We start from the raw sequence: 56,563 nt of genomic DNA, 5'->3' as shown, positions 1-56,563 counted from the left end.
ACGAACCGCCTGGAGTGTGGGCCAGATTGCACGGATTGGCCGTCTTCCCCGGATGATAAGTTGCAAATTCGGTAGTCACGGTTTTACCAAGGATAACGGCACCGGCAGCGAGCAGCTGGTCGACGCACGGAGCATTGCGACGCGGCTGGAAACCCTGGTAAATCGGTGATCCATATCCGGTCGGCATGCTGGCGGTATCGATAATGTCTTTCAGGCCGACCGGCACACCGTGCAGCGGGCCACGTGGCGCCTCCGCATCGCGGGCACGCGCCTCGGCAAGCGCCTTGTCTGCATCGAGAAAAGTCCACGCGCCGACCAGTGGTTCGCGCTCGGCAATGCGTGCCAGGCAGGCCTCAATAAGAGCCACCGAGGTCAGGCTACCCTCGGCGATCCGTGCTGCGGCTTCGGTGACGGACAGTTTTGCCAGCTGATTCATTTCGATTTACTCCTGAAGCAACGTCCGCGACGCGGACGGCAAGGTTCATGATGCGAAGCCCGCAAAAGGCTTCGCCAGTGGCAGGCACGTTACTCGGCAAGAAATGCCGTCACTTCGCGGTCATGCTCTTCCGGGCGCTCCCATTGCGGCCAGTGCGCAGCACCATCGACGATGTAGACCCGGGAGCCAGCAATCACCTCGCTCATGGCGTAGGCAGCATCCGGACCTGCAAGCGGATTTTTTTCTGTCCAGAGCAACAATGTCTTGGCTTTGATTTTCGCCAGGTCGTCCAGCTTGAACAGGTACTGCTCGCATTCCGGGGCAAACAGGTGCTCGTAATACGTCGTGAGCGATTGCCGGGTTTCCTCGCGCTTCCAGAGCGCAACGCGCAGATCGATCAGTTCTTCCGTCACGCCGCCAAGCGGCATGAGCCACTCGAGGCGCTTGCGGATCAGTTCGCGGGTCGGATTGTTGAGCGCGTTGAGCGAGGTTTCGCGCAGGCTCGACAAATCTTCGGCTTTGTCGTTGCCGAGATTCATGCCCCAGGCGGTGTTGAGAATCAGCTTTTCAACCCGATCAGGATGGTTGATACCCATGTCCATCGCGATCCAGCCACCAAGTGACTCGCCCTCGAAGCAGGCTTTCTCGATGCCCATCGCATCCATCAACTCCAGGATCTGGCTGGTGAACTGGGCCAGCCAGTTGCCCTTGCTGAAGGCTGGTTTGGACGACAGCCCGTGCCAGATGAAATCCGGTGCAATGGGACGGCATACCTGCCCCAGTCGGGTCATGTTGCGGGCATACGTTTCAGCGTGCCCGCCACCGCCATGGAACATGAACAGCGGCATGCCTGCACCGGTTTCAATGACCCGCGTGCGGTAGTTGGCCGTCTCGTAGTACTTCGTCTGCGTACCCAGCAGGTCGATATGAATCGTGCTCATTCTTGTAGTTCCTTTCGCCATTAAAAAACGTGCCACGGGACTTAGCAGTCCGCGGTGTCATCTCGAATCATCGGAAATCCTGTCGGCACCGCCTTGCGGAAATCTATTTTTCGGTGAATTGATTTTCATTAGTTTTAAATTGAAAGTCAATTCAAAATTGATGCATAATAATTTCAAATTTCAGGGACAGCCCTTTTCCGGGGTACAAAAAAGTTTTGCAGCGACGACCTATCGAGGAAAAAATGGCAATTGACGAACACCACATCACGCAATTCGGCGATGAACTTTTCCATGCCTACAAGACGGCGACCACAGTGTCTCCGCTCACCGATCGCATGCCGGACATGACCATCGAAGACGCCTACCGCATCCAGCTGCACATGGTGGGCCGTCGACTGGAGCAAGGCGAACGCATCGTCGGCAAGAAGATCGGCGTGACCAGCCAGGCGGTCATGAACATGCTCGGTGTCGGGCAACCGGATTTCGGCTACATGCTCGATGGAATGATCCATTGCGACGGCGCGGCCATTGACATCAGTACGCTGATCCAGCCCAAGGCGGAAGGGGAAATCGCTTTCATTCTCAAGCGCGATCTGCTCGGTCCCGGCATCAGCGCCGCAGATGTCCTGTCAGCGACCGAAGGGGTGATCGCCTGCTTCGAAATCGTCGATTCGCGCATCAAGGATTGGAAAATCAAGATCCAGGACACGGTCGCCGACAACGCTTCATGCGGTGTCTTTGTCCTCGGGGATCGCATGGTCGATCCGCGCGGACTCGACCTGCGCACCTGCGGCATGGTGCTGGAAAAAAATGGCGAGGTCGTTGTCACCGGTGCGGGCGCTGCGACCATGAATTCTCCGGTCAACGCCATGGTCTGGCTGGCAAATACACTCGGGCGACTCGGCATCCCGCTAAAAGCAGGAGAAGTCATCCTGTCCGGCGCGCTCGGCGCGATGGTCCCGGTCAAAGCCGGTGACAACCTGCGCGTTGCCATCGGTGGCATCGGCGGCTGTTCGGTGCGGTTCGTCCGATAACGATTCCCGGCATGCCCGGATCGGGTGATGCCAACTTCCTACTGAAAGAAAAACCCATGAATAAAATCAGATGTGCGCTGATTGGACCCGGCAATATTGGTACGGACCTGCTTTACAAACTCCAGCGCAGCAAGGTGCTGGAACCAGTCTGGATGGTCGGCATCGACCCGACGTCGGAAGGGCTGAAACGCGCGGCCGACATGGGTCTGAAAGTGACGTCCGAAGGCGTTGACGGGTTGCTGCCGCACGTCGCTGCAGACCGTATCCAGATCGCCTTCGATGCGACTTCGGCATATGTCCATGCAGACAACTCGCGCAAGCTCAATGCGCTCGGCGTCTTGATGATCGATCTCACGCCGGCAGCGATCGGCCCGTTCTGCGTACCTCCCGTGAACCTGACGGAACACGTCGGCAAAGGCGAGATGAACGTGAACATGGTCACCTGCGGTGGCCAGGCGACCATCCCGATGGTGGCCGCGGTGTCCCGCGTGCAGCAGGTGGCGTATGGCGAAATCGTCGCCACGGTGTCGTCGAGGTCGGTCGGACCCGGCACCCGGGTCAACATCGATGAATTCACCCGCACGACCTCGGGCGCGGTGGAAAAAGTCGGCGGTGCCAAAAAAGGCAAGGCGATCATCATCATCAATCCGGCCGAGCCGCCGATGATCATGCGCGACACGATCCACTGCCTGACCGAGACCGAACCCGATCGCGACAGGATCACGGCATCGGTGCACGCCATGATCAAGGAAGTCCAAAAATACGTGCCCGGTTACAAGCTCGTCAACGGACCGGTCTTCGATGGCAACCGCGTATCCCTGTTCATGGAGGTCGAAGGCCTCGGCGACTACCTGCCGAAATATGCCGGCAACCTCGACATCATGACCGCGGCTGCTGCACGTACCGCAGAAATGTTTGCCGAGGAAATTCTCAGTGGGAAGCTGGTCCTCCGGCCAGGCACCCCGAACCCCGTTGCAGCCTAAGGAACCACCATGACTTTCACCAGCAAGAAAATCACCGTCCACGACATGACCCTGCGTGACGGCATGCATCCGAAGCGTCATCAGATGACGCTGACACAAATGACCACGATTGCCCAGGGGCTGGACGCGGCCGGCGTGCCACTGATCGAAGTCACCCATGGCGACGGACTCGGCGGTTCCTCGGTCAACTATGGCTTTCCCGCGCACAGCGACGAGCAATACCTGTCGGCAGTGATCCCGTTGATGAAACAGGCCAAAGTGTCAGCGCTATTACTGCCGGGCATAGGCACCATCGATCACCTGCAGATGGCGCGTGAACTGGGCGTCCATACGATACGCGTGGCCACCCATTGCACCGAAGCCGATGTGTCGCAACAGCACATCCGCTACGCGCGCAAGCTCGACATGGACACGGTCGGCTTCCTGATGATGGCGCACATGACCTCGCCCGAGAAATTGCTGGAGCAGGCACTGCTGATGGAAAGCTACGGAGCCAATTGCATTTACTGCACGGACTCGGCCGGCTACATGCTGCCGGAAGACGTCAAGGCCCGCATCGGTTTGCTGCGCGAGAAGCTGCAACCGGATACCGAACTTGGCTTCCACGGTCATCACAATCTGGCCATGGGCGTGGCCAACTCGCTGGTGGCGGTGGAATACGGTGCCAACCGGATCGATGCGGCTGCAGCCGGACTGGGAGCCGGCGCAGGCAACACCCCGATGGAAGTCTTCATTGCGGTCTGTGCCCGATCAGGCATCGAGACCGGTGTCGACGTATTCAAGATCCAGGATGTGGCCGAAGACCTGGTGGTGCCGATGATGGATTTCCCGATTCGCATCGATCGTGATTCACTGACGCTGGGCTATGCCGGTGTCTACGGTTCCTTCCTGCTGTTTGCCAAGCGGGCAGAACAACAATATGGCGTCCCGGCGCGCGACATCCTGGTCGAAATGGGTCGCCGCGGCATGGTGGGTGGTCAGGAAGACATGATCGAAGACACCGCGCTGACAATGGCGCGCGCACGCGGGCTGAGGTAGGCCATGTCGACCGCTCCCCTGCTGGGAAAGGTAGTCATTGTCACCGGCGGCGCGACAGGTATCGGACTCGGTGCAGCGGTCGCCATTGCCGGTGCCGGTGGGTCCGTGATCATCGGTGGTCGCAACAAAGTGGCTGGCGAGGAGGCGGCACACCAGGTCGCGCGACAGGGCAGCACGGTGCTCTTCCGGCAAACGGATGTCAGCAAGGCGCCTGAATGCGCCGCCCTGGTCCGCCTGGCCAGGGAGCATTTTGGCCGTCTCGACGGTGCCTTTAACAATGCCGGGCTGCAGCGTGAGTTTACCGCCCTGCATGCCACCCCGATCGAGGACATCGACGACGTCATCGACATCAACCTCAAGGGCACGTTGTACATGATGAAGTACGAAGCCGAGCTAATGCTGGCATCCGGCGGCGGGGCGATCGTCAACAACAGCTCCATTTTCGGTTTGAAAGCGATGCCCAACCTGGCCTACTACGTGGCGAGCAAACATGGCATCGTCGGCCTGACCAAGGCTGCCGCGCTGGACTACGCGCGCAGCAACATCCGTGTCAACGCAATTTGTCCGGGACCGATCAAGACTCCCAGCTACACTCGGGTCACCGGCGGCGACGACCATATGTATGACGACGGAGTCCCGATGCACCGGATCGGCAGTCCCGAGGAAGTCGCCGCTGCCGTCGTATGGTTGTTGTCGGCCGCGGCCAGCTACGTCACCGGTACGATGCTGTCGGTCGATGGCGGCATGTCGGCGGCGTGAGAAGTGCACATCAACACAGGGAGCCGCACATGAAAAAGAAGCGCATCAAGATGATTTTTCCGGTGCCGATGAACGAGCACACGCGGGCCATGGTCGAGTCGCAGATTCCGCCGGCGCTGGTACGCCCCGAGTTCGAGGTGACCTTTGTCGGTGCCGGCCAGGTAATGACGCTGGCTGACAGCTATTACGACATGGCGATCATGGAACTGGCCGTGCTGCAAGCCGGCCTGCAGGCAGAGGCCGACGGGTTCGACGCAGTCTGCGTCAATACCGTCAGCGATTCGGCGCTGTATGCACTGCGCTCGCGGCTGTCGATCCCTGTACTGGCGCCTGGCCAGACCGCGTTTCATGTGGCCTGCATGCTGGGTCACAAATTTTCGGTCGTGACGATGTGGGATCCCTGGTTGCCGCTCTACAAAAAAACCCTGACCGAATACGGCCTGTGGGGCCGGGTGGCCTCGCTGCGCTCGATCGATACCCGACCGGACGCGCAGGAACTGCTGGCCGGAAAAGAAGAAGTGGTCTTTGCCAAGCTCGAGCAGCAAGCGCTCAAAGCCATCCATGAAGACGGCGCCGATGTCATCATCCTGGGCTCGACCACGATGCACCAGTCGCATGCCTATCTGGCAGAAAGACTGCCGGTACCGGTGATCAATCCGGGCGTGCTGGCGTATAAGATGTGCGAACTGTTCCTGGACCTTGGACTCGTGCACAGCAAGCATGCCTTCCCGTCTCCCGAAACACTGAAGGACCACGCCTTCCTGTCTCCGGGGACCTGACGCGACCCTGGCCCTTGTCCGCAATAGCCGCAAGACGGAGGACGCACAATGCTCGCAGATGACCAGTTGGAGAACTTCACCTTGCTGCACTCGGCCAGCCTGGAGGAGGCACACGACCTGGTCACTGGCATCTTCTGCGAGCATCGCCTGTTGCCGCTGGGTCGGTCGACACAAGTGGACTACCGGCACTGGGTGGCCGCGCTGCCGTCGATCGGCCTGAGCCTGATGAAATACGGCGCCCATGTCCGCGTCGAGCCGCGTGAATTCCAGTCGTTCTACCTGATCCAGGTGCCATTGGCCGGGACGTCAGCAGTGCTCTGCAACAGCACCGAAATCATGACGCATCCTGGCCGGGCGTCGGTGCATTCGCCCCATGGTGCGATGGCCATGGACTGGAGCGCGGATTGCCACAAGGCCGTCGTGAGGATCGACCGTGCGGCACTGGAACGGCATCTTGGCAGCTTGCTGGGCGAAACCGTGCATGCACCGATTGCCTTTGATCCGGACATGGACATCCGCCACGGCATGGCCGCGACCTGGATGCGCACAGTGCTGCACCTGATCGGCGAACTGCAGCACAATGCCGAGCTTGCCAGCTCGCCGCTGGTCGTCGGCCATCTGGAGCAGATGCTGATGAGCACCCTGCTGCATGCACAGCCCAACCGCTACAGGGAACGCCTGCTGGCGCCTCCCCAGCGCCTTGCTCCACGCCATATCCGGCAGGCCGAAGAATTCATGCACGCCAACCCCTCCAGACCGATTTCGATCGACGACCTGACTCGCCTCACCGGTGTCTCGGGCCGCACGCTGTACGGTGGCTTCCAGCTATTCTGTGGCAAGACACCGATGCAGTACCTGCGTGACATTCGCATGGAACAGGCGCGCTGCGACATGCAAACCGCGGCGCCAACATTCACGGTGACCGACATTGCCACCAAATGGGGCTTCTACCAGCTCGGTCGCTTCGCCGCTGACTACAAGGCGCGCTTTGGCGAATCGCCGTCCGTCACTCGGAACGCCCTCCCGGCCCGATAGCGCGACGAGCGTCGGGTGGCCAGCAACAAAGATGCAGTTTACGCATGGTGATTGCAGTTCCTGCACAGCCCCGTCATGCCATAGCGCCTTTAATGAAAGCGTGGCGATCGCATCCCGCGGAGCACGACCAGGAAACTAATAAAATGAGAAAAATCACCATCATCGGCGCAGGCCAGGCGGGGCTGCAGCTTGGCATCGGGTTGCTGGACAAGCAGTACGATGTCACCATCGTTTCCAACCGAACCGGCGACGATATCGGATCGGGGCGCGTGATGTCGAGCCAATCCATGTATGACATCGCGCTGGGTTACGAGCGCGAGCTCGGGCTCAATTTCTGGGATGCGACCTGCCCGTCGATCGATGGCGTGCACATGCGCGCCGGCGGCAGCGAAGGCAAGCCGATGATCGACTGGACGGCGCGCATGACCGTTGGCGGGCAATCGGTCGACCAGCGCATCAAGATGCCACGCTGGATGAAGGAATTCCAGAAACGCGGCGGCAAGCTGGAGATCCGGGACGCCGGCATTGATGACCTCGAACGGTACGCCGCCATCAGCGACCTGGTCATCGTCTCCAGCGGCAAAGGCGAGGTCGGCAAACTGTTCGCCCGCGATGCCGAGCGCAGCGAGTTCGATCAGCCACTGCGCACCATCGGCCTGACCTACGTGCACGGGATGCTGCCCAGAAAAAATTACTCGGCGCTGAACATCAGCATCAACCCCGGCATTGGCGAGTACATCAATTTCCCGGCGCTCACCACGAGCGGCACCTGCGACATCATCAACCTCGAATGTATCGCTGGTGGTCCGATGGATCGCTGGAGCGAAGTCAAGACGCCCGAGGAACATCTGGCGATGACCAAATGGATGATCGACACGTTCTTTCCGTGGGAAGCCGAACGCTGCAAGGATATCCGGCTGACCGACGACAACGGTACGCTGGTCGGGCGGATACCGCCGACCGTGCGCAAACCGCTCGGCACCCTGCCCTCCGGCGCGCTGGTGTTCGGCATGGCCGATGTACTGGTACTCAACGATCCGATCACCGGACAGGGCTCCAACAATGCCAGCAAGTGCGCCCGACTGTACAACGATCGCATCCTTGCCCACGGCAGGCGCGCCTTCGATCGTGACTGGATGGAGGAGACCTTCGAGCGCTATTGGGACTACGCCCAATGGGTCGTGCGCTTTACCAATACGCATCTGCTGCCGCCGCCACCACAATTGCTCAAGGTATTTTCAATGTGCGGTGCGAATCCGGCGCTGGCCAGCTTTGTCGCCAACGCGTTTGACGATCCGAAGACGCTCAATCCGTGGTACTACGACGCCGCCGAAGCAGATCGCTTCGTCGCCCGCTTCCAGCAAGCCGCGTAGGCCATGATGGAACAGAACGTGCAACATGCTGCCTGGCTCGGTGACGGCGCGCCGGCCGACCAGGCCCAACTGCGCCGCTCGCTGGGTCTGGTGCCAACCGGCGTGACGGTGATCACGACGGTGGCGCCGGATGGTCGCCGGGTCGGACTGACAGCCAACTCATTTGCCTCGGTATCGATGGATCCGCCGCTGATCCTGTGGAGCCTGAGCAACCGCTCGGCGAACCTGGACCTGTTCGCACAGTGCAGCCATTTTGCGATCAACGTGCTGGCGCATGACCAGGAAGATCTCTGCAAGCGTTTCGCCACAGCGGGTATCGCGGACAAGTTCGCCGGTATTGCCGGCAGGCCTGGCATGAACGGGGTGCCATTGCTAGACGGCGCGGTCGCCCAGTTCGAATGCAGTGCCCATGCACAGTATCCGGGTGGCGACCATCGCATTTTCATTGGCAGGATCGACGCTCATCGCTGGAGCAACCGCACGCCGCTGCTGTTCTGCCAGGGTGTGCTGATGCCGGCCAGTCACGAAGACTCCCGCCAGGCACAGACCTGACGCGACTTACCCATACAAGAAAGAACTCCATCATGAATCTACTGAAACCCGCTGTCCTGATGACACTGGCCGGACTCGCCGCACCGGCGCTGGCCACCAACGGCACGATGCCGCATGGCTATGGCATCAAGGCGCAAGGCATGGGCGGCGCATCGATTGCGTTGCCACAAGATGCGATCGCCGCTGCCAACAATCCGGCCGGCATGGCCATTGTCGGCAACCGGCTCGATGCCGGACTGACCTGGCTCAAGGCCGATCGCGGCGCGACGATAGGCGGCACCTACTTATCGGCGAACGACAAGGACAATTACTTCATCCCGGACTTCGGCTACAACCGCGTGATCGACGATCGCCTTTCAGCGGGGATCTCTGTCATCGGCAATGGCGTCGGCACTCGCTACAGCCACCCTGTCGGGCCGCCAACCAATTCGAACGCCGGTTCGGAGCTGATGCAGGTCGTCCTGTCACCCACCCTCGCCTACAAGATCAGCCCGGGGCAGGCCATCGGCGTATCGCTCAATGTCGCCTACCAGCGGCTCGACATACGCGGTGTCGAACATGTCGGCCTGGCCAACCAGGGCTTTGAACACGCGTTCGGTTACGGCCTCGCACTGGGCTGGTCCGGCAAGCTCAGCGACCAGGTGACGCTTGGCGCAAGCTACGTCTCAAAGACACACATGGGCAAGCTCGATAAGTACCGTTCCCTGCTCGCTGGTGGCGGTGAATTCGATATCCCGGAACACTTCGGCATCGGCATCGCCTACATGCCAACGCCAACCGTCACCCTCGCCGCCGACGCGCTGCGGGTGAGCTGGAGCGACATTCGGTCGATCGGCAACTCGCTGACGTCGGCTGGCGCCTTCGGTGCGGACAACGGGCCCGGCTTTGGCTGGAAGGACCAGAATGTTTTCCGGGTCGGCATCAACGTGGCGGCCAGCGACACGCTGGAACTGCGTGCCGGCTATAGTCATGGCTCGCAGATCATTCCGTCCGGCGAGACCACGCTGAACTACCTGGCGCCGGTGACGCCGCAAAAACACCTGTCTGCCGGACTCACCTGGCGTCTCGACAAGCAGGTGGAAATGAACTTGGCGTACACGCGCACATTCGACAGTATGGTCGTCGGCAGTGGCGCAAGCCTCGGCATCGATCCGCGGCACAGCCAGCACCTGCTGGGCGCCTCGGTCGGCTGGACGTACTAAGACTTAAATCGTGGTGGCACGGTCGCCGGCAGTTCCTGCCGGCGACGTTCGTTCATTGCAACGGCATCTCCGGTGCCGACATGGCATCGAGCAGCGCTGCGGCGGCCGTCGTCGGCGAGACCGTACCGGCCAGTACTGCAGCGACCTGGATAGGCAACGCCGCCCTTACGCGGGCATGCTGCTCGAAGCGCGCCCGCAGGCTGCCGTCGATCAATCCCCACATCCAGTCAAGCGCTTGTCGGCGCCGTTTTCGCACCAGCTCGCCGCTGTCCTGCATGGCCTTGTGGTGGGCAAGTATTGTTGCCCAGAATGGCGCAACTCCATCACCGCGCGTCGCGCAAACCTGCAACACCGGTGGTCGCCAGTGCTGCGATACCGGACGCAACAAAGTCAGTGCGCTTTTCATCTGGCCGGCGGCGACCTCGCTCGCCAGCGGATCGAGGTCGGCCTTGTTGTAGACAATCAGGTCAGCTAGCTCAACCACCCCTTTTTTGATCGCCTGCAGATCGTCACCGGCGTTCGGCAACTGCAGCAGGACGAAGCTGTCGGTCATCCCCGCCACCGCCGTTTCGCTCTGGCCGACGCCCACCGTTTCCACCAGGATCACATCGTAACCGGCAGCTTCGCACAGCAGCATCGCTTCACGCGTGTGCGCCGCGACACCACCGAGGGCGCCACTGGTCGGCGATGGCCGGATGTACGCACCCGGTGCGCGCGCCAGCAATTCCATGCGCGTCTTGTCGCCGAGGATGGCGCCGCCGCCCAGCGAGCTCGACGGATCTACCGCCAGCACGGCGACACGGTGGCCGAGCGCCAGCAAGTGCAGGCCGAGCACCTCGATAAAAGTCGATTTCCCGACCCCGGGCACCCCGGTGATACCGACCCGGATAGCCTGTCCCGTATCCGGCAACAGCGCATCGAGCACGCGCCGTGCGCAGCCCTGGTGGTCGGCGCGAGTCGATTCCGCCTGCGTGATGGCTTTCGCAAGCGCACGCGGCTGGCCCTCGCGGATACCGCTGACCAGCTCGGCTACCCGCATGTTCTGCTGCTCGGCCTCATCGCCATTCACGGCTTGCCTCCCGCTCAGGCGGAAGCACGCAACGCACGACGAATTTTTTCCAGCACATCGCTTGCGCTGACCGGGATCGCGGTGCCCGGACCGTAGATTCCCTGCACCCCGGCCTGATACAGGAAATCATAATCCTGCGCCGGGATCACGCCACCGACGAACACGACGATGTCATCCGCACCCTTGTTCCTGAGAGCGGCAATGATGGCCGGGACCAGCGTCTTGTGTCCGGCCGCCAGCGTCGATATACCGAGGGCGTGGACGTCGTTCTCGATGGCTTGCTGCGCGGCTTCTTCCGGTGTCTGGAACAGCGCACCGATATCGACATCGAAGCCGAGATCGGCAAACGCGGTGGCAACGACTTTCGCACCGCGATCGTGACCGTCCTGGCCGAGCTTGGCGATCATGATGCGCGGTCGCCGGCCCTGTTCCACGGCAAAGTCGTTGACCTGCGCCTCCATCGCCGTCCATCCGTCATCGTTCTCGCACTGCGCACCGTAGACGCCAGAAACGCTCTGAATCGTTGCGCGATAGCGGCCAAAGACGGTTTCCAGCGCATTCGACACTTCACCCACCGTGGCCCTGGCGCGCATCGCGCGGATACTCAGGTCGAGCAGGTTGCCTTCCCCGCTGCGCGCCGCGTCGGTCAGTGCTGCCAGTGTTTGCGCAACCGCGCCGGCGTCACGTGCGACCTTTAACTGAACGAGTCGCGCCACTTGCGACAGGCGCACCGCGACGTTGTCGATCTCGCGGACCTCGACCAGGTCTTCCTTGTCCAGCCGGTATTGATTGACGCCAACGATCACGTCGCGACCGGTATCGATGTGCGCCTGCTTCTCGGCAGCAGACGCTTCGATCTTCAGCTTGGCCCAGCCCGACTCGACCGCTCTGGTCATGCCGCCCATCCGGTCGACTTCCTCGATCAGCGCCCACGCCTTGTCGGCCATGTCCTGGGTGAGTTTTTCCATCATGTAGGACCCGGCCCAAGGATCGACAACATGCGAAATATGGGTCTCTTCCTGCAGGATGATCTGTGTATTACGTGCGATCCGTGCTGAGAAATCGGTCGGCAGCGCGATCGCTTCGTCGAAAGAATTGGTATGCAGCGATTGCGTGCCGCCGAACACCGCAGCCATCGCCTCGACGGTGGTGCGCACCACGTTGTTATGCGGGTCCTGCTCGGTTAGCGACCACCCCGAGGTCTGGCAATGGGTGCGCAGCATCAGCGACTTCGGATTGGCCGGACCGAACGCTTTCATGATGCGCCACCACAGCAGCCTGGCAGCGCGCAGCTTGGCCACTTCCAGATAAAAATTCATGCCGACGGCAAAGAAAAAACTGAGTCGTCCGGCAAAGGCATCCACGTCAAGACCGCTGGCCAGCGCGGTCTTGACGTATTCCTTGCCATCGGCCAGCGTGAAGGCCAGTTCCAGCGCCTGGTTCGCGCCCGCTTCCTGCAGGTGATAACCCGAGATCGAGATCGAATTGAATTTCGGCATGTGCTGCGCGGTGTAGCCGATGATGTCGGCGATGATGCGCATCGAGGGTGCAGGCGGATAAATGTACGTATTGCGGACCATGAACTCCTTGAGGATGTCATTCTGGATGGTGCCGGTCAGCCGGGATGGCGACACGCCCTGCTCCTCGGCCGCCACCACATAGCCGGCCAGCACCGGCAACACCGCGCCGTTCATCGTCATCGATACCGAGACCTGATCGAGCGGAATATCCGCGAACAGGGCCTTCATGTCTTCTACCGAATCGATCGCCACCCCCGCCTTGCCGACATCGCCAGCCACGCGCGGATGGTCGGAGTCATAGCCGCGATGCGTTGCGAGGTCGAACGCAACCGACACGCCCTGCCCGCCGGCGGCCAGTGCCTTGCGATAGAACCGGTTCGATTCTTCCGCCGTCGAAAATCCGGCGTACTGCCGGATGGTCCACGGTCGCACGGCATACATCGTCGCCTGCGGCCCGCGCACGTAAGGCTCGAAACCAGGCAGCGTGTCGGCAAACGGCAATCCGACGAGATCAGCCGCGGTGTACAGCGGCTTGACATCGATACCTTCCGGAGTGCGCCACACCAGCCGGTCGGGCTGGCCGCCAGGTGCCGATCGCGCCGCCGCATCCTGCCAGGCTGCCAGCGTGGCAGGGCGATAGTCCGGATACGCCTGCCGTGCCGCCGCCGCGGACAGGACGGGATCAGTCATACAGGCTCGCATAAGTCTGCCGCAACACGTTCTTCTGGACCTTGCCCATCGTATTGCGCGGCAACTCCGTTACGAACAGGACGCGCTTGGGCAGCTTGAAGCGCGCCAGCCGGCCATTCATCGCATCGAGCAGCACCGCTTCGTCCAGCACCACATCCTTTTCTGCCACGACGACGGCGGTCACTGCTTCGCCGAAGTCCTTGTGCGGCAAGCCGATCACAGCACTTTCTAGCACCCCGGCCAACGCATCGAGCTCGCCTTCGACTTCCTTCGGATAGACGTTGTAGCCTCCCGTGATGATCAGGTCCTTGCCACGGCCGACAATGTGGACATAGCCGCGCGCATCGATCTTGCCGAGGTCGCCGGTGATGAAATAGCCATCGTCACGGAATTCGGCGTTGGTTTTTTCCGGCATGTTCCAGTAGCCCGCGAATACGTTCGGGCCACGGACTTCGATCATGCCGACGCTATCCGGTGCGTCCAGCACGGCGCCGGTATCGGGACTGCTCACCCGCACCGCGATGCCCGGCAAGGCCATGCCCACCGCGCCCGGCAAGCGCTCGCCGACATACGGGTTCGAGGTGTTAACCAATGTCTCGGTCATCGCATAGCGTTCGAGGATCGCGTGGCCGGTCAGTGCCTCGAAAGCGCGCTGCGTCTCGGCCAGCAGAGGTGCCGAGCCGGACACGAAAAGGCGCATATGGGTTGTCGTTGCAGTCGTCAGGCCCGGATGCTCGAGCAGGCGCGTGTAGAAAGTCGGAATCCCCATCAAAGTGGTCGCGCCGGGCAGCAGGCGTACCACTTCATTGGCGTCGAAGCGGGGCAGCAAGAGCATCCCGCCGCCACAGGCCAGGATCGTGTTGACCGCGATGAAGAGCCCGTGCGCATGGAATACCGGCAAGGCGTGCAACAACACATCGGATTCCGTAAAGGACCATGCCTGCACCAATGCCACCGCATTCGAGGCCAGGTTGGCGCGGGTCAGCATGGCACCCTTCGACCGTCCGGTGGTGCCGGAGGTGTAGATCAGCGCAGCGAGCGCACTGGGCTCACCGGAAAAACGCCTGTAGGCATCCGATTCACAGGTCCCCGCCAGCGCCAACAGCGAGCCGTCGCCGTCGGTACCCAGCGTCTCCAGATGAGGAATCTGCCATTGCTGCACGATGTCACGCAGCGACGCGCGATCTTGCGGACGTACCACCACCATCCGCGGTTGGGCATCCCCGAAAAAATACGCCAGTTCGACCTGGGTATAAGCGGTATTGAGCGGCAGGAAAACCGCACCGAGACGCAGGCAGCCAAGATAGAGCATCAATGCGTCGGCCGATTTATCCACCTGTACCGCGACGCGGTCACCGGCACCGACGCCACGCAGCGCCAGCGCACTGGCAAATCGCCCGGACAGATCGCGCATGTCCCGATAACTGTAGACGACGCCGGCCGCGGTGGTGATGAACGGGCGATCCGGATGAAGCCGGACCGCATGATCGATCCAGGCAACCGGATCAGAAACGGACGGGGAATAACGTTGCATGATTCAGGAATTCTTTCTGCCAGCGGCAATACCGTCGGCGAGGTTGACGGCCACTTGTTCCGCGACTTTTAGAACGATCTTGCCGCGCACATGGCCTGCCTTGCTTTTGGCATGCGCTGCCGTGACGTCGGCCAGATCCATTTCTTCGAGCGGGGGCGGCACCAGTGTTCCGGCAGCAAGGAGGTCAGCGATCGCCTGTAACTGCGCCGGATTGGCGGTGGCCACGATGCGTTGTGCAGTGACCCCCAGCTCGCCCGCCAGCAGTACATCCGGCACACCAGCGATCGTCACCATCCGCCCGCCCGGTCGCAGGTAGCGCAGGCCCTCCGACAGGTAGGTACCGCCGACACAATCGAGCAGCAAGTTGACCCCGTCGGGCGCCAATTCACGCAGCCCGTCGGCGAGTGCAGTGCCGCGGTAATCGATGGCTGCATGCGCGCCAAGCGACAGGACAAACGCGTGGTTTTCCAGACTGGCCACCGTCAGCACGCGCGCGCCGGCGTGGAGTGCGATCTGGATCGCCATGCTGCCGACGCCGCCTGCACCACCAGTAATCAAGACGGTTTCGCCAGCCACAAGCTGGCCGGCGGTATGCAACCCCTGCCACGCAGTCAGCGCCGGCAACGGGATCGCAGCTGCCTGCGCCGGGTGAAGGTTTGCCGGCGCCACCACGGCCATCGCCGCCGGCAGGGCGATAAATTCGGCATACGTGCCACGCCCGACTGGTGTGCCGTATTGACGGCAATAGGCGAACACGAACTGGCCGATACGCGACGGTGCCACATGGCGACCGACCTGCACGATGGTGCCGCTGGCGTCCCAGCCCAGAGTGATCGGAAACTGATGCGGGAACACCTTCGCCATCAGCCCTTCGCGTATCTTCCAGTCGATTGGATTGACACCCGCATAGGCAATACGGATGAGAACCTCATCGTCGCCCGGCACGGGCTGCGGCAGCTCGCGCTGCATCATTGTCGCCGGACCACCAAACTCGTCGATGACGATGGCTTTCATTATTTTTCCCTTCAATATTTTCCGGACAGGAGTGCGCCTGCTCCGGGCACTTCGGTTGTCAGGTTCAGTAGTTTGAGCATGCGATAGGTGGTGCAGACAGCGGCAGACACCACCGGCAGGCCGCAGCGGTCCTGCACCATCTGGATCGCTTCGAACGAGGGCATCTGCACGCAGGCAGACAGCACCACGGCATCCGCGCCGGCGATCTTCAGGTCCCTGGCGATCTCCAGCAGTGCCAGCGGATCGCGTGCACCAACCGCGAGGTTGTCGGCAATTTCGAGCGAAATACTGTCGAGCACCCGGATGCCTTCGGATTCGATGTAATCGACGACCAGGTTGGTTAGTGGTCGCATGTAGGGCGTGATGATTGCCACCTTCTTTGCGCCCAGCACATGCAGGCCCTCGATCAGGGCACCGGCACTGCTGACGATCGGCGTCGGATAGCCGTTGTCCACGGTCACCTGATGCAGTCGCTGCTCGGACTCGCGGTGGTAGCCGTGGCCGCAACTCATGATGGCCACGAGGCAAGCGTAGCCCATGATGTCCACGTGGGCGTCCGACAGCTCGGCCGCACAGCGGTCAGAATCCTTGTCCATGCTGGCCAATTCTTCCTTCGACACCTTCTTCATGCGCATGCGGCTCGAATGGAACGTGAAGCGTTCTGCGGCAACCGCTTCACGCGCCCGCAGCATCCTGGGAATTTCGGTTTCCATCGTGGTATTCGAACTGGGCACGATTTGCCCGATACGGTAGGCGCGCCGAGGCGCAGCCATGTTGTGCGGAAACTGGTTGTGCATAGGTTCTCACCGAATAGGAAAAAGACAGGAGCCGGCAGACCTCCGGCTGGAGGTCTGCCCGGTGGAGCCGCGTGGGATGCGGCTCCGGACTCCCCGTTAGCGCCCTGCTGCCTGCAGTTCCTGCAGCGTCACGTTCTTCGAGGTGATGCCGGGCGCGTTGGTGCTCCAGGTACTCGTATCCGTGAAAAACGCCGTTGCGTGATTGCGCTTGAGGTCGATGGTCACGCCCGACGTCGTGCGAATGTCGTGGAAGCCATCGACACCACGGCCGGGATACGAATTGAACTGGAATATCTTCCAGAGGTCGCCCTTGCGGTCGAACGCCTCGCCGTAATGCAGGCGCGGATACTTGACGTCCATGTAGACGACTTTCTTGCTGTACGGGTGCTCGGTCGGCGTCGTTGCTTCGATCACGTACACCTCACGCGGCTCGTAGCGATCGTTGCTCAGGTTCCAGTACGGTGGGCCGGAGAGATCCAGGACCGGATAGCGATCGGCAACGGTCTTGCCATCGATTTTCCAGGACGGCTTCTGGGCATGCACTGCAGCCAGTATCCAGCGCTTGCCCAGCAGCTTGTAGCCCTTGTACCAGGAAGGTTGCGCGTTGAATATCTCGATATCATCCTGCAGCTGGTCGGTGCCGCCGATCGGATCCATCCAGGCGCCCCCGGAGAGGCGTCGAATGCGGCGTACGGCCGGGATGTAGGCCCAGACATCTTCGACCTGGGCGCTGTCATGACGGATCGTGAACGTGCCAAGGCCTTTCAGGTCAGCCGGTTTCTGCGCAACAAAGATGGTCCGGCTCAGTTCCTTGCCGTCGCCTTCGACTGCCTTGTTGGCGCCCAGCTTGCCCTTCATGCTGTACCGGATGAAGCCCCAGGTCTGCTCTTGCTCGACGCCCTTGTCGCCGTTGATAAGAACGTATTGCACGTTGGGGACATTCATGATGTCACCCCGTGGCTGGCCGTAGTACCAGTTCCAGATCAGTTTTTCGGCAGCTAGCGGATCGCTTTCCTTCACGTCAGGAAACGGCATCCCGCCTTCCCAGCCTTCGACCTGGCGGGTGGCGCTATTGAACTGTACCTTGCCGATGTTGCGCTTCGACGCTTCGTTGAATTTGTCATCCATCACGACATCCGACGCCTTCACAAGCGGCAGCTTCCAGCCCTGCTTGCGCACGCGCATTTCCATGGATTCTGTCAGCAACTTGCCGACCGGCTGCCCCTGGAAGGTGTCGTTGATAATTTTGTCGAGATTGGCTGCCGAGATGACTGTCCCCTCCGGCAATTCAGCAGCCGCGGACAGGCCGGCAACGCTGGCGAAGAAACAGCCGGCAACGACGGCGGCAAGCTTGTTAAGTGTGTGCATGGTGGTCTCCGGAATCAGAATTGATAAGTCAGGCTGGTATAGAGCTGGCTGTTCTTGTTGAAATAGCCGAATAACGCGGTATCGCGCTCGGTAGCCGAATTGCCCGGATTGCGCGAACCGTTATTCCAGAACAAGTCCATTTCCGTTTTCAGACGCCAGTTATTGCCGAACTCGAACGACACGCTTGGTACGATGAAGCCGCCGCCGTAGGTGGCATCGACACCGCCGACCAGTTCAGGCTTGATTTTTCCGTTGTTGTAGCTCAGGCCAAGGATGCCGGTGACGATGGTCGAATGCTCCTTGCGGGCCTGACCGAAACCGACGAGATTGACGATCTGCTCGCTGCTCTTGTAGTTCTGGATCCACGTATCGAAGACCTGCACGGAAAAGAATGCCGGCTTTTCGGCGCCAAGTAACTGACTCACGCCAGCCAGATTCTTGTCCATGCGCACGGTGGTGCGGATTACGTTTTTCTGGGTGATGCCCGAAAAACCTGCCGTACCTGACGTGGAACCGGACAGGAAACCATACCCGTTGTCGTAACCGTAGTTGAACGCGTAATGCTTGATGTAAGCCATCTCGGTGCTGAACACGGCATCGACGACCGGTGCATAGCCGCTGATGGTGGCGCCGAACACATCGACCGTCGGATAGATCAGGTCACCCAAGCCGCCCTGAATGGCGGCACCTTTCCAAGGAGCAAAGGCAGGATTGATGACCGGGTCCGGATTGAAGGTCTTGAGGTAGGACACCGAGTAATTCAAGCCACCCGACAGGCCATTCCAGCGCACGCCGCCGGTGGTTTTCTTGTAATTGCCTTCCGGGTTGTCGAGGTTGTACTTGAATCCGTTGGCAAAAAAATCCAGACCCTTGTTTGGCTGGTTGGCCCAGCGGCCACCAAACAGGTCGTAGGTGTTCCCGATATCCTTGCGCCGATCCAGGCCGGGCCGCACCAGAACTTGCAGCGAACCACCAGCCTCGGGAACGGCAATATTGATATTGGCCATGATCAGCGGCTTGCGCAGCTCTTCGTTGGCGGATTCCAGGAAACTGCGCCATGAATAGTCGAAGCCGTGGATGAGGTCGTTACCGGCAAAAAAATCGGTTTCACCCCAAGCGACTTGCTGCTTGCCGATGCGTGCCTTGATCCGTTCGCCAAGGCTGAAATCGGCGTACCACTCACGCAACTCTGCTTCGTTGTAGGCCTTGCCGAGACTGTTGCCGTCCCCTGCATTGGCGCCACCGACGGTCGGCCCGCCAAAGCGGATTGCTTCGAGATCCTTCAGGTAGCTGGTGCGGATTTCGCGCGAAGCGCGTGCCTTGACCGAAAAAACGACGGGACCGGTATCGGCTTCCAGGTTGATACGTGCAGTCGACCTTGCCATCGACACCTTGTACTGGTCGTTGGTCGCCGTTTCAATCGGATCCTGCAAGTTAATTGACACTCCCTCGCGGATGTAGCCGTCAACCTTGATGCCTTCGGCGTAAGCCGACGCGCTCAACAATGCCGAGGCCAGGACGGCCAGGCCAGTCAATCCCCCTGCCGCGCTACCATTTTTTTTTGTGCTGTTTTTATTCACGAATCTCTCCCGATGATGTGTTGTGGCTGGTCATGTGATAGCCGACCGTCCCGCTTCCCAACCCTGCTGTTTCTGCCTCCTCAGTCGGCACTCTCCTTGCGTGTAGTCAATTCATAAAGGGATCCCGACAGCTCAGTGCGCGGTGCCCAGAACCAGCGGCAACGCTTGAGCGGGATGACGCGGTTTGCCAAAGATGAACTCAGGACGGAAGACATAAATGATGGCTGGCATCACGAACAGGGCGGACATCGCGGAAATACCAAGCCACATCGCCATCAGCAGGCCCATGTCTGCCTGGAATCGCAGCGACGAGGCAGACCAGAGCAAGGTGCTGAAGATCAGTACGCTGGCGGTCACCACGACACCTAGCCCGGCCGAGTGCAGCGCGGTCGCGATGGCGGCTTCGGGCGTGGCGCCGATGGCCAGTTCTTCCTTGATACGATCGGCGATGTAGAACGCGTAGTCGACACCCAGGCCAATGCCCAGCGCGGCAACCGGGACCGTGTTGATGTTCATCCCGATGCCTTTCCAGGCCATGAAACTGAAGGTCAGCGTGTTGGAAATAATCACCGGGACCATGAACAGCATGCCCGCGACGGTGGAGCGATATACCACCGTACAAATCACCACCAGCACCAGCAAGGCCAGTGCCAGCGCTTCGATCTGGCTCGACAGGATGACTTCGTTGGCGGCCCCCATCACGCCGATCAGTCCACCGGCAAGCTGGTAACTGACGCCATCGAGCGGGTTTTGGGCGACGAACTCCTTGATGCGGGCAATGGCGGTACGGATTGTTTCGCCCTGGCGGTCGCGGAACAGCAGCGTGACGGCAGCATTGGCATTGGTTGCGTCGACGAAGCGATCCATGTCGCCAGGCTCGGACACCGACTCCAGCGTCGCCATGATGTTGCCGTTGACCGCCTGGGTTTCGCCAAGCTCCTGGTAGCGCGGATTGCCTTCACGGAGGGTGCGATTAACTACAGGCAAGATGTCAGCAATGGATACCGAGCCACCGATCTCCGGCTGCGCTTCCATGAAGCGCTGGAACCGATTCATGCTGTCGAGCACCTCGGTGCGCTTGACCAGGTCGCGCTCGTCACCACCGACGACCACGAACATGCGGTCCGCCCCCTGGAATTTCTGGTTGATTGCTGCCGAATCCAGGTTGTAGGTTGAATCAGGCCACAGGATCGGCGAGCCCGGGTTGGCGTCACCGATCTTCAGGTTGAACGCATACACGCCGGAGGTCACCATGACGATGGCACTGCACGCCAGCACGCCATAGCGAAACCGCGACGTTGCCACGAATACGGCAAAGTCAAGGAAGCGCCGCAAATAAGGCACGGCATCGAACGGATGTGCATAACCTTGCGGCTTGCGTATCCACGACAGCAGGATCGGCGTCAGGACCACGGCGCTGACAGTCAATGTGCACACCCAGACGACCGACAGCACGGTCAGCTTTTGCAGCATCGGGATCGGACTCATCGCCACCACGGCCATGCAGCCTGCGTCGGCAACAATGCCTAGCATCCCGGGACGAAACAGGTCCATCAGCGCCGTGCGTGCAGCATCCCTGGAGGTTTGCTTCCCGGCCGCGATTTCTTTTATTTCATCATCAAAACGATTGATGATCTGCACCGAGTGGGAGACGGCCCGCGAGGTAATGAGCATCGCCACAACGATGACCAGCGGCTCGAAGTTAATGTTGAGCAGCTTGCAGATACCCAGTGCCCAGATGGCACTGACCAAGCCTGCTAGGAAAGGCAGCAACATCCCACGCCATGTCCGCAATAACAGGAACAGCAGGACGACTGTCAGAGCCAGTGCCAGCGCCACCAGGTGCACCGTTTCAGGGAGGTAATAATTTACCCAGCCATACAGCATCGGATCACCAACGACCCGGATCTTGACGGCGCCATCCTGATTAACCTTGCTCACGAGCGTATTGATTTCCTTGAACACGGTGCCGTAGTCGACATTGCGGTCAATGAAGTCGACGGTCACCAGTGTTGCCTTCAGGTCCGTTGACACATAGGGACCATAGACCATCGGGTTGCGCAGCACGGCGTCCCGCAGCGCCGTATATTCCGCTGCACTGGCAGGCAGGTCAGGCCACATCAGTGGCCGTGTTTCGATGCCGCCCGTGGACGCCCGGACTTCCTTGAGCTTCTTCGATGCGAGGGAAACGATCTGGAAGGCGTTGACCGCCGATACCTTGCGCAACTCCTGGGTCAGGGTGCGTACCTTTTCCAGGACGACCGGCTGGAAAATATCGCCTTTGTCGACTTCCAGCATGATCGTGACCATGTTGGAACCACCAAACGTATCCTTGAATTTTTCATGGACTTTGACGTACGGGTGCTGCGACGGCAGCATGTCTTCGAAGATGGTCCGGACTTCAACATGCAAGGCAAAATAGGAAAGTACCAGGGTGATGAGGGCGATGAGCCCCGCCACCCACGCACGCTGGAGTATGCAGAATTCAGAGAATCGTTTGATCATGATGTGATGGGCGTTGGGTTAGGAAGCGGGAAGAGCGAAGGCTGGTCAGGGCACGGTCAATCAGACGGCGTGGTCGCTGCCTGGAGGGCGCTGGCATTGGTCACGACCTGCCATTGCTTTCCGTTCCAGTGACCTACAGTGCTGCCGGCAAAGTAGGTCTTCCCGTTCGCTACGACGACCTTCGTGTGCCACGACAGATCACGTTCGTCGAGCCGGCCGGCGACCCAGTTTTCAGCGGCCGCGTCGCCACGTACCCATACCCCCAGGTTGCCGGCGGCGATCCAGACGCGTTGCACGGCATCCCAGGCAACCGTCAACAAATGTTCCTGCGTACCGCTCTTGATCGCATGCCAGCTGGTCCCGCCATCCTGGGTGACTAGCACCACGCCTTCGAGACCCACCGCGACACCGTTCTGGTCGTCCCGGAACGCCACACCCATCAGGCTACTGGTCGCCGGCGTCTGGCTGGCAACCCAGGTTGTTCCGCCGTCCACAGTACGCAGGGCGCGACCGAATTCACCGACGACCCAGCCATTGGCACTTCCGGCAAAGGTGACGTCGTTCCAGCCGACGTCTTCCTCGGCCCTCATGCGCTGCCAGCTTTTTCCAAAATCGATGCTGTGCAACAACGCGCCCATTTCCCCGACAGTCCAGGCCTGACGGTCTGGCAAGGTCAACACCCGCATCAATTTATTGGCAACGTCCGACTTGGGCGCCGGTGACTCCATCCAGGTCGTGCCGCCGTCGACGGTCACGACAATCACGCCCTTGTTACCGACCGCTACGGCATGGCGCGAGTCCCAGGCCGAAATATCCTGCAGATGCGCCTTGCCCGGCACGACCTGCGGGTTCCAAAGCGCCCCGCCATTTTCGCTGCGGACAACCTTGCCGTTGGTTCCGGCGACCCACAGGACATCGGGAGCGGGAACGGCGAGTCCGTAGAAAAAATCACGCCGCTCGATAACCGGTGGCTTGACCGTTGATCCGACAGGCTGGGGCTTGATAAAAAATCCCGCCCAGAGCAGTCCGGCGATGATCAGCCACGGGGTCACGGACCCGATAATCTTGATGACTTGTCCACGACCACTGGACAGAAGCGCCGTTGGCGCGATCCCCGATGTATCACTGTCAATTGCCGCTGCTGGCAGTCGATCCATTACACACTCCCTCTAACCTGCTGGTTGAAAATTCCTGGAATAGCCGTGCGGTTGCATCGACCTGAAACCATCAGGCGGCACCACCACAGGTCACATTTCATCGTGATTTTCCGGTCAAATTATTCTGAATTTTTTTAAATTGAAAGTCAATTCATATTTGATATAAATTAAATTAAAAACATAGTTAAATTTATTTTTTGAGAATTTATTTTCATGATCCGGACTTTTTTTCCCCTCCTGACTCTAGGTGCCTGACTATTTTTTTGTACGGAAATCCGTCCACCGCGAGGAAGGAAAATCTTCAACTATCTGTTTTAATTGATTTATTTTTTAATAACTGAAAGGAGACACGCAAGAGGAGCTACACGCACTTTCCACGAGCGACACGTCAATCGACCGTAAATTTTATTTCAATTGACGTTGAATGTATTATCGATATATTCTTTTTCGAATTCGCACGAAGGAATCCAGCGCGTAATCGCACTCAAAAAAATTGGCTGGCCAATTGCCCGGCGACAGCCAAGCAAGCAAGGCAGCCCCACCCTTCACCTCACCCTGAAAAGACTTTTCGATGATCACTAATCCGGAAATTGCAGACCGCGTGACGCTCAATGGCATCACCACCAACTATCACGACCAGGGCGAGGGCTTCCCCGTCGTCCTGCTGCACGGTTCGGGCGCTGGCGTCACGGCGTGGGCGAACTGGCGCAATACCATCCCCATCCTCAAGGAAAAGCATCGCGTCATCGCACCCGACCTGGTCGGGTTCGGCTTCACGGAAGCCCCCGAAGATATCGCTTACCAATTCATGGATACGTGGGTAGAGCAAGTCATCGCGCTACTCGACTATCTCGATATCGCGCAAACGGATTTGCTGGGAAATTCGTTTGGCGGCGCGCTCAGCCTTGCGCTGGCCGTGAAGCATCCGGAACGTGTGCGCAAGATGATCCTGATGGGCCCGGGCGGTCAGCCGTTCCCGGTCACGCCGGAACTGGAAGCGCTGTGGGGCTATACGCCATCGATCGACAACATGAAAAAAATCATGGACATCATGGCGTTCGATCGCAGCCTGGTTACTGATGAACTGGCGGAGCTGCGGTATCGGGCCACGATGCGCCCCGGGTTTCAGGAACGCTTTGCCAGAGTATTCCCGCCACCGCGACAGCGCTGGTCCGACGCGCAGGTGGTCCCGGACGAGCAACTACGGGCGCTGACGCATGAGGTGCTCATCATTCACGGCCGCGACGACCGCGTGGTTCCGCTGGACGTGTCCATGAAGCTGATGCAAAAGATCGATCGTGCGCAGTTGCATATCTTTGGACGCTGCGGTCACTGGACGCAAATCGAACATAGCGCACGTTTCAACCAGCTCGTGTTGAACTTCCTGGACGAAGCCTGACCCCTCCAGATGCATGCGGGACGGCGCGCGGAATACGCTTTTCCCGCGCGCGTCACGCGATAGACAAGGAGTACATCGTGACACCACACATTACCTTTTCGAATACCGCCCTCACCCATTTCCGGGAGCTGCTGGATCGCCAGGACGACACCGGTACCCAATTGCGAATCTATGTCCTCCATCCGGGCACGTCGCTTGGTCACTGTGGCATCGCCTACTGGCATCCGGCAGCAGGCACGCCGGAAGATGCGAGCATCGATGCCGGCACGTTCCGGCTTTACTACGTACGACAGGAAGCGGCTTTCCTGGACGGCGTATCCGTTGATTTCCGGAAGACATTTTCCGGTCACACGCTGGCATTGCAAGCGCCAAATGCAAAATCCGTAGTGGTCATTGACGAGAACAGCCCGTTGGCGCACCGGATCACTCGCGTCCTGGAAACCGAGATCAATACCCACCTGTCAGAGCACGGCGGCACGGTCATGCTCGACGAAATCAGGGAAGGCGGCGTCGTCGCGCTCAAGTTTGGCGGCGGGTGCCACGGTTGCGGCAACGCAGAGCAAACTCTCAAAGAAACGGTAGAGGCAACTTTGCTGAAATGGTTTCCCGACATTACCCGCGTTGTCGATGGGACTAACCACAGCGACGGCGTGGCGCCGTATCTTCCCCGCAAGACCCCGGTTGCTGCCTGAAAGGCGTTTCACGCATCCTCTTCGCAGGATGCACCGGAGAACCTATTTCCCCCAGCGTGCCGCCTTCTGTAATCTTGTTGAACGCTTGAACCGGCGCTGATCTGGCGCATACCTAGTCCGACAGTGGAAATGAAAAATGCATGCCGGTACCGCGCATGCATTTTTCATCCCCTGCAGACACGTCCTCCGTCACCGGATCACGCGGTCTGGAATATCAATCGTGCGTCACCAAATTGTGCCCCCATATCTTGGGTGCATTGTAAAACTTCACTTCCCAGTTCTTGTCGTCAATCTCGCAGGCCCCGAAGCCATATTCGATCGCGAAACCGGCCGGCGTAATCATGTAGAACGACGTCATCTTGTCGTTCGTATGCTTGCCCAAGGTGAGGATCAGCGGAATACCAAGTTGCTGGACCAGGTCGTAGCCGCGACCAACATCATCGATGGAATTGGCCTGCACCATGAAGTGATTGAGTTCGCCCGGTCCCGTTCCAAAGCACGGATTGGTGATCGCCAGACTGTGATGCCGCGGATTGCAGTGCATGAAAGTGGCTTGTGCGTCGTCCCAGTGAATGTAATCGCTGAGGCGGAATCCAAGCTGCTCCCGATAAAAATTGACCGTCAGTTCGGCATCGGCCGCCGCAAACAAGATGTGACCCAAGCCCTGCTCACCAGTGCGATATCCGGAAATGGCCCGACTCGGACGAAACGGCTGGTTATCTTCGACGCCGCCAAAAAAGATTTCCTGGACCGCGCCGTCGGGATTGGGGAAGCGCATCAGTTCCATCACAGCCCGTTCACGTTTTTCCTCGGATGTTCCTTTGACGACAGGCACCTGATTCTTCGTTAACTTGTCGTACAGCGCAAAGAAGTCATCACGTGTATCGACTTCCCAGCCCACATAGGCGAACGAGTTGGACTCGGCGGGATAAAGCGTGAAGCGATGATGCCGGTCGTCCATCCGTAATTGCAGCGCCTCGCCCGGTTGCTGAGGGCGTGGCTCAAACCCGAGTACCTGGATCAGAATGGGTTCCCATGCGGCGATATCGGTCACATTCAATCCGATATAGCCGAGTCGGGTTACGCTAGTCATGGTGTCTCCTTGATTGTTGTCTGGCATGGGTAACGATCTCTGCCTTTTTATTCGGCACTTGCACTGAATTGCTCGGCATGAATGTTGTCTCGCTTGACTCCGATATCTTCAAGATGCCGCCGCGCAGACTCGATCATCGCGGGAGGACCACACAGATAAGCGACCGTTTCGGGATCGACGATGTCCTCCGCTGCAATCACGCTGACCGGGTTGCCAACGAGACCGCCGTACGTCCCATCTGGTGAGGACACCGACACACGTAACGCCAGATTCGGCAACAAAGCGGCGCGCACATCGAGTTCGTCGAGACAGAACAGATTGTCCGCCGTCGCGCAACCAAAACTGAGTAACACCTTAGGTTTCTTGCCAGAAAGCACGCTGATGTCGTCGAGCATCGCGAGCATAGGTGCGAGGCCCGTTCCGCCGGCGATCAGGATGTGGGCGGCTTTCGATGGGCGCCAGTAGAACGTGCCGTACGGACCTTCCAACTCCAACTCGTCGCCTACCGCACAAGATTTGCGCAAATAATTGGACATCATTCCTTCGTCGAGCACCCGCAGCAGTAGCGTGACGGCTGGCAGGTCGTGGGTCGAGCTGGCCATCGAATAAGAGCGCCACGCATCGGTACCGGGTACCCGGATACGGACGTATTGGCCACTACGGAACTCGAAGTCAACGTCGCAAGGAAGCGCGAGCGTGAGCTTCACGACATTCGGCGCCACCCATTCCTTGCCAGTGACAACAGATTGGACAAGCGCAGGTGCCGGCTCGTCCAGAAGCGTGCTGGCATAGTCCAGCCCGAGAACACAATCGGTGTCTGCAAAGGAAGAACAGGTCAGGCGGAGACCTTCGGCATGCTCACTCGGAAACAAGGACGTTCCGCGCTCGGTGGACATGCGCACATCACCACACAACACCTTGGCGACGCACGTGCCGCAACTGCCTGTCTTGCACTGGTGCACTAGCCGGATATCGTTGCTCTTGGCGGCATCGAGGATGGTTTGTCCAGGCGACACCTGAATCTGCCTTTCCACACCATCGAGAAATTGAAACGTTACCTGTGATGCCGCGCTGTCCTGTGCAGGCAAGTGGTGTGTATCATCTATCGTCAACATATTTACCTCCCGAAACAGCATCACGACCAGCCAGGGTAGCTGCGGGTCGTGATGCTCAGCACGTAGTTACTCTGCCTTGTCGCGGATCGCGCCTGGCTGGTCGCCACGAATCTCCGCCAGTACATTACTGGCCCCCTTGACGACACCGGCTACACCACGGGGTGTTTTTGCAATGCCCCGGTTATATCGCGAAGCAATCTTGCGCCAGGTGATGATGGAGTAATCCATGTCACCTAGTTGCTCGTCGTTCCAGCCGGATCCATCTGCATAGAAATTCTGCATTGCGTCACGCGCGAACAAGTCACAATCGTTGAAGCCATGCAGGGCCATGGGCTCGTAGAAGTTTTTGAAGCGATATTCAAATGCCTGGCGCTCTTCGTCATTTTCACAATGTTTGACGAGGACCTCCCAATATTCGTAGGTATCGTCAGTGATGGCGACATACCACTCGTACTGCACCACATTTTCTTCCGGCCAGTTTTCGACCATCAACACGCCTGGTACAAACATCGACGTGCGGAAGTATTTCGGCACGGTTCCTGCCGCGCGGACGTTCAACAACTTGTTTTCCAGCACAGGCTCGTAATGCTCAGTGAAATACATGTTGATGAAGCCTTTGGGGCCGTTTTCGTCTTCTACCAGTTGGGTAGCCTGATCACTGACGGGTTTGATGCCAAGCGGTACAGCCCAGTCCTTGGCAAGTACGATCGCATTGTCTTTGTGGATCAGCAGATGGCCGGCGTCAAAACCATTTTCACAAGCCAGTCGCCAGTTTGCATAACCCGTGCGATGAATACCAAGACAGACCACGTTCTTGTCGAGCACGCTCGGCGAATCAGGCCAGAGGGGATGCGGAAACCGCTCGTTATTGTGCGGAAAACGGATAGGCATGTCCTGCGACAGAGGTGGAATTTCATCGTCAAAATCATCCGAAGTGACAAAGACGAAGATCATGCCGTTGACTTCCTCGACCGGATATACGGAGATCCCGGTGGTGCCGATGATCTCGTCATCAGGAGCCGCAACAATCGAGACCAGCGATCCGGTTTCAAGGCTATAGGTAAATCCGTGATACCAGCACGTGATGGTGTCTTCTGTCAGGCACATTGGTTTCGCCGACAATTTGACGCCACGGTGCAAGCACTGATCCTTCAATGCATACACTTTGCCCTTCGATCGCCGGAGGACAAGCGGAACTCCGCAAATCTGCGCACCCACAACTGCACCCTCGGCGATCTCGTTGCTGAATTTCACAGGGTACCAATGATTGATGAAACCCCATTCCGCCTTGGCGTAAGGGGCGTATAAACGCTGCGCCATGACATCGTTGGATTTCTTGACAGTTTTCTTCATGTCCATAAGGGTGGCCTTCTTCATTGTGAGGAGTCAATTTCACGGGAAGAAGCGTCTCTTCCGCAGTTTTTTAGCCAAGAAAAGGCTTACCTCAATATCTATTATATTCAATTGAAAGTCAATTCATTGTTAATTGCTAATTGATTGAATTGGCCTTAAGTTTAATCAAGCATCAGGAAACGGTGACTTCCCGCATCGTCCATGACCCGCCCCTGGTTCGAGTACATGCACGCGCCGTGCTGAGATTGCGCTTACACCAACGCCGCAACTGCGCTCGATCGCCAAGAGAACCAAGTGGTATTGCAGCATTGCAGCAGCGACGGAAGTTGGTTGCAACGGCTTCACGCGGCACTGGGTGTCGTGCTGATGGTGGGGAAATCGGGCGTAGGCCACCCGGCGACTTACCGGCTTCGGCACCGCAAAGAAAATGACGACGTTCTGCGTGGACTAACGCTACTTCGGCGCCCTCGTCACGTTGACAGGCCGTGAAGCGATGGCCGCTGCCACCATACCGGTGTCAAGTAACCTTAGCGATGCGAGCGCCGTTCGGGTGGCAGGGAGCGTGCCAGAGCGTTGGCCTCGTGCGGATGAATAGTTTCTGCGAGGCTGTGAGAGAAAGATGACGGTCACGCCGCCAGGTAGTCGCTAACGAAAACCGCTTCACGAACTAGACAATGCCGCTCAAGGATACTCACCAAAGCCTCGTACGAACGCAGAGGTAGATAACGCGGCGCGCCATGGGGGCACGCGCGGACACGCTGTTGCAAGCCAGCAGGAACGAAGAGACCTGACTTGCAAGACGGTACGATGGGTCTCGCGCGACGGTTCTCCGGGCAGTCAATTACAAAATTTGATCCTGGCATCTCGCCACTGGACCGTTGCTGGAACGCGATCGCGTTGCAGGCAGGGCTAGCCGGTCAGATGCCGCACCGGGTGACCAGCGTAAGGGAGGACATGCAAAGCGTTGATCCGCCTTAATACGGCAGGCGGCACGGTGCTCGCCGCTCGTGCTTGCAAAGGTTATCCAACACGAGGGCGGGCTTATGACATCTGAAAGCGGCCTATTCTGTTTCCGATGCCTTGGACAGGGTCACCGAACTATAGGTCGCCGAGATGCGTGAAGCCTCATCATAGAGTCCAGTGAGCAAACTAATCAACTTGGAGGCCTCATACAATTTGCGATCAATTTCTTCAATATTTTTGGTTTGCTCGGTCAACACCATTTGACGGATCTTCGCGTACTCGTTGACCATTGTCCTGCCCTTCTTGGTCACGTCGTACGTGTATATCTTGCCCGTGCCTTCCTTGATCTTGGCGACCAATTTGTGGCTAAGTAGTTTGCGCAAGCTGTACTGGATATTACTGATCGCATCACTGTTGAGTTGTCGGGCGATCGATGCGGCAGTTTTGGGACGCTCCTGCATGCCGATGACATGCAGGAGGATAAGTTCCTGAAACGAGAGCTCCACCAACCCGCTGATATTTGCCACCTGGAGGCAGGAACGTTCAAATGCCTGCTGGAATCGCAAGACCGCCCACTCGAATTCCGTGGTCATCGCCTCATGGTGACTATGGCCAAGATGCCACCCGCGGTAAACTGCGGAACCAAGGTGGTCAACGCTGTTTTCATTTTCCGACATCATCATTCCATATCAAAACTAGGTGTTCATGTTATGTAAAAGAGGAAATCTGGCATGCCAATTCACTCATCCTGACTACCGGCGCCACTATATCTCATCGGACCTGCGGGCCGATGGTATTCCGGAATGCCAGCGACCTGTGATCGACGTCAACGACAAGGAGATCATGCATGGCGACGGCAGATGCATTGCAATAGTGTCCGCTGAACTCTTCGGGAATATCAGACCCAATCCAGCAGTGAAGCTACAAACGCGTTGCCCATCGCGGGACGACAGGATCGAGGCAACGTGCTTTAAGGACAGAAACCTGATCGTGTCGAGCGGTCAAGACAATGCCTTTATACGGGCATATCCGGCAAAGACATGCGCCCGGCCTCGTTGTACATGGCAGTCATCAAGCCGAGCGTTCTCGCCGCTTCCAGCAAACGCGCTTCACTGTCTTTCATGCTACCGAGTTGCTGTATGAGAAACTGTCGCCTGAGTTCCGCTATTTCCTCGGTAAAGCGCTTTCCTTTTTCGGTGACCGCAAGGCTGTAGCTTTTTCCGACGCCGTCTTTCACCTTCCTGATCAGCTTCTCCGCCACAAGTTTGCGGAGGCTGTATTGGATATTTTGTATATCGTCGCGGTTGAGAAGATTTGCCACCATGCTGGTCGACTTTGGCCTGTCTTGCATCCGAATGATATGCAGGATGTGTACCTCTTGGGGAGTGAGATTTCCTTGGCTCAGGCGGCTCAATAATTCGTTTTGATACCGATTGAACGCCTCCCACCATCGCACTAAACTCCATTCGATTTCGGTGGCCGCAGCCTCCAGCGGCGTATGCGCCAGATGCCAGCTATTGACAGGACTCGGGATATGGTCAGGAATAATATTTGTGCTCATAATAGTTAAGAATCCGAAAAATTTACTCGGGCTGAGTTCAGCAGGCCCTTGATATCGCACGCAAATAACAGGGAATCTAGTGCCGGCAAAGAATTACGTCTCGTCACAGGCAGAAATTCAACGGCCTGCGATGGAAAAGAATGCTTTTCGCAAAGTGCGAAAGATAACAAACACTCTGTTCCTAAAGGTTGCTCCAGATCCAATTTGCACATAACAAATGTCAATTGATAATTGACGAGAATTGATCATGATACGCGATTACCTCTCTGCCACTGTTAAGCCGCAAACGCACCTTTGCCTATCAACGATCGTCCGAAGGAGTCTAAGCGTGAGCGTCTATGCCAATCTGACTTGCGCAGCATAGATACCTTTAAAAAGATCTGTGACGCATCGTCATTCGGAGGATGCGATCGCCTCCCAGGAGCGCACGGCATGCACGCCAACCTTGCTTCCCTCGATCCCGGTACCAGTTACGCGCTCACGCTGTGCCCAGCAGGCAGCACGCCCGCCGTCGTACGCTGCACGTTTCTCGGCTACCGTACCGAACACGCCCAACCCTGTATCGAGGTCGCCCGCGCAACCGGCAGAATGCATTTGATCGCGCTGGCGTCGATCGCAACCGCCGACCGGATCCGGCTCCCCGATTGAGTCGTCCGGCTTTTTCACTGACGGATGACCAGGCCCGTGCTCTGCTGCAGCAGATGGCGCCGATCCTGGAGCAGCATCCGATCGGCAATCGTAATCACCGACCGTTCGTGCGCGATTTCATCCACGCGGTGCATGCCGCTACCGGTCGCACCTGCAGTCCGGTGATTTACCGCCGCCTGCCGGACACGTATGCACCGGGACGAACACCATCGACGAATACGCTCGATCAGGAAAAGAAGGCCTTCCTGGCCGAACTGGCGCAGGAAACGCGCGTCGATCGTGAACTTGCGGCTGGCAGCACTGGCCCGGACCTGGCAGAGGTGGTGCAACGCGCCGTGCAAACCGCGCTGGCGCAGCATGCACCTGCTGCAGCGTCCACCAGGCGGAGCGCTTCGAATCAAGTAGTGCTGGCGCAACGGGATTTCCTGCAGGCGCGATTGGCGCAATCCGAACAGGATTTGCTGACCACCTGGGCGTTGGCATCGCGCCTGGCAGCCGACCTGCAATCGGCGATCTTGTCACGCGACGCGATGCAGGCACACGTGGCCGCCGCTGAAGCAGAGACTGCCCGCCACGTGCAGCAAGCGGCGCAACTGGTCGTCGAAGTCGGCGACCAGTTGCGATATGCGATGCGCGCCATTGACGAAGTCCGCGGCGAGACCCGGACGTGGAAAGAGCACAGCACGGCACTCGAACGCAAACTGGCCGAATTGACGAAGCTGCTGGACGTATTCAGGCAGGCGGCATACGCACGTGACGCCGCGATTGCGCAGTTACCCCGTAACGATGAGGACATCCCATGAGCAGTATGGTGCCGATGCAGGTAGAGGACGCCCTGCTACCCCACCCAATGCGCGCGGACCCGACCTCTGGTCATATTCTTAAACCGGTGGCGGACGACTGGGAGGCCATCGAGGTGTGGCTGCAGGCCGTACGTGCCAAAAGAAGGGACGCCAATGGCGCAACCAATACCAACGCCACGTATCGGTATCACTTGGCGAAACTGTGCTGGTACGTCGAGCACGTGTGCCACATCACGCCATCGCGGTGGTCGATGCAGGACGTGGAGCAGTTTGCGACCTTCCTGAAAGCGCTGCCCGCTGATGCGCTCTGCCCTCACGGCGTCGCCATCAATGATCCGGTGTGGCGTCCCTTCAGAGTACGTCCGTCCGCCAGCAGCCAGGCCGACATCCGGCGCTTTGTGCATGCGATGTTCAACGGCTGGCACAAGGCGGGCTATGTCCGGCACAACCCGACGGCGTTGCCCGCAAAGCCAATGTGTCGCGTGCGGTTGCCCCCGCGTTACTGGACCTGATGCTGGGCGCGATGGCAGCTGAACCACTGCAAAACTTCACGCAATGCCAAAGCATGGTGCGCGACCGCTTCATCTTTGCAGCACTACGCGGCCTTGGCTTGCGCGCCTCGGAACTGGTGCACGCCCGCATGTCCGCTTTTTACCGGTTATCGCTGCCGCGCACGGGACAAACCTACTGGACTTTTTTGGTGACGGACGACACGGGAAAAGGTGGCAAGGCGCATCGCGTTCCCGTGTCACGGGAAGTCTGGCAAGCCTTTAGCCTGTATCGCGAGGCGTTCGAATTGCCGGCCGCGCCGGCGCCCAGCGAAGACGGCAAACTGATTTTATCGACGCGAACACGGTCCGTCACACTCGGGAACACCGAGGTGACGCATTCCGGATCGCGCCGGTTTTTAGGCGCATGGCGCGAAGTGACCACACGGCAGGGGCTCTATAAAATCGTTACGGGACGGCTAGAGCGGGCCGCGACGCTCCTGAAAAAGTCAGGACGGGACGCCGATGCGCAGCATTTACGTGACGCGTCACCCCACTGGTTACGGCATACCTTTGCCAAAGCTGCGTTGCTAACCGGCCAGAACATGCGCGCAGTTGCCGGCGCACTCGGCCACGCGGATCTTGCCACGACCATGCTCTATACCGAGCAGGATGCGCTCGACCTCATCGACGCGTGGGAGCGCGCTACACCTGGCAGCGTCGCCACTGAACTCGCCATTGCCAAGGCTACCCCCTGATCGATCCACACAGTCATCGGAGATACACGATAACGGTCATCACCAACATGCCGATTACATCGGAAGTTCGTGCCTTGGGGCGACCCAGGTCTGCGGTCGATACAGGTAGGGTCGTCAGGCCTCTACAGGAAGTAGCTTTTGCGGACCATTTCCGGCATCGCTCCGGCCAGTATTTGACGCGATTCTCGGCCAGGAAGAACTGCATCTATCGGATTGATGCCCCCCCCCCCGACCTTACAAATCACATCTTTTGTGCCACATTGCACTTATCGTGTAACACATTAGGTGAGTGCAATGAATGAAGCTACCTTTACCTTCCGAGTCGACAAAGAGTTGAAAGAAAATTTTGTGACGGCTGCGAAGGCCCGCGACAGGACTGGTGCCCAACTCTTGCGTGACTTCATGCGCGATTTCGTCAAAAAGCAGCAAGAAGTTGCTGAGCATGACGTCTGGTTTCGGCGCCAGGTGCAGGTCGGGTTGGATTATGCTAACGCAGGCAACCTGGTATCTGCAGAAGATGTGGAGGCAGAATTCGCAAAGCGCAGAGAGCAAACACGGCAAAAGCTTGAAGCCCAATCGTAAGGCAGTTCTGGACATCTGAAGCACTGTATGACCGCCGTGCAATCTATGACTACATTGAGACAGACAATCCCAGGGCAGCGCTGACCCTGGATGAGATGCTTTCTGAAAAGGTCCGGCATTTGATTGATCACCCGGAACTTGGTCGGATCGGTCGCATCACTGGCACGCGAGAGCTGGTAGTTCACAAAAACTATATTTTGATTGACGACACGACAGATGAGCTGGTGCGCATCCTGCGCGTTCTTCACGTTGCCAGGCAATGGCCGCCTGCTGATCGTTAATCTTCAGAACCTGTCCAATGTATTGAGATCAAAGGTTTCATGAGCAACAGACCATCAAAGCGCCATCCTCCTCTGAGAGGACCAAAGAAAACCCGCTACCGCTATGACGACGCGAACGTCTTGCACATTGCTTCCCTGTCGTAATCCAGTAGCAAGTCGTTATGCCGCTTGTACAAACCAGATAACGTCGGGCTGTTTCGACTGATGACGTCCATTCCCCGGTCGTCATAGGGGTGAACAACAATCCCTTTATTCGGATTGAGCAGATATACCCGGCAACCCGGCCTCGGCCGCAATGCACCCAGGTCGGTAGTAATGGCGCACCAAATCAGGTTTTGTAATTTGGCTGTCGGAACGTCAAAAGCGCAGCACAGAATCGAATCACTCTCCTCATGGGAACCGTCCATTTGCTCTCCTGCGTCAAGCCAAACATCCCGAACCCTGGGTACCTCGACGCCAGCAACTTTCAGCTCCCGAAGCATTGCGCGCAGCCCAAAACGGGATGTTGGCGCAAACGTTTCTAAATGAACCAGTATGTGTTCTTCTCCGACGAAAATGTCGTCGCAAACGACGGTCACTTTTCGTAGTGCAGATAGCGCGAGGTCCAGTGAACTGCCACCTTTCGACAATGCAAAACGTAGCCCACCAGGAAAGTTGTAGAACAACGCATGCCTGTACGTACTTCCAACAATTTCTTGAATTTTTCGTTTGAAGTTCATTACTGGTCTCCGTCACGGGGAATACTTGGTTGTGGCATGTCCGGCTGGGTATCGCGTCACAGGCTACTGTTGCGTTAGCAAACCAATTGGTACCGGATGTTACGATTTTTGCCAACATTCAAATTGTTAACAATCCTGCGATGAAATCAACCCATCCCTGAGCGCATCGTTACTTCGTAACACGCCAATTAAAAGCACGAATGTAATCTTGCGCGTTACACAGTAACGGACCTAAAATATGAGCGCTATAACTTTTGGAAATGCCATGAGCTTAACCAATGCCGAACGCCAGGCCTTGTATCGCCAGCGCCATCTCAGAACCGAGGACAGCACGGGCGAGTTGCTGCACGCAGTGATCAATCTTCACGCCAAACGGGCCCTGGAGCGCTTGGCAAAATGTTACGGACTAACGCAACGTGCCTTGCTTGAACGATTGCTGATCGACGCCGAACGGCAAACGATTGACAGCGCCGGTCGTTTACCCAATGGACAAGCAGACTATTACGACGGACGACTGCGTTTGGAAATCAGCCGTCCCGACGATGACGGCGGCAAATCGTCCGCCTCTCGCTAAGTGACGTGGTGACGCCAATAACTGAAAAAATGCATTGGCCGTAATCAACTCCAACACCACCGCCACCGCCACCGCCACCAACAACAACAACAACAACAACAACAACAACAACAACAACAACAACAACAACAACAACAACAACAACAACAACAACAACAACAACAACAACAACAACAACAACAACAACAACAACAACAACAACAACAACAACCTGCCACCGCAGCGTCAACTTTGGGGGTTTTTACAAGCCTGGACATTGTGCAATAAGCCGCGGCCTATTCACGGCAACCGTGACCTTCAGCAGGCTGGGCAACGTACAGATTCAGTTGCCGAATTACTACAACTTTGGTCACCCCTGCATACCCCGAAAGTCTTAAGGCAGCGAAACTTGCGGACCATCTCATTTGATCTATACTCAAGCCTTAAAGGAGACGATCATGTCCGGTCCGAAAGAAATCGTAAAACCAGCGGCAACGCGTCGCGCTCCCATTATCAACGTCACCAAGCGGACCGCCAGCGCAGTTGTCATGCGACCGGAAAAGCCCCACCGTCCTACCGTGTTCGTTGATGCACCAAAAATCTACGGTGCTGATCCCCAGGCACGTATCGCCGCGATCAGAAAAGGTATCCCCGCGTCCATGGTAAGCAGCCTCTCGGCGAAAATGGGCATGTCCAAGGAAAGCCTGTTGTCCAGTCTGGGCCTGTCCCGTGCCACCATAAGTCGAAAAGAGAAGGACGCAACCGTGTTGTCGAAAGACGAGTCAGAGCGCGTGTTAGGCGTGGAAACACTGATCGGCATGGCACAGGCCATGGTCGAGCAGTCCGGGGATCCGGCCGGCTTCGACGCTGCCCGATGGCTATCGGGCTGGCTGACCAAGCCGTTACCGGCGCTTGCCGGCGCAACGCCGGCCAGTTACATGGACACGTTCGAGGGCCAGAAACTGGTAGCAGAACTGCTTTCAATGAGTCAGAGCGGAGCGTATGCATGACCATACAGGTCTGGCGCATCGCAGTAGAAGCACCTGCCTATGCTGCCAATGACCTGAGCGGCACCGGTGCCAAAATGACGGGTGGGCGCTGGAACAGTAAAGGTTCCGCGGTGGTGTACTGTTCCACCAACATCGCATTGACCGCCCTCGAAACCGTCCACTACCTGCGCAGCGGCGGCCTGCCTTTCAACCGCTACCTGGTGCGAATCGACGTTCCCGAAGCTATTTGGGGTAAGCACCAAGTGCTAGAGCCACTACCCGGCGGATGGGACGCCATACCGGCCGGACTGACTGCCAGGGCAGCCGGAGACGCCTGGATCAACTCGGGCATGTCGGCGCTCTTCCTGGTACCGTCCGTCATCGTCCCCGACGAATACAATGTGTTGATCAACCCGCAGCACGTCGATGCTGCAGCAATCGTTGCGACGACTGTTAAGCGCTGGATTTACGATCCCCGATTCTTTCCCTGAGAGCCGGTTCGCCGCCGAAACGTGGTCGTCGGCGCAACGCAATCCAAGCGTTCTGGGTGACTGCTACCGCATGAAATCGACAAACTGCATCGCCTGATTGCGTTCAGGACGATCGTGTTTTGTGTCGGTCGAAAAATTGAGAACAGCAGACGGGTGCAGCCTCCTGCAACCTGTCACTGCGGCATCAACCTGCTATGCGTTCCGATGCGGTTGGTCCAGCAAGGCCAGGCGTGCGGCACCTTGACGCGCAATCATCCAGCCAGGATATTCGGCCGGCAACGCACTGACTTTCTCCAGCATGTCCAATTGCGCCGTCGACAGGACAACCCGCGTTGCGGCGATATTGTCGCTCAGCTGGTCCGGTCGATTGGCACCGATGATGACGCTGGTCACGACCGGCTGGTGGAGCAGCCAGGCCAGGGCAATCTGTGCCACGGAAACACCCTTCTCATCCGCTATCACGCGCATCACATCGATCACCGCATAGGCACGATCACGGTCGACTGGCGGGAAATCAAAACTGGCACGCCGACCGTCGCCGGCACTTTCGTTCGACCGGTCATATTTGCCTGACAACAGGCCACCGGCAAGCGGACTCCATACCATCAGCCCGACACCTTCAGAGAGCATCATCGGCACGAGCTCGCGTTCCAGATCCCGGCTGGCCACCGTGTAATGCGCCTGCAGCGAGACGAAGCGCGCAAGGTGATCGCGCTCGGCGATACCGAGCGCTTTGGTGATCTGCCAGGCGGCCCAGTTCGATACCCCGACATAGCGGACATGGCCGTGCTGGACCAGATTGTCGAGCGCATGCAATTGCTCGTCCATCGGCGTGACCGCATCGAAGCCGTGAATCTGGTACAGGTCGATATGCTCGACCTGGAGCCGACGCAGACTGGCTTTGCAGGCATCGATCAAATGCACACGCGAGGTGCCACCCTGATTCGGTCCTGTCCCCATCGGGCCAAATGCCTTCGTCGCGAGAACAATGTCGTTGCGCGCGATGCCGAGATTGCGCAGTGCCTGGCCAGTAATCTGTTCCGATAGCCCGCCGGCGTAGACGTCGGCGGTATCGATGAAATTGATGCCGCCATCGATGGCGGTGCGCACCATCTTGTCCGCATCGACTTGCTGCAACTGGCCGATTTTGCTCCACATGTCACCGCCGGTGCCGCCAAATGTCATGGTGCCGAGACAGAGTTCCGAGACGAACAAACCGGTGCGACCGAGTGTTTTCATGCGCATGTTGAGACTCCTTGGTGATGGGATGTGATGTCGAATAGATGGCTTTTTGCCTTTACCCCTCCTCTCGCCTTGACGTGCCGGAGCGCTAACCGGGTTATTGATGCGCCTGCATTGAGCGCTACCCACCGGTCTTTGCGAAGGGTTCTCCTGGCGCGATCAGCATCAAGGCCGAGTGCGGCACCAGGGGTGCACTGCTTGCCAGCCTTCAATAACTGTTCAGTGGAAACAAAACACCCAACGTTGTTGCAACTCCATATACACTGTATATAAACACAGTATCTTGATGGAAACTAGCGATGACCACCCTTCTCACCCTGCCCGACCTCTCGCTAATAACGGACGCAACCCGCGGCCTTATTCCCGTGAGCGCCTGCGCGCCCGTTTGCCTGCGCCCGTTGTTTGGCCAGCGCGTCTCCGCCGGCTTCCCCTCCCCGGCCGAGGAGTATCTCGAAAAAGGTCTCGACCTCAACACCTACCTGGTGCGCAACAAGACCGCAACCTTCTACTTCCGCGTCCAGGGCGACAGCATGGTCGGCGCGCGCATTTTTGACGGTGACATGGTCGTGGTAGACCGCTCGATCTCTCCGAAACATCGCAACATCGTGCTGGCGGTGGTCAATGCCGATTACACGATCAAGCGCCTGCACAAACGTGCTGGCGTCATCGAGTTGCGCGCAGAAAATCCGCGCTATGCGCCGATCCAGTTTGGCGAAGGCGAGACGCTGGAAATCTGGGGCGTCGTGGTCGGCGTGGTGTGCCGTTTCGATGCCTGACCCGGAACTATCGGCGACCACCAGGCTCTTCGCGCTGGTCGATGTCAACAATTGCTACGTCAGCTGCGAGCGGGTCTTTAATCCCTCTCTGGAGGGAAAGCCCGTTGTCATTCTCTCTAACAATGACGGATGCGCCGTCGCCCGTTCGGCAGAGGTCAAGACGCTGGGCGTCAAGATGGGCGAACCCTGGTTCAAGCTCAAGGACCTGGCGAAGCAGCACGGCATCATCGCCCTGAGCAGCAATTACGCCCTCTACGGCGACATGAGCAACCGGATCATGACCGTCCTGCGCGATTTCAGCCCCGATGTGGAGGTCTACAGCATCGATGAATCCTTCCTCGGACTCAACGGCCTGGGGAGCCTGTGGGACTCGCCGACGGCCATGGGGCAATCGATCCGGCAGCGCATCAGGCAATGGGTCGGCGTGCCGGTGTGCGTCGGTATCGGTAACAGCAAAACGCTCGCGAAACTGGCCAACCATATTGCGAAGAAAAGACCGGACTTCGATAGCGTCTGCGACCTGTCCTCGATGACCAGGCAGGATCGCGACGCCCTTTTTTCGACGATCGATGTCGGCGAGGTCTGGGGCATTGGACGGCGACTTTCCGAGCACTTGAGAGCGTCCGGCATCGACACGGTGGCACAGCTGCGTGATGCGTCGCCGGCATGGCTGCGCTCACGGTTCGGCGTTGTCATCGAGCGTACCGTCAACGAACTCAACGGACTCTCGTGCCTTGCCCTCGAAGATGTCGCGCCGGCGAAAAAACAGATCATTGCATCCAGATCGTTTGGGCAGCCCGTACTCACCATCGACGAGCTCGGGGAATCGGTCTCGAACTACATGACGCGTGCGGCCGAAAAACTGCGACGCCAGAATGGCGTCTGCGAAGCGATCCAGGTATTCGTGCAGACGAACCCCTTCAAGGCATCGGATCGGCAGTACAGCAACGGTGTCGTGGTGCCGCTCCCCAATGCCTCGTGCGACACACGGTTACTCATCCGAGCAGCGTTGTTCGGGCTGGCGCAGATCTACCGGCCAGGGTATTACTACAAAAAAGCCGGCGTGATCCTGCAGGGTATCTCTGGCGCCTCAGGGCAGCAGCAATCGCTGTTCACCACCTACGGCGACGGTGCCGCCTCGGAGGCCATGATGCGCACGCTCGACACCCTGAATCAGCGCTTTGGCAAGGGCGCGGTCAGCATCGCATCGGCCGGCACCCGCAACGACTGGGCCATGAAGCGCGAAAGGAAGACGCCCGATTACACGACCAGTTGGGACGAATTGCCAGTCGCAAGGGCAAACTGACGCGGCAAACCTGTAGTGTCGTTGGTAAATTCGGAGACCACACAGGTATCCACAGCGATCTGCACGGCACGCAAGACAGCGCCAACCAAGTAGCGATGATCACCCGGACCGGCTCTACTTTGCATGAAACGTCAATGAGGATTCATGCAGTGGAACTGCTACCCACCACCATCGTCGCAGGGCCGTCGCTTCTGACAAGGGCATCCGCCCTGGATCAGGTGGTCGGAAAGCTGCGCGCCGGCAAGGTATACCGCCGGGAGGATTTGGCGTACGTTTCCAATGCCGTTGACCGGCACCTCCGCGAAATGGTGTCTGGCGGCGCACTGAAGCGACTGGCACAGGGGCTCTACTACGCGCCAAAAAAATCCGTGTACGGCACGCTACCCCCTGACGATCAGGAGTTGCTTGCCACCTTCCTGCGCGACAAGGATTTTTTGGTGTTTTCCCTGTCCAGCTACAACACGCTGGGCTTGGGAACATCACAGCTTTATAACAAAACCCTGGTGTACAACCACAAGCGGCATGGCATCTTTTCGTTCGGAAACCGCCAGTTTGATTGCCGCGTGAAGCCGCGTTTTCCAAAGACGCTCACGCCAGAATTCTTGCTGGTTGATATGGTCAACAATCTGGACGAATTGGCTGAAGACAGGAACCTGGTACTTCAGATGGTGGTGCGCAAGTTGCCCGGTTTCGATCAGGCCAAATTGAAGCGTGCCGTTTCAAATTACGGCTCTGCTGCCACCCGGAAAAGTTTCGCAAGGTGGCAGGATGGCTGAATTCCTGCATGCGCGCAGCGACTTTAACGAGTTGCTGGCTATCGTGGCCGAACAACGCGGGATTGATCCGGTGCTGGGCGAAAAGGATTACTGGATCATGCCAAAGCATGAGGCGGTATCCCTGGACGACTAATGCTACTTCGACTAATGCTACTTCAATACTGAAGTCCCTTCGTCCTACGTCCGAAACACTTCCAGGGAATCCCGCCGGTATGAGTTTAGTGGCAACCCTTGGGGGCGCGCAACCACTCTGATGGAATCTGTACTACGACCACTCGACCATAGAAAAGGGGGCCCATCAGGGCTACCGGAAAGCGCGGAAGACACCATTGCTGGGACCGCCGAACCTACTCCGCCGTTTAGTCGGCTTAAAATTAGCCTAGCCGACGGTCTTCCGGGAGTCAATAAAACCCACCTTGCACAAGATAACCGTGTCAGCTTTAAAGCGACCACGCTGTTGCAGAACGCAGACCCGCCGACTTTCCTGCAAGAGTCCGGACCTGACCCTTCCCCTCAAACATAAGTTTGAAATACAGTCTGGCAAAGTGTATTTGTTCCATGTTCTTTCTCGTCTTCTGACAAAACGCCCGTGATGTTTTGCGCTATCCACCATCTTGCCAGCGGAATGATGGACAGGGTGATCGACGCTTTCTGGCGGCAGCCATGCTCAATCCGGTAGCCGCGTTGTCTGGCGGCCAATCCAGTGCACCAGCAGGAAAACATCAGCAAGATCGCCAACCGCGCGGGATCGCGGGTGTGACTCTCGGACAAGCCCACTCCCCGGCGGATCGATGCGGAGTGCCTGTCCGTCTTGAACGTCAAACTTACGGCGTACTCCCCGTCATCATAAGTTCCGCAGCTGCTGGCTTGGGGGCCGGTACGACCTATGGTGCGCGTGCGATTGGCTGCTGGTGACTGACGACTGTCCTTGTTACGAAGATGCCGGAGCAAATGGCCGATGTGATAAGCAACCGCTTCTGATTGCAGTTTGGGGTCTGAGGTGCAGTGGAACGTTTATGGAAAGCTTCATACAACCGTTCCACTGCACCTCAAACCCCAACATGGCGCGGACATCGCCAAGGTGCAGGAATGGCTGGGACATACCAGCATCGCGACAACCCGGATTTACGATCGACGGACAACTCGGCCAGAGGACAGTCCGACCTTCAAGGTCAGTTTTTGACATGTAATAGTTGATAGCGACATATGTGCGTTGGTGTAACTTGGCGGTGTTGTGCGGTGGCGCATTACTTTGACGACCAGGTAGTAGTTCTTCATCGTCCGGGCTGCTGGGTCTCTGGTTGAATTTGCCCTGTCAATCGGTACTAATCCTACTGCTGCAAAAAAGTCAGCAAGGCCGCAGTGTATCGCTCTGGCTGCTGCAGGTTAGACAGATGCGCCGCTTCCAGTTCGACATATTTGGCTCCCGCAATCGACGACACGAGATAGGCGCTGTCAGCTGGCGGCGTAGGCAAATCGCCGCTGCCGCCAATCACCAGTGTAGGCGCCGTGATGTGCTTGAGCGCCTCGCGCAAATCCGCATCGCGAACCGCACAGCAACTGGCCGCATAACCGGCTGCTGGCGTCGCGCTCAACATCGCTTCCAATTGCGCCACCTGCTGGGCATGCTGTTGTGCAAACTCCGGAGTCAGCCAGCGCGAGACCACCGCCGGTGCAATCGATGCGACTCCGTCGGCCAATACTTTCTGGGCGCGCGTGGTCCAGTTTTCCGGCGGGCCGATCAGGCTCGCGGTGTTGGACAGCACTAGCCGTTTGATGCGCTGCGGGTGCGTGCTGGCCAGCCACATGCCGGTAATCCCGCCCATCGACAAACCGCAAAAATGTGTCTGCTGAATGCCGAGATAATCAAGTAAGTCGATCACATCGGCACCTAGCTGTGCGATGGTGTAAGGACCTGGCGTGACCTGCGACTGGCCGTGACCGCGGGTGTCGTAACGCAACAGCCGGAAATATTCGGCCAGCTTGGTCGCTTGCGGCGCCCACATATCGAGTGTGGTGCCGAGCGAATTGGAGAGCACCAGCACCGGCTTGGCGGCGTCACCTTCAAGCTGGTAATGGATGCGGACATCGGGAAGGTCGGCGTAGGGCATGTTGATTTTTAACCTCGGTTAATTTTTACAGAAAATTCTGACCTGCCACATACGCCTTGCGCCAGCGCGTGATGCGCACTTGCGCAAACAGATCAACCCGTGAGAATGGATCGGTGGCAATGAATTCTTCGGCTGCTGCGCGCGTGTCGACATCGACGATATAAATGCCGCCACCGGCATCGCTGCCGTCATCATTGAGCTTGGCGCCGCAGGCCAGCAATTGGGTTGCGTGGGTGGCAAGGTATTGCAAGTGTTCGTCGCGGGTTTGCTTGCGCAGTTGCTGTTGATCCGGTTTGTCCCAGGTTTCTATCATGTATGGCATGGCATGCTCCCTGATCAGTTTGCAGCCAGCGCCGACGGATGCTGCGCCAGCGGCGTCACTTCGATCTGCATGAACGGATAAAGCGGCAGCGTCGAGAGCAGCTGATGCAGTTCATCGTTACTGTCAACATCGAATACGCTGACATTCGCGTACTGGCCGACCACGCGCCACAGATGGCGCCACTTGCCGCTTTGCTGCAACGTCAACGCCAGCGCTTTTTCGTTCGACTTCAGCAGGTCGGCGCGCTCTGTTGGCATCGAATCGGGGATAGTTACCTGCATGCGAACGTGAAATAACATGATGTTCCTTTCATTAACAAGACCAGAAAAATTCATTATCAGGAATGACGAACAAAAAAACCAAACTTGAAAGTACCGTCCTTCCCGCCTGCGTGGGAACGACGGATTTATGTATTACCTGCTGGTCCTCATCAGTCAGCGGCCCAACTCCAATAGCGTCGTTACTGCTGGCCGGCGTGTTTTTTGCGGTCGCGCGCCAGCGCCATCAAGCCGCGGTCACGCCAGTTGACGCGCTCCTGCCATTGATCGATCGGCAGCGCGGCGCGGCGCTGCTGCACAACCTCAGCCACCAGTTGCGGTGTCCATGGATCGTGCTGGCCGCGTTCGGCGCCCATTCTTGCATACGCCGGACCCATTTTTTGCGCATGCGAGGCGATGCCGCCACGCGTGTTTAAATCCACGGTTTCGAATGGACCGACCACCGACCAGCGCGGCGCCAGACCTTCCCGCATCACGCGGTCGATATCGGTCACTGAGGCCACGCCGTCGCGCACAAGGCAATACGCTTCGCGCAGCACCGCGCCTTGCAGCCGGTTGAAAATGAATCCTTCGACTTCGCGCTGGACCCGCACCGGCGACAAGCCCGCTTCGGCAAAAAGCTGTTCTGCGCGTTGCACCACGCGCGTATCGGTATAGACAGCCGGCACGATTTCGATGACAGGGATCAGGTACGGAGGATTGCCCGGATGCGCAATCAGACAGCGTGCGCGCCCCGGCAAATCCTCGGTGAATGACGACACCGGCAGCGCCGACGAGGCGCTTGCCAATATGGTGTCAGCATGGGTCAACGCATCGAGTTGCACGAACAACGCACGCTTGAGATCTACTTGTTCCGGAGCGCATTCAATGACCAGCGCCACGTCCGCTACCGCAACGGCCATTTCGGCGACCAGCGTCACGCGTGCAGTCAGGACTGCAGGCGCAGCATCGATCAAGCCGAATTCCTGCAAGGCGCTGGCGCGCTCGAACATTTCGGAAGGAGCCAGCAAACGGCGCGCCGGGTCCGGGTCGTGCAATCTTACCTGCCAGCCGGCGCGAGCGAACACCAGCGCGAAGGCAACACCGATGCTGCCTGCACCAACGATGGCGACATTTTTTTGATGGTCAGCGACACTGTTCATGTCAGACCCCTGCCACGCCGACAGTCATTCCGCCGCACACATACAAGACTTGGCCGGTGACGAAACCGCTGCGCGCATCCAGAAAAAAGGAGACTGCCTGCGCCACGTCTTCTGGCGTGCCGATGCGCTTGACCGGCACCGCATCGATGATGGCCTGAGTGCGTGCACTGCCGGCTGGGTTGGCGCGCTCGAACAGTTCGGTTCCGATCGGTCCCGGGCCGATCGCGTTCGACGTGATGCCGAAACGACCGAATTCCAGCGCCCACACCCGTGTCATGCCGATCAACGCAGCCTTGGTGGCCGCATAAGCGGTGCGCTGCTCCTTGCCCAGCGCCGCGCGCGACGACATGTTGACGATGCGCCCGAAACCAGCGGCCTTCATGCCCGGCAACAACGCCTGCATGCATTGCAGCGTGCAGCGCACATTCAGTGCCCAGGCTAGCTCCAGCTGCGCCAGGGTCTGGTCCTCGGCATCGGCCGGGCAAACCACGCCAACATTATTGAGCAGCCGCGTGATCGGTCCACCTGCCAGTGCGACTTGCAGCGCCTGCGCAGTTTCGGCAGGATGCGACAAGTCGGCGCGGATGCCGTCGCCGCTACGGTCAATGATCACCGCATCATAGCCGTCGGCGCGACAACGTTCGGCAGCGGCCGCGCCGATGCCGGCGGCACCTCCGGTAATCAGGACCCGTGGTTTATTCACGAAACTCTCCAATTAAAATCAGCAATAACAAAGATATATTTACACCGTCGCCACCGGCGTGACCGGCGAGGCGAAGGCGCCGGGCAGGTTCAACGGCGGCGCGGTCAGCAAAAAGCGGTAGCGGCCATGTGCCCGCAGCCAATCGGCGAGCGGGGTCATATGCCACAGTTCGCCCAGATGAATGCCCAGCTTGAACAGGCAATGCTCGTGCAGCGGCAGCCCGGCGCAGCAGGCGTCGGCACTGGCCGCAGGGAAAGCTTCGACCGCATAATTGTCGGCCGCGATCGCTGCCAGATTGCTGTCAGTTATCCACTGCAACAATCGCTGGTCGCGCCCATCGAGCACCGCGCAGCTTTGCGCCAGTTTGACGGGGTCGGGTTGGCGCTGCATGCCTAGCAAGACATCGGCGAAACCGGTGTGCAGGCATACGATATCGCCGCACTCGATGTCGATTTTGTCTTTTTCCAGCACACGCATCAGTGCGTCGTATCCGATCAGCGTGCGCGCATCGCCGAAATGCGCGCGCAAGTCGATCAGCGCTGCGCGACCCTGCACACAAGTCCGCGCCATGTGCTCGATGCCGAGTGCACGCGCGCACGAAGTACTTGCAAGCGAAATATTGGCCGGCAGGCCGGCATCTGCCGGATTATCCGGGCCGATCAGATCCACACCAGCGGCGTAACCGTTGTAGTAGACCGCTTGTGGTAGGCCGTCATCATGAAGATCGAATACCGAGCCGACATGCGGCAAGCCATCCCATTGGGTCGAGTATTGCAAATGCAGGATAGCCAAGTCGTCCGACAGCACGTCGGGACGACCGGGTTCGATATCGCCCAACAAACAATTCAGATTGACTTTGCCGCGCCGGAGTGTCGGCCGCAAGATGGGTGGATAACGATTCGGGTTCAGCACACTGCCACCGGGATAATCCAGCGGCAAGCTGAGGCAGAAATTTTTTCCTTCTCTTACCTCAGCGACGCCTTGCCGCAGCTTGTCAGCGGTGAGCAGATTGAGTCGACCGAGTTGGTCATCGGGACCAAAATCGCCCCAGTTTGATCCAGGAGGACGTTTTTTCCAACGAGAATTTGCCATGGCTCGGGTCTCTTTAGCGTAATCGCAGGAATCGGCTGTCGTGGATGTGACGACGTCTTTTTAAGTGTCTTTTGTCGCTTGCGTAGGTTTGCGCCCGACGTTCCAACTAAGTTGGCACACCGCGTACGACCTGTGACCGATGGATGGCATCGCATCAGGCAGTACGCAGTCCGGCGCACGCTATGCCGGTCAGCCTATTTCTTGACCAGTGAGCAATCCGATTTCGACAACGGCATGAACGCCTGGTCGGCAGGCACCGTGCCCACCAGATTGTAGTAATCCCAAGGCGTTTTCGATTCGGATGGCTTTTTGACTTCGAACAAGTACATGTCATGCACCATGCGGCCGTCTTCGCGGATCCTGCCATTCTTCGCAAAGAAGTCGTTGATCGGCGTGGCCTTCATTTTCGCCATCACCGTTGCGGTGTCATCGGTGCCGCTTGCCTGGATCGCCTTAAGATAATGCATCGTCGACGAGTAGGCGCCGGCTTGGATCATGTTTGGCATACCTTTGGTTTTTTCAAAATAGCGACGCGACCAGGCGCGAGTCTCGTTATTCATATCCCAATAAAAGGCTTCCGACAACAACAGGCCCTGGGCATTTTGCAAACCGAGTGCGTGGATGTCATTGATGAACATCAGCAGGCCGGCCAGCTTCTGTTTTCCAGAGCGCATCAAGCCGAATTCTTGCGCACCCTTGATCGCGTTGACCGTGTCGGCGCCGGAATTTGCCAAGCCGATCACTTTTGCGCCGCTGGCTTGGGCTTGCAACAGGTAGGAAGAGAAATCCGGTGCATTGCTAGGATGCTTGGAAGCACCGAGGACCTTGCCGCCGGCCTCCTTGACCACTTCGGAGGCATTTTGTTGCAACGCCGCGCCGAAGGCCCAGTCGGCAGACAGGAAGTACCAGGTATCGCCACCATTTTTCACCATGGCCTTGGCCGTCACATTGGCCAGTGAATAGGTGTCGTAGACGTAATGCACCGAAACCGGCGTGCACAAGTCGTTGGTAATGCGTTGCGTGCCCGGACCGTTAAAAATGACGATCTTGTTTTTCAGTTTGGCCACTTCCAACGCCGATAGCGCAGTGGCCGAACCGGCGACATCAAGCAGTGCATCGACCTTGGCGGTATCAAACCATTCGCGCGCTTTGGAGGCTGCGATATCGGCCTTGTTGTTATGGTCGGCAAATACCATTTCGATTTTCTTGCCCAGCACTTTTCCGCCGAAATCATCGATCGCCATCTGCACCGCAGTCGCTGTGCCCTTTCCTGCGATATCGGCGTAGACGCCTGACAGATCCAGCAACAGTCCTACCTTGACCACGTCATCGGAGATGCCGAGCTTTTTCTGGGCGCCGGCGTTGGTGCCTGTCAGCAGCAACGATGCGATCAGGACAGCGAGCGAACCACGGTATTTGTAACTGAGTTTGGTATTCATCATGTCTCCGAAATTTTTTTAAAATTTTCAATGCTGGTTGATATTCGATTGCAAAGCGGACGATCTCGATGCAATGCGGGGCTGCGGTATTGCCTGATGTGCTGCTTGTTCAAACCCGTTCCATGGCGAGTGCGATGCCTTGCCCGACACCGATGCACATCGTGCACAAGGCAAAGCGGCCTTGGGTCCGATGCAATTCATACAGCGCAGTGGTGACCAGTCGTGCGCCGCTCATGCCCAGCGGATGGCCGAGCGCAATGCCACCGCCGTTCGGATTCACACGTGCGTCGTCGTCTGCCAAACCCAATTCACGCAAGACTGCCAACGCCTGCGAAGCAAAGGCTTCGTTCAATTCGATGACGTCGAACTGTGCGATCGACATGCCAAGACGCGCCAATAATTTTCTGGTGGCCGGCGCAGGCCCGACGCCCATGATGCGCGGCGCAACTCCGGCGCTGGCCATGCCGAGCACACGCGCGCGCGGCGTCAGTCCGAAACGCCGGACGCTGTCGGCATTGGCCAATAGCAGCGCGCAAGCGCCATCATTGACGCCGGAGGCATTTCCAGCCGTGATGGTGCCGTCCGGTCGGACGATGGCCTTCAGTGTTGACAAGGCTTCCAACGTGGTGTCGCGTGGATATTCATCCTGCTCGACTAGTGCGCTCTGTCCTTTTTGCTGCTCGACTTGCACGCCCACTATTTCCTGCGCAAAGATACCGTCACGCTGCGCACGCATGGCTTTTTGTTGGCTGCGCAACGCAAAAGCATCTTGATCGGCGCGGCTGATCGCGTAATCCTGCGCCACATTCTCAGCCGTTTCAGGCATGGAATCGACGCCGTATTGCTGTTTCATCAGAGGATTAACGAAGCGCCAGCCGATCGTACTGTCATGGATCTCGACGCTACGCGAAAAAGCGGTGCTGGCCTTGCCCTGCACGAACGGGGCCCGGCTCATACTTTCCACGCCACCCGCAACGATCAAAGCCGCTTCGCCTGACTTGATTGCACGAGCGGCGCTACCGACCGCATCGAGCCCCGAACCGCACAGACGGTTGATCGTGCTGCCGCCGACTTCCTGCGGCAAACCCGCAAGCAGGCCGGACATGCGTGCCACATTACGATTATCTTCACCAGCCTGGTTGGCGCAGCCATAGATGACTTCATCTACCTCGGCCCAATCAACGTTCTGGTTGCGTGCCATCAATGCGCGGATCGGCAGCGCGCCCAAATCATCGGCACGCACAGCGGCCAATGCGCCACCGTAGCGACCGATCGGCGTACGAATTGCGTCGCAGATAAATACGTCATTCATTCTGCATTCCTTGTTCGTTGCAGCCATTAATCAACGTCACGCCGGTCAATTTTTCTAGTAAATCAAAATCGATGTCGGCATAAATTTCGCGCACCACCAGCCCCGCGTCGGTAACGTCGATCAACGCCAAGTCGGTATAAATGCGGTTCACGCACCCCTTGGCGGTCACCGGATAGCTGCAAGCCTGCACGATCTTGCTTTCCCCCAGCTTGGTCAAGTGCTCCATCATCACGTAGACCTGTTTCGCGCCTATCGCCAGATCCATTGCGCCGCCAACTGCCGGAATTGCATCCGATGCACCGGTATGCCAGTTGGACAAATCGCCCTGCACCGACACCTGGAACGCACCCAGTACGCAATAATCGAGGTGGCCGCCGCGCATCATCGCAAACGAATCCGCATGGTGAAAATAGGCGCCGCCCGGCAAGAGCGTGACGAACTGTTTGCCGGCATTGATCAGATCTTCATCTTGATCCGTCCTGGCCGGTGCCGACCCCATGCCAATCACGCCGTTCTCGCTATGCAAAATAATTTCGCGCTCGCTGCCGATATGGTTGGCCACCATGGTCGGCACACCGATGCCCAGATTGACATAGGCGCCATCCGGTAGGTCATGCGCGACGCGTTGCGCCATTTCAGTTCGGCTCAAGCGCTTTGTTATCTGCGCCACAATTTTCTCAATCTCCGTCATTACGCTGCCTCCTTGATTGCGCTGGCGCTGCCGGCGACGACGATGCGCTGAACGAAAATGCCGGGGGTGATAATCACTTCCGGATCGAGCTGGCCTAGCGGCACGATCTTATCGACTTGCACGATGGACGTTTTTGCTGCTGCCGCCATGATCGGACCGAAATTGCGCGCGGTTTTGCGATACACCAGATTGCCCCAGCGGTCGGCAGCGAGCGCCTTGACCAACGCAAAATCGGCATGCAGTGGCAGCTCGAACACATAGTGGCGACCATCGATTTCCCGCGTTTCCTTGCCTTCCGCGAGCTGCGTGCCGTAGCCGGTCGGCGTGAAGAATCCACCTATCCCGGCACCGGCTGCACGGATGCGCTCAGCCAGATTGCCTTGCGGGACCAGCTCCAGCTCGATCTTGCCGGCACGATAAAGGGCATCAAATATGTGCGAGTCGGCCTGACGCGGAAATGAGCAAATGATCTTGCGCACGCGCCCGGTTCTCAGCAATGCGGCCAAGCCGTTCTCGCCATTGCCGGCGTTGTTGTTGATGATGGTCAGGTTGCTTGCACCCTGATCAATGAGCGCATCGATCAGTGCCGACGGCATGCCCGCATTGCCGAAGCCACCGATCATGATGGTGGCACCGTGGTGGATGTCGGCGACCGCTGCGGCTAACGAAGCTATTTCTTTATCAATCATCGATGCGTTCCCTGGAAGGGGTGGTCCACGGCAAAAACGTGCTTTTTTTGCTTTTGGCTTGTTTTAATTTGTTCGCTATACGAACATTAGTTCTATTTGCGAACAATGTGGGATGATACTAGGCGTGAAAAAATGCAAAGTCAATGTGATATTTATGCAGCAGCGCAGCATAATTTCATGCCCCGCGCAGGAAATTTGCGCATGCAGGACAAAGCGGCACACACTTCAAACCCGGTGCAAACGATCAGGAAACAATGGATGAGTTGGTATAATCTGCCGCAACCAACGCGCAATCCATTTCAGCGCGCCTTGATTTTTTCGGCAGGTTTTTCGCATATTTTTTTGACAATTCAACACGAGCCGCTCATGGGCATTACTCCTGCCGATCAAGATCAAGATCAACCCAACGACCCGCCAACAGAGCGGGCCAGCGACTCGTACGTGCATTCTTTTGCACGCGGGCTGGCCGTCATCCGCTCTTTCGGCGCGGCCCGTCCGGCACAAACGCTCAGTGAAGTGGCGGCCGTTACGGAACTGTCGCGCGCCGGCGCACGCCGCATCCTGCTCACCTTGCAATCCTTAGGCTATGTCGAAGCTGAAGGACGACTGTTTCGCCTGACGCCAAAAATTCTTGGCCTCGGTTTTTCCTATCTGACGTCGCTTCCGATCTGGAATGTGGCCGAACCGGTAATGGAAGACCTGGTCGCGCAGATTCATGAAAGCAGTTCAGCCGCAGTACTCGACCGCACCGAGATCGTCTATGTGTTGCGGGTACCGACGCGCAAAATCATGGCAGTAAATCTGTCCGTCGGCAGCCGCTTGCCCGCCTATTGCACCTCGATGGGACGCGTGCTTCTCTCTGGTCTGGATGAATGTGAATTGGATGCACTACTGGTTGCGTCTGAGCTGCAAGCGCACACGCCGCGCACACTCACCGACCGCACCGACTTGTGCAAGGCTATCGCCTTGGTGCGCAAGCAAGGCTGGGCCGTGGTCGACCAGGAACTCGAGGTGGGATTGATTTCACTATCGGCACCCATACGCAATCGACAGGGAACAATCATCGCCGCCATCAATATCAGCGGCAGCGCGCAAAGACAATCCGCCAAGCAGATGGTCAAGGCTTTTCTGGAGCCATTGCAGGACGCAGCACGGCGCATCTCGGAGATGGTAGCGTTGCGCAGCTAAATGTAGCGACCCGCGTTCCAAATCGACCGTGCTCGCATTCGACACGTTTTTTGGCTCGCGATAACTGCAAATGACCGTGCGCTCGTGCTCACGCTATGTGCAAATGAGCATGCAATCGACGGCGCATGGCTGCGCTCACGGTTCGGCGCTGTCATCGAGCGTACCGTCAACGAACTCAACGGCGTCTCCTGTCTTGCGCTTGAAGATGTCGCGCCGGCGAAAAAGCAGATCATTGCCTCCAGATCGTTTGGGCAGCCCGTCCTCACCATCGACGAGCTCGGGGAATCGGTCTCGAACTACATGATGCGTGCAGCCGAAAAACTCCGACGCCAGAATTCCGTCTGCGAAGCGATCCAGGTATTCGTGCAGACGAACCTCTTTAAGGCATCGGATCGGCAGTACAGCAACGGTGTCGTGGTGCCGCTCCCCAATGCCTCGTGCGACACCAGGTTACTCATCCGCGCAGCGTTGTTCGGACTGGCACAGATCTACCGGCCTGGCTATTACTACAAGAAAGCCGGCGTGATCCTGCAGGGTATCTCTGGCGCCCGCGCAGAGCAGCAATTGCTGTTTACTCCCTACGGTGACGGTGCTGCCATGATGCGCACTCTCGACAACCTGAATCAGCGACTTGGCAAGGGTGCGGTCAGCATCGCGTCGGCCGGCACCCGCAACGACTGGGCTATGAAGCGCGAAAGGAAGACACCCGATTACACGACCAACTGGGAAGACATACCCGTCGCAAGAGCAAATTAATCGACCGCGCATGCACAGACCTGTAGCAACCTGCATGTCATACCGACATGACCACAATTGTCGAATCGCTCGTGAATGCTGCCCAGTCAAATTGATATCCTCTGCTCACCGAAGGACGGGGAGGATGCCATTGAGCATCAGCCAAACCTGCCAGCTCCGTTGGATGACTTGCACGGCTGGTGTCGTACAGCTTGCTGCCGTTGAGGAATTTCCAGATACCCTGCGCAGTCGCGAAGGCAAAACAATCACGCAACAAATTTACGGCAGGATAACCACCACATCGGTGGCACCTACCATGGCCATGATTGACATCATGGCCATGGTATATATAATGGCCATGATAGAAATCAACGGCGCCAGACATGCTTCCCTCTTTCCCATCCAGAAGCCGAATCGATAACGCGAATGCTCTCGTCAGCGAGCTGTTCACAGCACACGGCTGGGACGTTGATCGTTCGGCAAAAGACAAAAAAAAACGCTACGACCTGTTAGTCCGGAAGAAGGGGCAATGTCTTGTCGTGGAGATCAAGTCGCTTGCAGAAGGACGTGCCGATCGCGTCATTCCGATGCTGTCACAGGCAATCCTGCAGGCACAATCCCATGCTCTCGATGCCGACAATGCGCAACCCCTTGCCGTGATTGTCGTAGAGCACGCATCTCAGTCCCTCGCTAAACAACTCGGGGACTTTATTGAACAATACGCACCGAACGTTGCTGTTGGCCTCGTTTCCGCAAGTGGGCTCAAATACTTTAAAGGTGCGGGCCTCGAGGAACTGAATGCCGAGCCGGAAAAGCCACGACGGTTTGAAAATGCACCAATGAATCAACCCGCCAATCTCTTCTCGGATCTCAACCAGTGGATGCTTAAAGTACTGCTGGCCCCTGATATTCCCGATCACCTGCTACGCGCACCAAGACAGAAGATGCAAAGCGGCTCAGAACTGGCCGAGGCCGCCAAGGTATCTCCCATGAGTGCCTCGCGCTTCTTGCAACAGCTACGCCACGAGGGGTATCTGGAGGATTCTTCGCGATATCTTGTTGTTGTGCGTCGGCAGGAATTATTCCGTCGTTGGCAATCAGCCGTGATGCGTTCTTCACCAGAACTGCCGATGCGCTTTCTCATTCGCGGCCCCTTACAAAAGCAAATCAGTAGCCTACTGGCAAATAACCGGGGAGAGTCCTGCCTGGCGCTATTTGGGGCAGCAGACGCGTTAGGGATGGGATACGTCAATGGCGTCCCGCCATACGTCTACGTGCCAAAGCTCCCGCGACCTGACGACAAGAAATGGAGAGCGCTGGCAGCCACTTCGCCTTTAGAAATACCGGACCTCATCGTTCGACGGGCACTCTCACCGCAATCCGTCTTCAGAGGTGCCGTCCGCCAGAACGACGTGATCGTTTCCGATGTCATCCAGGTATGGCTGGATGTCGCCAATCACCCATCGCGTGGTGAAGAGCAGGCCAACCTGATCTATGAAAAAGTCCTGCGTCCCATCGAAAACAACGGAAATTAGATGAACGACCTCGACGCACTTGCGAAGCTCGCCCAGGCGCTATCCCCATGGCATGCACATCTTGTCTTTATCGGCGGATGGGCACATCGAATCCACCGATTCTCTCCAAGGGCCAACCAGTTGACATACCAACCGGTATTCACGCGCGACACTGACCTGGCGTTTGCCAACAAGGTGCCAATCGAGGGCGATATCAAGGCCGCCCTTGCAGAGCATGGCTTCAGGGAACAGCTAACCGGCGAGTACAGGCCGCCGGTGGCGCACTACACGCTGGGTGACGAAAACGGGGGCTTCTATGCCGAATTCCTGACGCCACTGACCGATAGCGCAGCCAAACGACGTCCAAAGCCAGATGTGACCATGACCACGACGGATGTGACAGCCCGAAATGCAACCATGACGATGGCGGGCATATCGGCCCAACAGATCCGCTATCTGGACATCCTCCTCGTTGATCCCTGGCTGATCACGCTAAGTCCCCAAATCGGTATTCCGGTACCGGCGTCCATGGACGTTCAGGTTGCCAATCCGCTTTGCTACATGGTCCAGAAATTCCTGATTCAAAGCGACCGCCCTGCAGCAAAACAAGCACAAGATGTGCTGTACATCTACGACACCATCGAATTGTTCGGCGCGTTGCTGGATGAATTCCATGAGGCATGGGAGAGCCGCATTTGCCCAGCACTTGGCAAGAAACTGAGCAAGACCGTACTAAGGTCGAGCGAAAAGAGTTTCTCAAACATCAATGACGTGATCCGAGCCGCAGCACGCATCCCACAAGATCGCAGGCTTTCGTCGCAACAGATACAACAGACCTGCCAGATGGCATTTGAGACGATACTGCAGGGATAGAGCAATGCTGGGTGATGGTTGAATCACCCAATCGTACCTTGACACGCAATGCTCTTCCCACGCAGCGGACCGTCATTGAAACACGCATCACCACAGGACTTAAAAGTCGAACGCGCGGCGATGAACTGCAAGATATGGTTTGTGTTCGGGTCGTACAAAACGCAAACACATTTCGGTAGTAATTCCCAGCGCCTTTAAGTCTTGAGGCGTCAGCGAAGATTTCTTCAGTAATTAACCGTCATCGGCAAAACTGATGAGTCCTTGATCGAATAATCGGTCTAAATTAGCCACCAGCAAGAACCCATTGAATGGGTCTAGTCGAGCCTCGTTCGATGCGTGCGCCCAAGCTTGCGTATGGGATGCTATTAATGTTTCAGAAACACCGCAACTTGTAACAGCACATTGACTATCCCAGATCACCATCATGTTTCGACGGTAACTACCCTGTCCTAGGCGTAATGCCGTTCAGATAAGCCCTGAACGGCATTTTTTATGCGCGATCCGGTTGTAAACAGATTCG

At 58.0% G+C, this 56,563-nt stretch carries 60 protein-coding genes (1 of these 60 cut by a window edge); 29 read left to right on the top strand and 31 right to left on the bottom strand.

All coding sequences use genetic code 11. The features are described from left to right. Positions 1-436 carry the 5' end (the start) of an amidase gene (locus tag ABD720_RS06195; RefSeq protein WP_344762386.1) on the bottom strand. Its footprint begins 860 nt before the window's first position, so only the first 436 of its 1,296 coding nucleotides appear in the window; its start codon is at positions 434-436; the stop codon falls past the left edge of the window. 89 nt (positions 437-525) lie between these two features. After that, positions 526-1,377, bottom strand: a complete 852-nt coding sequence (locus ABD720_RS06190) for an alpha/beta fold hydrolase (RefSeq protein ID WP_344762385.1) — start codon at positions 1,375-1,377, stop codon at positions 526-528. Between the two features lie 242 nt (positions 1,378-1,619). On the opposite strand from ABD720_RS06190, the gene dmpE reads away from it, so the two are divergent. From dmpE to ABD720_RS06145, 9 genes are all read left to right on the top strand, one after another. Next, positions 1,620-2,411 carry a 2-oxopent-4-enoate hydratase gene (gene dmpE, locus ABD720_RS06185; protein WP_344762384.1) on the top strand — a complete coding sequence of 264 codons (792 nt, stop codon included), beginning with the start codon at positions 1,620-1,622 and terminating at the stop codon, positions 2,409-2,411. A 56-nt stretch (positions 2,412-2,467) separates the two neighbouring features. Continuing rightward, positions 2,468-3,394, top strand: a complete 927-nt coding sequence (locus ABD720_RS06180) for an acetaldehyde dehydrogenase (acetylating) (RefSeq protein ID WP_344762383.1) — start codon at positions 2,468-2,470, stop codon at positions 3,392-3,394. Between the two features lie 9 nt (positions 3,395-3,403). After that, on the top strand, positions 3,404-4,432 hold the full coding sequence (gene dmpG, locus ABD720_RS06175) for a 4-hydroxy-2-oxovalerate aldolase (RefSeq protein WP_344762382.1): 1,029 nt from the start codon (positions 3,404-3,406) through the stop codon (positions 4,430-4,432). 3 nt (positions 4,433-4,435) lie between these two features. Continuing rightward, positions 4,436-5,191, top strand: coding sequence for an SDR family NAD(P)-dependent oxidoreductase (locus tag ABD720_RS06170; RefSeq protein ID WP_344762381.1), 756 nt, complete (start codon positions 4,436-4,438; stop codon positions 5,189-5,191). Between the two features lie 29 nt (positions 5,192-5,220). Beyond that, on the top strand, positions 5,221-5,970 hold the full coding sequence (locus tag ABD720_RS06165) for an aspartate/glutamate racemase family protein (protein ID WP_344762380.1): 750 nt from the start codon (positions 5,221-5,223) through the stop codon (positions 5,968-5,970). A gap of 48 nt (positions 5,971-6,018) precedes the next feature. Then, positions 6,019-7,005: an AraC family transcriptional regulator gene (locus ABD720_RS06160; protein WP_344762379.1), complete on the top strand. Its 987-nt coding sequence runs from the start codon at positions 6,019-6,021 to the stop codon at positions 7,003-7,005. Between the two features lie 143 nt (positions 7,006-7,148). Next, the gene (locus ABD720_RS06155; RefSeq protein ID WP_344762378.1) at positions 7,149-8,378 is read left to right on the top strand and encodes a styrene monooxygenase/indole monooxygenase family protein; all 1,230 of its coding nucleotides are present in this window, start codon (positions 7,149-7,151) and stop codon (positions 8,376-8,378) included. A gap of 3 nt (positions 8,379-8,381) precedes the next feature. Further along, positions 8,382-8,930 carry a flavin reductase family protein gene (locus tag ABD720_RS06150; protein WP_344762377.1) on the top strand — a complete coding sequence of 183 codons (549 nt, stop codon included), beginning with the start codon at positions 8,382-8,384 and terminating at the stop codon, positions 8,928-8,930. Between the two features lie 32 nt (positions 8,931-8,962). After that, complete coding sequence (locus ABD720_RS06145; RefSeq protein ID WP_344762376.1) at positions 8,963-10,132, top strand: OmpP1/FadL family transporter; 1,170 nt, start codon at positions 8,963-8,965, stop codon at positions 10,130-10,132. Between the two features lie 52 nt (positions 10,133-10,184). Here ABD720_RS06145 and meaB read toward each other — a convergent pair whose 3' ends face one another. The 9 genes from meaB to ABD720_RS06100 form a co-directional block, all read right to left on the bottom strand. After that, the gene (gene meaB / locus ABD720_RS06140; protein ID WP_344762400.1) at positions 10,185-11,171 is read right to left on the bottom strand and encodes a methylmalonyl Co-A mutase-associated GTPase MeaB; all 987 of its coding nucleotides are present in this window, start codon (positions 11,169-11,171) and stop codon (positions 10,185-10,187) included. A gap of 44 nt (positions 11,172-11,215) precedes the next feature. After that, complete coding sequence (scpA, locus tag ABD720_RS06135) at positions 11,216-13,411, bottom strand: methylmalonyl-CoA mutase (protein ID WP_344762375.1); 2,196 nt, start codon at positions 13,409-13,411, stop codon at positions 11,216-11,218. After that, a complete protein-coding gene (locus ABD720_RS06130; protein ID WP_344762374.1) occupies positions 13,404-14,945 on the bottom strand; it encodes a malonate--CoA ligase in 1,542 nt (513 codons plus the stop codon). Before ABD720_RS06130 ends, scpA begins: the two co-directional genes overlap by 8 nt. Before the next feature lie 3 nt (positions 14,946-14,948). After that, complete coding sequence (locus ABD720_RS06125; protein ID WP_344762373.1) at positions 14,949-15,959, bottom strand: NADP-dependent oxidoreductase; 1,011 nt, start codon at positions 15,957-15,959, stop codon at positions 14,949-14,951. A gap of 11 nt (positions 15,960-15,970) precedes the next feature. Continuing rightward, positions 15,971-16,732, bottom strand: a complete 762-nt coding sequence (locus ABD720_RS06120; protein ID WP_425547925.1) for a maleate cis-trans isomerase family protein — start codon at positions 16,730-16,732, stop codon at positions 15,971-15,973. A 120-nt stretch (positions 16,733-16,852) separates the two neighbouring features. Next, on the bottom strand, positions 16,853-18,124 hold the full coding sequence (locus ABD720_RS06115; RefSeq protein WP_344762371.1) for a DUF1329 domain-containing protein: 1,272 nt from the start codon (positions 18,122-18,124) through the stop codon (positions 16,853-16,855). Between the two features lie 14 nt (positions 18,125-18,138). After that, entirely contained in the window at positions 18,139-19,704 is a 1,566-nt protein-coding gene (locus ABD720_RS06110) for a DUF1302 family protein (protein ID WP_344762370.1), read from the bottom strand. Between the two features lie 132 nt (positions 19,705-19,836). Further along, a complete protein-coding gene (locus tag ABD720_RS06105; protein ID WP_344762369.1) occupies positions 19,837-22,209 on the bottom strand; it encodes an efflux RND transporter permease subunit in 2,373 nt (790 codons plus the stop codon). Positions 22,210-22,265: 56 nt separating this feature from the next. Next, the gene (locus ABD720_RS06100; protein ID WP_344762368.1) at positions 22,266-23,366 is read right to left on the bottom strand and encodes a WD40/YVTN/BNR-like repeat-containing protein; all 1,101 of its coding nucleotides are present in this window, start codon (positions 23,364-23,366) and stop codon (positions 22,266-22,268) included. 571 nt (positions 23,367-23,937) lie between these two features. Here ABD720_RS06100 and ABD720_RS06095 point away from each other — a divergent pair. Next, entirely contained in the window at positions 23,938-24,765 is an 828-nt protein-coding gene (locus tag ABD720_RS06095) for an alpha/beta fold hydrolase (RefSeq protein ID WP_344762367.1), read from the top strand. Positions 24,766-24,842: 77 nt separating this feature from the next. Next, a complete protein-coding gene (locus tag ABD720_RS06090) occupies positions 24,843-25,457 on the top strand; it encodes a NifU family protein (RefSeq protein WP_344762366.1) in 615 nt (204 codons plus the stop codon). A gap of 214 nt (positions 25,458-25,671) precedes the next feature. Here the strand turns inward: ABD720_RS06090 and ABD720_RS06085 are convergent, their stop codons facing one another. The 5 genes from ABD720_RS06085 to ABD720_RS06065 form a co-directional block, all read right to left on the bottom strand. Continuing rightward, positions 25,672-26,550 (bottom strand): VOC family protein, encoded by an 879-nt coding sequence (locus tag ABD720_RS06085; RefSeq protein WP_344762365.1) that lies wholly within the window; start codon positions 26,548-26,550, stop codon positions 25,672-25,674. Between the two features lie 47 nt (positions 26,551-26,597). After that, positions 26,598-27,686 carry an FAD-binding oxidoreductase gene (locus ABD720_RS06080; protein WP_344762364.1) on the bottom strand — a complete coding sequence of 363 codons (1,089 nt, stop codon included), beginning with the start codon at positions 27,684-27,686 and terminating at the stop codon, positions 26,598-26,600. Between the two features lie 45 nt (positions 27,687-27,731). Then, entirely contained in the window at positions 27,732-29,042 is a 1,311-nt protein-coding gene (locus tag ABD720_RS06075; RefSeq protein WP_344762363.1) for a Rieske 2Fe-2S domain-containing protein, read from the bottom strand. Between the two features lie 1,037 nt (positions 29,043-30,079). Then, positions 30,080-30,658: a winged helix DNA-binding protein gene (locus tag ABD720_RS06070; protein ID WP_344762362.1), complete on the bottom strand. Its 579-nt coding sequence runs from the start codon at positions 30,656-30,658 to the stop codon at positions 30,080-30,082. Between the two features lie 338 nt (positions 30,659-30,996). Then, positions 30,997-31,542, bottom strand: a complete 546-nt coding sequence (locus tag ABD720_RS06065) for a winged helix DNA-binding protein (protein ID WP_344762361.1) — start codon at positions 31,540-31,542, stop codon at positions 30,997-30,999. Between the two features lie 432 nt (positions 31,543-31,974). Between ABD720_RS06065 and ABD720_RS06060 the strand changes: the two genes are divergently transcribed. The 6 genes from ABD720_RS06060 to ABD720_RS06035 all read left to right on the top strand — a co-directional run bounded on the left by ABD720_RS06060 (position 31,975) and on the right by ABD720_RS06035 (position 35,102). Further along, on the top strand, positions 31,975-32,190 hold the full coding sequence (locus ABD720_RS06060; protein WP_344762360.1) for a hypothetical protein: 216 nt from the start codon (positions 31,975-31,977) through the stop codon (positions 32,188-32,190). Then, positions 32,187-32,993 (top strand): hypothetical protein, encoded by an 807-nt coding sequence (locus tag ABD720_RS06055; protein WP_344762359.1) that lies wholly within the window; start codon positions 32,187-32,189, stop codon positions 32,991-32,993. Before ABD720_RS06060 ends, ABD720_RS06055 begins: the two co-directional genes overlap by 4 nt. After that, the gene (locus ABD720_RS06050) at positions 32,990-33,505 is read left to right on the top strand and encodes a hypothetical protein (protein ID WP_344762358.1); all 516 of its coding nucleotides are present in this window, start codon (positions 32,990-32,992) and stop codon (positions 33,503-33,505) included. Before ABD720_RS06055 ends, ABD720_RS06050 begins: the two co-directional genes overlap by 4 nt. Before the next feature lie 11 nt (positions 33,506-33,516). Beyond that, complete coding sequence (locus tag ABD720_RS06045) at positions 33,517-34,239, top strand: tyrosine-type recombinase/integrase (RefSeq protein WP_344762357.1); 723 nt, start codon at positions 33,517-33,519, stop codon at positions 34,237-34,239. Between the two features lie 294 nt (positions 34,240-34,533). Continuing rightward, positions 34,534-34,821 (top strand): CopG family ribbon-helix-helix protein, encoded by a 288-nt coding sequence (locus tag ABD720_RS06040; RefSeq protein ID WP_344762356.1) that lies wholly within the window; start codon positions 34,534-34,536, stop codon positions 34,819-34,821. After that, positions 34,815-35,102, top strand: a complete 288-nt coding sequence (locus tag ABD720_RS06035; RefSeq protein ID WP_344762399.1) for a type II toxin-antitoxin system RelE/ParE family toxin — start codon at positions 34,815-34,817, stop codon at positions 35,100-35,102. Before ABD720_RS06040 ends, ABD720_RS06035 begins: the two co-directional genes overlap by 7 nt. Before the next feature lie 101 nt (positions 35,103-35,203). Here the strand turns inward: ABD720_RS06035 and ABD720_RS06030 are convergent, their stop codons facing one another. Further along, the gene (locus ABD720_RS06030; RefSeq protein WP_344762355.1) at positions 35,204-35,821 is read right to left on the bottom strand and encodes a DUF3885 domain-containing protein; all 618 of its coding nucleotides are present in this window, start codon (positions 35,819-35,821) and stop codon (positions 35,204-35,206) included. Positions 35,822-36,059: 238 nt separating this feature from the next. Between ABD720_RS06030 and ABD720_RS06025 the strand changes: the two genes are divergently transcribed. From ABD720_RS06025 to ABD720_RS06010, 4 genes are read left to right on the top strand one after another with little or no spacing between them, the layout of a single operon-like run. Further along, positions 36,060-36,395: a hypothetical protein gene (locus tag ABD720_RS06025; RefSeq protein WP_344762354.1), complete on the top strand. Its 336-nt coding sequence runs from the start codon at positions 36,060-36,062 to the stop codon at positions 36,393-36,395. A gap of 34 nt (positions 36,396-36,429) precedes the next feature. Continuing rightward, positions 36,430-36,963 carry a hypothetical protein gene (locus ABD720_RS06020; RefSeq protein ID WP_344762401.1) on the top strand — a complete coding sequence of 178 codons (534 nt, stop codon included), beginning with the start codon at positions 36,430-36,432 and terminating at the stop codon, positions 36,961-36,963. After that, on the top strand, positions 36,923-37,384 hold the full coding sequence (parS, locus tag ABD720_RS06015; protein WP_425547924.1) for a type II RES/Xre toxin-antitoxin system antitoxin: 462 nt from the start codon (positions 36,923-36,925) through the stop codon (positions 37,382-37,384). Before ABD720_RS06020 ends, parS begins: the two co-directional genes overlap by 41 nt. Next, positions 37,381-37,854: an RES family NAD+ phosphorylase gene (locus ABD720_RS06010; protein ID WP_344762353.1), complete on the top strand. Its 474-nt coding sequence runs from the start codon at positions 37,381-37,383 to the stop codon at positions 37,852-37,854. Before parS ends, ABD720_RS06010 begins: the two co-directional genes overlap by 4 nt. Positions 37,855-38,046: 192 nt before the next feature. Here the strand turns inward: ABD720_RS06010 and ABD720_RS06005 are convergent, their stop codons facing one another. Then, positions 38,047-39,099, bottom strand: a complete 1,053-nt coding sequence (locus tag ABD720_RS06005) for an aldo/keto reductase (protein WP_344762352.1) — start codon at positions 39,097-39,099, stop codon at positions 38,047-38,049. Positions 39,100-39,395: 296 nt separating this feature from the next. Here ABD720_RS06005 and ABD720_RS06000 point away from each other — a divergent pair, with 296 nt between their 5' ends. From ABD720_RS06000 to ABD720_RS05985, 4 genes are read left to right on the top strand one after another with little or no spacing between them, the layout of a single operon-like run. Further along, positions 39,396-39,872: a LexA family protein gene (locus tag ABD720_RS06000; protein WP_344762351.1), complete on the top strand. Its 477-nt coding sequence runs from the start codon at positions 39,396-39,398 to the stop codon at positions 39,870-39,872. Next, positions 39,865-41,178 carry a Y-family DNA polymerase gene (locus tag ABD720_RS05995; RefSeq protein WP_344762350.1) on the top strand — a complete coding sequence of 438 codons (1,314 nt, stop codon included), beginning with the start codon at positions 39,865-39,867 and terminating at the stop codon, positions 41,176-41,178. The genes ABD720_RS06000 and ABD720_RS05995 overlap by 8 nt, the downstream gene beginning before the upstream one ends. Then, the gene (locus tag ABD720_RS05990; RefSeq protein ID WP_344762349.1) at positions 41,145-41,954 is read left to right on the top strand and encodes a hypothetical protein; all 810 of its coding nucleotides are present in this window, start codon (positions 41,145-41,147) and stop codon (positions 41,952-41,954) included. The genes ABD720_RS05995 and ABD720_RS05990 overlap by 34 nt, the downstream gene beginning before the upstream one ends. Then, positions 41,947-42,087: a hypothetical protein gene (locus ABD720_RS05985; protein WP_344762348.1), complete on the top strand. Its 141-nt coding sequence runs from the start codon at positions 41,947-41,949 to the stop codon at positions 42,085-42,087. The genes ABD720_RS05990 and ABD720_RS05985 overlap by 8 nt, the downstream gene beginning before the upstream one ends. A gap of 380 nt (positions 42,088-42,467) precedes the next feature. Here the strand turns inward: ABD720_RS05985 and ABD720_RS05980 are convergent, their stop codons facing one another. From ABD720_RS05980 to ABD720_RS05930, 11 genes are all read right to left on the bottom strand, one after another. After that, a complete protein-coding gene (locus tag ABD720_RS05980; protein ID WP_344762347.1) occupies positions 42,468-42,725 on the bottom strand; it encodes a hypothetical protein in 258 nt (85 codons plus the stop codon). Positions 42,726-43,285: 560 nt separating this feature from the next. Next, entirely contained in the window at positions 43,286-44,065 is a 780-nt protein-coding gene (gene pcaD / locus ABD720_RS05975; protein ID WP_344762346.1) for a 3-oxoadipate enol-lactonase, read from the bottom strand. A 25-nt stretch (positions 44,066-44,090) separates the two neighbouring features. Then, positions 44,091-44,387 carry a YciI family protein gene (locus tag ABD720_RS05970; RefSeq protein ID WP_344762345.1) on the bottom strand — a complete coding sequence of 99 codons (297 nt, stop codon included), beginning with the start codon at positions 44,385-44,387 and terminating at the stop codon, positions 44,091-44,093. Between the two features lie 14 nt (positions 44,388-44,401). Next, on the bottom strand, positions 44,402-44,686 hold the full coding sequence (gene catC, locus ABD720_RS05965; RefSeq protein ID WP_344762344.1) for a muconolactone Delta-isomerase: 285 nt from the start codon (positions 44,684-44,686) through the stop codon (positions 44,402-44,404). Between the two features lie 161 nt (positions 44,687-44,847). Next, complete coding sequence (locus ABD720_RS05960) at positions 44,848-45,807, bottom strand: 3-hydroxyacyl-CoA dehydrogenase (protein WP_344762343.1); 960 nt, start codon at positions 45,805-45,807, stop codon at positions 44,848-44,850. 1 nt (position 45,808) lies between these two features. Continuing rightward, positions 45,809-46,510 carry an SDR family oxidoreductase gene (locus tag ABD720_RS05955; RefSeq protein WP_344762342.1) on the bottom strand — a complete coding sequence of 234 codons (702 nt, stop codon included), beginning with the start codon at positions 46,508-46,510 and terminating at the stop codon, positions 45,809-45,811. 39 nt (positions 46,511-46,549) lie between these two features. Further along, positions 46,550-47,602, bottom strand: coding sequence for a cyclase family protein (locus ABD720_RS05950; RefSeq protein WP_344762341.1), 1,053 nt, complete (start codon positions 47,600-47,602; stop codon positions 46,550-46,552). Positions 47,603-47,796: 194 nt separating this feature from the next. Continuing rightward, positions 47,797-49,041 (bottom strand): ABC transporter substrate-binding protein, encoded by a 1,245-nt coding sequence (locus ABD720_RS05945; protein WP_344762340.1) that lies wholly within the window; start codon positions 49,039-49,041, stop codon positions 47,797-47,799. Between the two features lie 109 nt (positions 49,042-49,150). After that, entirely contained in the window at positions 49,151-50,353 is a 1,203-nt protein-coding gene (gene pcaF / locus ABD720_RS05940; RefSeq protein ID WP_344762339.1) for a 3-oxoadipyl-CoA thiolase, read from the bottom strand. After that, a complete protein-coding gene (locus ABD720_RS05935) occupies positions 50,346-51,044 on the bottom strand; it encodes a 3-oxoacid CoA-transferase subunit B (RefSeq protein WP_344762338.1) in 699 nt (232 codons plus the stop codon). Before ABD720_RS05935 ends, pcaF begins: the two co-directional genes overlap by 8 nt. Next, entirely contained in the window at positions 51,044-51,733 is a 690-nt protein-coding gene (locus ABD720_RS05930; RefSeq protein WP_344762337.1) for a 3-oxoacid CoA-transferase subunit A, read from the bottom strand. The genes ABD720_RS05935 and ABD720_RS05930 overlap by 1 nt, the downstream gene beginning before the upstream one ends. Before the next feature lie 366 nt (positions 51,734-52,099). On the opposite strand from ABD720_RS05930, the gene ABD720_RS05925 reads away from it, so the two are divergent. Continuing rightward, the gene (locus ABD720_RS05925) at positions 52,100-52,921 is read left to right on the top strand and encodes an IclR family transcriptional regulator (protein WP_344762397.1); all 822 of its coding nucleotides are present in this window, start codon (positions 52,100-52,102) and stop codon (positions 52,919-52,921) included. A gap of 84 nt (positions 52,922-53,005) precedes the next feature. Further along, the gene (locus ABD720_RS05920; protein ID WP_344762336.1) at positions 53,006-53,677 is read left to right on the top strand and encodes a DUF4113 domain-containing protein; all 672 of its coding nucleotides are present in this window, start codon (positions 53,006-53,008) and stop codon (positions 53,675-53,677) included. 37 nt (positions 53,678-53,714) lie between these two features. Here ABD720_RS05920 and ABD720_RS05915 read toward each other — a convergent pair whose 3' ends face one another. Further along, positions 53,715-54,041, bottom strand: a complete 327-nt coding sequence (locus ABD720_RS05915; protein WP_344762335.1) for a hypothetical protein — start codon at positions 54,039-54,041, stop codon at positions 53,715-53,717. Between ABD720_RS05915 and ABD720_RS05910 the strand changes: the two genes are divergently transcribed. Beyond that, positions 54,040-55,191 carry a hypothetical protein gene (locus tag ABD720_RS05910; RefSeq protein WP_344762334.1) on the top strand — a complete coding sequence of 384 codons (1,152 nt, stop codon included), beginning with the start codon at positions 54,040-54,042 and terminating at the stop codon, positions 55,189-55,191. The two genes, ABD720_RS05915 and ABD720_RS05910, sit on opposite strands and share 2 nt — an antisense overlap. Then, positions 55,192-56,043: a GSU2403 family nucleotidyltransferase fold protein gene (locus ABD720_RS05905; protein ID WP_344762333.1), complete on the top strand. Its 852-nt coding sequence runs from the start codon at positions 55,192-55,194 to the stop codon at positions 56,041-56,043. Between the two features lie 231 nt (positions 56,044-56,274). Here the strand turns inward: ABD720_RS05905 and ABD720_RS19280 are convergent, their stop codons facing one another. Next, the gene (locus ABD720_RS19280) at positions 56,275-56,466 is read right to left on the bottom strand and encodes an HNH endonuclease (RefSeq protein ID WP_425547923.1); all 192 of its coding nucleotides are present in this window, start codon (positions 56,464-56,466) and stop codon (positions 56,275-56,277) included. Positions 56,467-56,563: the final 97 nt, after the last annotated feature.

The sequence above is a fragment of the Actimicrobium antarcticum genome, from assembly GCF_039536745.1.
GTDB classification, from domain to species: Bacteria; Pseudomonadota; Gammaproteobacteria; order Burkholderiales; family Burkholderiaceae_D; genus Actimicrobium; species Actimicrobium antarcticum.
Note: the sequence above shows the minus strand (reverse complement) of the source record. Positions and strands in the feature narration are given on the sequence as shown.

What these genes read in the sequence shown, in the direction of transcription:
- ABD720_RS06190 (WP_344762385.1), bottom strand. Translation starts at nt 1,377, where the DNA reads ATGAGCACGATTCATATCGACCTGCTGGGTACGCAGACGAAGTACTAC.
- dmpE (WP_344762384.1), top strand. Translation starts at nt 1,620, where the DNA reads ATGGCAATTGACGAACACCACATCACGCAATTCGGCGATGAACTTTTC.
- ABD720_RS06180 (WP_344762383.1), top strand. Translation starts at nt 2,468, where the DNA reads ATGAATAAAATCAGATGTGCGCTGATTGGACCCGGCAATATTGGTACG.
- dmpG (WP_344762382.1), top strand. Translation starts at nt 3,404, where the DNA reads ATGACTTTCACCAGCAAGAAAATCACCGTCCACGACATGACCCTGCGT.
- ABD720_RS06170 (WP_344762381.1), top strand. Translation starts at nt 4,436, where the DNA reads ATGTCGACCGCTCCCCTGCTGGGAAAGGTAGTCATTGTCACCGGCGGC.
- ABD720_RS06165 (WP_344762380.1), top strand. Translation starts at nt 5,221, where the DNA reads ATGAAAAAGAAGCGCATCAAGATGATTTTTCCGGTGCCGATGAACGAG.
- ABD720_RS06160 (WP_344762379.1), top strand. Translation starts at nt 6,019, where the DNA reads ATGCTCGCAGATGACCAGTTGGAGAACTTCACCTTGCTGCACTCGGCC.
- ABD720_RS06155 (WP_344762378.1), top strand. Translation starts at nt 7,149, where the DNA reads ATGAGAAAAATCACCATCATCGGCGCAGGCCAGGCGGGGCTGCAGCTT.
- ABD720_RS06150 (WP_344762377.1), top strand. Translation starts at nt 8,382, where the DNA reads ATGATGGAACAGAACGTGCAACATGCTGCCTGGCTCGGTGACGGCGCG.
- ABD720_RS06145 (WP_344762376.1), top strand. Translation starts at nt 8,963, where the DNA reads ATGAATCTACTGAAACCCGCTGTCCTGATGACACTGGCCGGACTCGCC.
- meaB (WP_344762400.1), bottom strand. Translation starts at nt 11,171, where the DNA reads ATGCGGGTAGCCGAGCTGGTCAGCGGTATCCGCGAGGGCCAGCCGCGT.
- scpA (WP_344762375.1), bottom strand. Translation starts at nt 13,411, where the DNA reads ATGACTGATCCCGTCCTGTCCGCGGCGGCGGCACGGCAGGCGTATCCG.
- ABD720_RS06130 (WP_344762374.1), bottom strand. Translation starts at nt 14,945, where the DNA reads ATGCAACGTTATTCCCCGTCCGTTTCTGATCCGGTTGCCTGGATCGAT.
- ABD720_RS06125 (WP_344762373.1), bottom strand. Translation starts at nt 15,959, where the DNA reads ATGAAAGCCATCGTCATCGACGAGTTTGGTGGTCCGGCGACAATGATG.
- ABD720_RS06120 (WP_425547925.1), bottom strand. Translation starts at nt 16,732, where the DNA reads ATGGCTGCGCCTCGGCGCGCCTACCGTATCGGGCAAATCGTGCCCAGT.
- ABD720_RS06115 (WP_344762371.1), bottom strand. Translation starts at nt 18,124, where the DNA reads ATGCACACACTTAACAAGCTTGCCGCCGTCGTTGCCGGCTGTTTCTTC.
- ABD720_RS06105 (WP_344762369.1), bottom strand. Translation starts at nt 22,209, where the DNA reads ATGATCAAACGATTCTCTGAATTCTGCATACTCCAGCGTGCGTGGGTG.
- ABD720_RS06100 (WP_344762368.1), bottom strand. Translation starts at nt 23,366, where the DNA reads ATGGATCGACTGCCAGCAGCGGCAATTGACAGTGATACATCGGGGATC.
- ABD720_RS06095 (WP_344762367.1), top strand. Translation starts at nt 23,938, where the DNA reads ATGATCACTAATCCGGAAATTGCAGACCGCGTGACGCTCAATGGCATC.
- ABD720_RS06085 (WP_344762365.1), bottom strand. Translation starts at nt 26,550, where the DNA reads ATGACTAGCGTAACCCGACTCGGCTATATCGGATTGAATGTGACCGAT.
- ABD720_RS06080 (WP_344762364.1), bottom strand. Translation starts at nt 27,686, where the DNA reads ATGCTGTTTCGGGAGGTAAATATGTTGACGATAGATGATACACACCAC.
- ABD720_RS06075 (WP_344762363.1), bottom strand. Translation starts at nt 29,042, where the DNA reads ATGAAGAAGGCCACCCTTATGGACATGAAGAAAACTGTCAAGAAATCC.
- ABD720_RS06070 (WP_344762362.1), bottom strand. Translation starts at nt 30,658, where the DNA reads ATGTCGGAAAATGAAAACAGCGTTGACCACCTTGGTTCCGCAGTTTAC.
- ABD720_RS06065 (WP_344762361.1), bottom strand. Translation starts at nt 31,542, where the DNA reads ATGAGCACAAATATTATTCCTGACCATATCCCGAGTCCTGTCAATAGC.
- ABD720_RS06060 (WP_344762360.1), top strand. Translation starts at nt 31,975, where the DNA reads ATGCACGCCAACCTTGCTTCCCTCGATCCCGGTACCAGTTACGCGCTC.
- ABD720_RS06050 (WP_344762358.1), top strand. Translation starts at nt 32,990, where the DNA reads ATGAGCAGTATGGTGCCGATGCAGGTAGAGGACGCCCTGCTACCCCAC.
- ABD720_RS06045 (WP_344762357.1), top strand. Translation starts at nt 33,517, where the DNA reads ATGGCAGCTGAACCACTGCAAAACTTCACGCAATGCCAAAGCATGGTG.
- ABD720_RS06040 (WP_344762356.1), top strand. Translation starts at nt 34,534, where the DNA reads ATGAATGAAGCTACCTTTACCTTCCGAGTCGACAAAGAGTTGAAAGAA.
- ABD720_RS06030 (WP_344762355.1), bottom strand. Translation starts at nt 35,821, where the DNA reads ATGAACTTCAAACGAAAAATTCAAGAAATTGTTGGAAGTACGTACAGG.
- ABD720_RS06025 (WP_344762354.1), top strand. Translation starts at nt 36,060, where the DNA reads ATGAGCGCTATAACTTTTGGAAATGCCATGAGCTTAACCAATGCCGAA.
- parS (WP_425547924.1), top strand. Translation starts at nt 36,923, where the DNA reads ATGCGACCGGAAAAGCCCCACCGTCCTACCGTGTTCGTTGATGCACCA.
- ABD720_RS06010 (WP_344762353.1), top strand. Translation starts at nt 37,381, where the DNA reads ATGACCATACAGGTCTGGCGCATCGCAGTAGAAGCACCTGCCTATGCT.
- ABD720_RS06005 (WP_344762352.1), bottom strand. Translation starts at nt 39,099, where the DNA reads ATGCGCATGAAAACACTCGGTCGCACCGGTTTGTTCGTCTCGGAACTC.
- ABD720_RS06000 (WP_344762351.1), top strand. Translation starts at nt 39,396, where the DNA reads ATGACCACCCTTCTCACCCTGCCCGACCTCTCGCTAATAACGGACGCA.
- ABD720_RS05995 (WP_344762350.1), top strand. Translation starts at nt 39,865, where the DNA reads ATGCCTGACCCGGAACTATCGGCGACCACCAGGCTCTTCGCGCTGGTC.
- ABD720_RS05985 (WP_344762348.1), top strand. Translation starts at nt 41,947, where the DNA reads ATGGCTGAATTCCTGCATGCGCGCAGCGACTTTAACGAGTTGCTGGCT.
- pcaD (WP_344762346.1), bottom strand. Translation starts at nt 44,065, where the DNA reads ATGCCCTACGCCGACCTTCCCGATGTCCGCATCCATTACCAGCTTGAA.
- ABD720_RS05970 (WP_344762345.1), bottom strand. Translation starts at nt 44,387, where the DNA reads ATGCCATACATGATAGAAACCTGGGACAAACCGGATCAACAGCAACTG.
- catC (WP_344762344.1), bottom strand. Translation starts at nt 44,686, where the DNA reads ATGTTATTTCACGTTCGCATGCAGGTAACTATCCCCGATTCGATGCCA.
- ABD720_RS05960 (WP_344762343.1), bottom strand. Translation starts at nt 45,807, where the DNA reads ATGAACAGTGTCGCTGACCATCAAAAAAATGTCGCCATCGTTGGTGCA.
- ABD720_RS05950 (WP_344762341.1), bottom strand. Translation starts at nt 47,602, where the DNA reads ATGGCAAATTCTCGTTGGAAAAAACGTCCTCCTGGATCAAACTGGGGC.
- ABD720_RS05945 (WP_344762340.1), bottom strand. Translation starts at nt 49,041, where the DNA reads ATGAATACCAAACTCAGTTACAAATACCGTGGTTCGCTCGCTGTCCTG.
- pcaF (WP_344762339.1), bottom strand. Translation starts at nt 50,353, where the DNA reads ATGAATGACGTATTTATCTGCGACGCAATTCGTACGCCGATCGGTCGC.
- ABD720_RS05935 (WP_344762338.1), bottom strand. Translation starts at nt 51,044, where the DNA reads ATGACGGAGATTGAGAAAATTGTGGCGCAGATAACAAAGCGCTTGAGC.
- ABD720_RS05930 (WP_344762337.1), bottom strand. Translation starts at nt 51,733, where the DNA reads ATGATTGATAAAGAAATAGCTTCGTTAGCCGCAGCGGTCGCCGACATC.
- ABD720_RS05925 (WP_344762397.1), top strand. Translation starts at nt 52,100, where the DNA reads ATGGGCATTACTCCTGCCGATCAAGATCAAGATCAACCCAACGACCCG.
- ABD720_RS05910 (WP_344762334.1), top strand. Translation starts at nt 54,040, where the DNA reads ATGCTTCCCTCTTTCCCATCCAGAAGCCGAATCGATAACGCGAATGCT.
- ABD720_RS05915 (WP_344762335.1), bottom strand. Translation starts at nt 54,041, where the DNA reads ATGTCTGGCGCCGTTGATTTCTATCATGGCCATTATATATACCATGGC.
- ABD720_RS05905 (WP_344762333.1), top strand. Translation starts at nt 55,192, where the DNA reads ATGAACGACCTCGACGCACTTGCGAAGCTCGCCCAGGCGCTATCCCCA.
- ABD720_RS19280 (WP_425547923.1), bottom strand. Translation starts at nt 56,466, where the DNA reads ATGGTGATCTGGGATAGTCAATGTGCTGTTACAAGTTGCGGTGTTTCT.